The 55401-nt window shown below is 64.5% G+C and carries 58 protein-coding genes (1 of these 58 only partly in view); 27 read left to right on the forward strand and 31 right to left on the reverse strand.

The window, feature by feature from the left end:
- Positions 1 to 16 precede the first annotated feature (16 nt).
- Both I6F31_RS33935 and I6F31_RS33940 read left to right on the forward strand, forming a co-directional pair.
- Complete coding sequence (locus I6F31_RS33935) at positions 17 to 598, forward strand: peroxidase-related enzyme (RefSeq protein WP_109144125.1); 582 nt, start codon at positions 17 to 19, stop codon at positions 596 to 598.
- Between the two features lie 10 nt (positions 599 to 608).
- A complete protein-coding gene (locus I6F31_RS33940) occupies positions 609 to 1112 on the forward strand; it encodes an MgtC/SapB family protein (protein WP_225186866.1) in 504 nt (167 codons plus the stop codon).
- Here the strand turns inward: I6F31_RS33940 and I6F31_RS33945 are convergent.
- The 3 genes from I6F31_RS33945 to I6F31_RS33955 all read right to left on the reverse strand — a co-directional run bounded on the left by I6F31_RS33945 (position 1109) and on the right by I6F31_RS33955 (position 4203).
- The gene (locus I6F31_RS33945) at positions 1109 to 3661 is read right to left on the reverse strand and encodes a cation-translocating P-type ATPase (RefSeq protein WP_225186867.1); all 2553 of its coding nucleotides are present in this window, start codon (positions 3659 to 3661) and stop codon (positions 1109 to 1111) included. The genes I6F31_RS33940 and I6F31_RS33945 overlap by 4 nt on opposite strands.
- On the reverse strand, positions 3658 to 3825 hold the full coding sequence (locus tag I6F31_RS33950) for a hypothetical protein (protein WP_167361653.1): 168 nt from the start codon (positions 3823 to 3825) through the stop codon (positions 3658 to 3660). The genes I6F31_RS33945 and I6F31_RS33950 overlap by 4 nt, the downstream gene beginning before the upstream one ends.
- Positions 3826 to 4059: 234 nt before the next feature.
- Entirely contained in the window at positions 4060 to 4203 is a 144-nt protein-coding gene (locus I6F31_RS33955) for a hypothetical protein (protein ID WP_225142791.1), read from the reverse strand.
- 259 nt (positions 4204 to 4462) lie between these two features.
- On the opposite strand from I6F31_RS33955, the gene I6F31_RS33960 reads away from it, so the two are divergent.
- Positions 4463 to 4618, forward strand: coding sequence for a hypothetical protein (locus I6F31_RS33960; protein WP_165637160.1), 156 nt, complete (start codon positions 4463 to 4465; stop codon positions 4616 to 4618).
- An 11-nt stretch (positions 4619 to 4629) separates the two neighbouring features.
- Here I6F31_RS33960 and I6F31_RS33965 read toward each other — a convergent pair whose 3' ends face one another.
- Positions 4630 to 5259 carry a ParB-like protein gene (locus I6F31_RS33965; protein ID WP_057028844.1) on the reverse strand — a complete coding sequence of 210 codons (630 nt, stop codon included), beginning with the start codon at positions 5257 to 5259 and terminating at the stop codon, positions 4630 to 4632.
- A gap of 325 nt (positions 5260 to 5584) precedes the next feature.
- Here I6F31_RS33965 and I6F31_RS33970 point away from each other — a divergent pair, with 325 nt between their 5' ends.
- The 6 genes from I6F31_RS33970 (at position 5585) to I6F31_RS33995 (ending at position 10371) form a co-directional block, all read left to right on the forward strand.
- Positions 5585 to 5926, forward strand: coding sequence for a hypothetical protein (locus tag I6F31_RS33970; RefSeq protein ID WP_036001385.1), 342 nt, complete (start codon positions 5585 to 5587; stop codon positions 5924 to 5926).
- A gap of 234 nt (positions 5927 to 6160) precedes the next feature.
- Entirely contained in the window at positions 6161 to 6448 is a 288-nt protein-coding gene (locus I6F31_RS33975) for an acyl carrier protein (RefSeq protein ID WP_007592476.1), read from the forward strand.
- Positions 6449 to 6458: 10 nt separating this feature from the next.
- Complete coding sequence (locus tag I6F31_RS33980; protein ID WP_036001387.1) at positions 6459 to 6929, forward strand: 3-hydroxyacyl-ACP dehydratase FabZ family protein; 471 nt, start codon at positions 6459 to 6461, stop codon at positions 6927 to 6929.
- Positions 6926 to 8131, forward strand: coding sequence for a beta-ketoacyl-ACP synthase (locus I6F31_RS33985; protein WP_036034420.1), 1206 nt, complete (start codon positions 6926 to 6928; stop codon positions 8129 to 8131). The genes I6F31_RS33980 and I6F31_RS33985 overlap by 4 nt, the downstream gene beginning before the upstream one ends.
- A gap of 21 nt (positions 8132 to 8152) precedes the next feature.
- Entirely contained in the window at positions 8153 to 9430 is a 1278-nt protein-coding gene (locus I6F31_RS33990; RefSeq protein ID WP_036001392.1) for a beta-ketoacyl-ACP synthase, read from the forward strand.
- An 8-nt stretch (positions 9431 to 9438) separates the two neighbouring features.
- On the forward strand, positions 9439 to 10371 hold the full coding sequence (locus I6F31_RS33995) for a lipid A biosynthesis lauroyl acyltransferase (protein WP_225186868.1): 933 nt from the start codon (positions 9439 to 9441) through the stop codon (positions 10369 to 10371).
- 99 nt (positions 10372 to 10470) lie between these two features.
- On the opposite strand, the gene I6F31_RS34000 is transcribed toward I6F31_RS33995, so the two are convergent.
- The 7 genes from I6F31_RS34000 to I6F31_RS34030 form a co-directional block, all read right to left on the reverse strand.
- Positions 10471 to 11583, reverse strand: a complete 1113-nt coding sequence (locus I6F31_RS34000) for a polyamine ABC transporter substrate-binding protein (protein ID WP_225186869.1) — start codon at positions 11581 to 11583, stop codon at positions 10471 to 10473.
- A gap of 6 nt (positions 11584 to 11589) precedes the next feature.
- Positions 11590 to 12771: an aminotransferase gene (locus I6F31_RS34005; protein ID WP_042336240.1), complete on the reverse strand. Its 1182-nt coding sequence runs from the start codon at positions 12769 to 12771 to the stop codon at positions 11590 to 11592.
- A 7-nt stretch (positions 12772 to 12778) separates the two neighbouring features.
- A complete protein-coding gene (locus I6F31_RS34010) occupies positions 12779 to 13132 on the reverse strand; it encodes a rhodanese-like domain-containing protein (protein WP_225155829.1) in 354 nt (117 codons plus the stop codon).
- 146 nt (positions 13133 to 13278) lie between these two features.
- Positions 13279 to 15213: a potassium transporter Kup gene (locus I6F31_RS34015; RefSeq protein WP_225186870.1), complete on the reverse strand. Its 1935-nt coding sequence runs from the start codon at positions 15211 to 15213 to the stop codon at positions 13279 to 13281.
- Between the two features lie 140 nt (positions 15214 to 15353).
- Positions 15354 to 17252: a potassium transporter Kup gene (locus I6F31_RS34020; RefSeq protein ID WP_225186871.1), complete on the reverse strand. Its 1899-nt coding sequence runs from the start codon at positions 17250 to 17252 to the stop codon at positions 15354 to 15356.
- A 173-nt stretch (positions 17253 to 17425) separates the two neighbouring features.
- A complete protein-coding gene (locus tag I6F31_RS34025; RefSeq protein ID WP_036001445.1) occupies positions 17426 to 18256 on the reverse strand; it encodes a flagellar motor protein MotB in 831 nt (276 codons plus the stop codon).
- A gap of 23 nt (positions 18257 to 18279) precedes the next feature.
- Positions 18280 to 19053 (reverse strand): MotA/TolQ/ExbB proton channel family protein, encoded by a 774-nt coding sequence (locus tag I6F31_RS34030; protein ID WP_036001447.1) that lies wholly within the window; start codon positions 19051 to 19053, stop codon positions 18280 to 18282.
- 301 nt (positions 19054 to 19354) lie between these two features.
- Between I6F31_RS34030 and I6F31_RS34035 the strand changes: the two genes are divergently transcribed.
- Complete coding sequence (locus tag I6F31_RS34035) at positions 19355 to 19648, forward strand: hypothetical protein (protein WP_036022295.1); 294 nt, start codon at positions 19355 to 19357, stop codon at positions 19646 to 19648.
- 117 nt (positions 19649 to 19765) lie between these two features.
- Here the strand turns inward: I6F31_RS34035 and I6F31_RS34040 are convergent, their stop codons facing one another.
- The 4 genes from I6F31_RS34040 to I6F31_RS34055 form a co-directional block, all read right to left on the reverse strand.
- A complete protein-coding gene (locus I6F31_RS34040; RefSeq protein ID WP_036001451.1) occupies positions 19766 to 20485 on the reverse strand; it encodes an RraA family protein in 720 nt (239 codons plus the stop codon).
- Positions 20486 to 20609: 124 nt separating this feature from the next.
- Positions 20610 to 21491: a phosphatidylcholine/phosphatidylserine synthase gene (locus I6F31_RS34045; protein ID WP_036001453.1), complete on the reverse strand. Its 882-nt coding sequence runs from the start codon at positions 21489 to 21491 to the stop codon at positions 20610 to 20612.
- An 86-nt stretch (positions 21492 to 21577) separates the two neighbouring features.
- On the reverse strand, positions 21578 to 22306 hold the full coding sequence (locus tag I6F31_RS34050; RefSeq protein WP_276324954.1) for a phosphatidylserine decarboxylase: 729 nt from the start codon (positions 22304 to 22306) through the stop codon (positions 21578 to 21580).
- Positions 22307 to 22372: 66 nt separating this feature from the next.
- Entirely contained in the window at positions 22373 to 24331 is a 1959-nt protein-coding gene (locus tag I6F31_RS34055) for an ABC transporter ATP-binding protein/permease (protein ID WP_036001459.1), read from the reverse strand.
- A 200-nt stretch (positions 24332 to 24531) separates the two neighbouring features.
- Here I6F31_RS34055 and I6F31_RS34060 point away from each other — a divergent pair, with 200 nt between their 5' ends.
- The gene (locus tag I6F31_RS34060) at positions 24532 to 25137 is read left to right on the forward strand and encodes a TIGR00730 family Rossman fold protein (RefSeq protein WP_036001463.1); all 606 of its coding nucleotides are present in this window, start codon (positions 24532 to 24534) and stop codon (positions 25135 to 25137) included.
- Positions 25138 to 25246: 109 nt separating this feature from the next.
- On the opposite strand, the gene I6F31_RS34065 is transcribed toward I6F31_RS34060, so the two are convergent.
- From I6F31_RS34065 to cysS, 4 genes are all read right to left on the reverse strand, one after another.
- Positions 25247 to 25624 (reverse strand): VOC family protein, encoded by a 378-nt coding sequence (locus I6F31_RS34065; RefSeq protein ID WP_036001466.1) that lies wholly within the window; start codon positions 25622 to 25624, stop codon positions 25247 to 25249.
- Positions 25625 to 25765: 141 nt separating this feature from the next.
- On the reverse strand, positions 25766 to 27364 hold the full coding sequence (cimA, locus tag I6F31_RS34070; RefSeq protein ID WP_036001469.1) for a citramalate synthase: 1599 nt from the start codon (positions 27362 to 27364) through the stop codon (positions 25766 to 25768).
- The gene (locus I6F31_RS34075) at positions 27361 to 27852 is read right to left on the reverse strand and encodes a GNAT family N-acetyltransferase (RefSeq protein ID WP_036001471.1); all 492 of its coding nucleotides are present in this window, start codon (positions 27850 to 27852) and stop codon (positions 27361 to 27363) included. The genes cimA and I6F31_RS34075 overlap by 4 nt, the downstream gene beginning before the upstream one ends.
- A 115-nt stretch (positions 27853 to 27967) precedes the next feature.
- A complete protein-coding gene (gene cysS, locus I6F31_RS34080; protein WP_225186872.1) occupies positions 27968 to 29350 on the reverse strand; it encodes a cysteine--tRNA ligase in 1383 nt (460 codons plus the stop codon).
- Positions 29351 to 29640: 290 nt separating this feature from the next.
- Here cysS and I6F31_RS34085 point away from each other — a divergent pair, with 290 nt between their 5' ends.
- Positions 29641 to 29934: a hypothetical protein gene (locus tag I6F31_RS34085; protein ID WP_225186873.1), complete on the forward strand. Its 294-nt coding sequence runs from the start codon at positions 29641 to 29643 to the stop codon at positions 29932 to 29934.
- 139 nt (positions 29935 to 30073) lie between these two features.
- Positions 30074 to 31243, forward strand: a complete 1170-nt coding sequence (locus I6F31_RS34090) for a DUF2865 domain-containing protein (protein ID WP_225186874.1) — start codon at positions 30074 to 30076, stop codon at positions 31241 to 31243.
- 52 nt (positions 31244 to 31295) lie between these two features.
- Here the strand turns inward: I6F31_RS34090 and I6F31_RS34095 are convergent, their stop codons facing one another.
- On the reverse strand, positions 31296 to 32201 hold the full coding sequence (locus tag I6F31_RS34095) for a DUF2189 domain-containing protein (protein WP_036001493.1): 906 nt from the start codon (positions 32199 to 32201) through the stop codon (positions 31296 to 31298).
- A gap of 526 nt (positions 32202 to 32727) precedes the next feature.
- Here I6F31_RS34095 and I6F31_RS34100 point away from each other — a divergent pair.
- The 5 genes from I6F31_RS34100 (at position 32728) to I6F31_RS34120 (ending at position 37253) form a co-directional block, all read left to right on the forward strand.
- The gene (locus I6F31_RS34100; RefSeq protein WP_109144140.1) at positions 32728 to 33561 is read left to right on the forward strand and encodes a cytochrome c oxidase subunit II; all 834 of its coding nucleotides are present in this window, start codon (positions 32728 to 32730) and stop codon (positions 33559 to 33561) included.
- 73 nt (positions 33562 to 33634) lie between these two features.
- Complete coding sequence (locus I6F31_RS34105; protein ID WP_036001499.1) at positions 33635 to 35413, forward strand: cbb3-type cytochrome c oxidase subunit I; 1779 nt, start codon at positions 33635 to 33637, stop codon at positions 35411 to 35413.
- On the forward strand, positions 35410 to 36114 hold the full coding sequence (locus tag I6F31_RS34110; RefSeq protein WP_036001502.1) for a cytochrome c oxidase subunit 3: 705 nt from the start codon (positions 35410 to 35412) through the stop codon (positions 36112 to 36114). Before I6F31_RS34105 ends, I6F31_RS34110 begins: the two co-directional genes overlap by 4 nt.
- Before the next feature lie 14 nt (positions 36115 to 36128).
- Positions 36129 to 36851 carry a heme-copper oxidase subunit III family protein gene (locus I6F31_RS34115; protein WP_036001504.1) on the forward strand — a complete coding sequence of 241 codons (723 nt, stop codon included), beginning with the start codon at positions 36129 to 36131 and terminating at the stop codon, positions 36849 to 36851.
- Positions 36852 to 36860: 9 nt separating this feature from the next.
- Entirely contained in the window at positions 36861 to 37253 is a 393-nt protein-coding gene (locus I6F31_RS34120) for a cytochrome C oxidase subunit IV family protein (RefSeq protein ID WP_036001507.1), read from the forward strand.
- A 25-nt stretch (positions 37254 to 37278) separates the two neighbouring features.
- On the opposite strand, the gene I6F31_RS34125 is transcribed toward I6F31_RS34120, so the two are convergent.
- From I6F31_RS34125 to I6F31_RS34135, 3 genes are read right to left on the reverse strand one after another with little or no spacing between them, the layout of a single operon-like run.
- Positions 37279 to 39036, reverse strand: a complete 1758-nt coding sequence (locus I6F31_RS34125; RefSeq protein WP_036001510.1) for an NAD+ synthase — start codon at positions 39034 to 39036, stop codon at positions 37279 to 37281.
- Between the two features lie 22 nt (positions 39037 to 39058).
- Complete coding sequence (locus tag I6F31_RS34130; RefSeq protein WP_036001513.1) at positions 39059 to 39412, reverse strand: diacylglycerol kinase; 354 nt, start codon at positions 39410 to 39412, stop codon at positions 39059 to 39061.
- A gap of 4 nt (positions 39413 to 39416) precedes the next feature.
- Entirely contained in the window at positions 39417 to 40805 is a 1389-nt protein-coding gene (locus I6F31_RS34135) for a 3-deoxy-7-phosphoheptulonate synthase class II (protein WP_036001515.1), read from the reverse strand.
- A 181-nt stretch (positions 40806 to 40986) separates the two neighbouring features.
- Between I6F31_RS34135 and I6F31_RS34140 the strand changes: the two genes are divergently transcribed.
- Positions 40987 to 41883 carry an alpha/beta fold hydrolase gene (locus I6F31_RS34140; protein WP_225186875.1) on the forward strand — a complete coding sequence of 299 codons (897 nt, stop codon included), beginning with the start codon at positions 40987 to 40989 and terminating at the stop codon, positions 41881 to 41883.
- Between the two features lie 7 nt (positions 41884 to 41890).
- Here the strand turns inward: I6F31_RS34140 and I6F31_RS34145 are convergent, their stop codons facing one another.
- The 5 genes from I6F31_RS34145 to I6F31_RS34165 form a co-directional block, all read right to left on the reverse strand.
- Positions 41891 to 42154, reverse strand: coding sequence for a hypothetical protein (locus tag I6F31_RS34145; RefSeq protein WP_036001521.1), 264 nt, complete (start codon positions 42152 to 42154; stop codon positions 41891 to 41893).
- A 202-nt stretch (positions 42155 to 42356) separates the two neighbouring features.
- A complete protein-coding gene (locus tag I6F31_RS34150) occupies positions 42357 to 42941 on the reverse strand; it encodes a TIGR00645 family protein (protein ID WP_036022249.1) in 585 nt (194 codons plus the stop codon).
- 31 nt (positions 42942 to 42972) lie between these two features.
- Positions 42973 to 43620 (reverse strand): TerC family protein, encoded by a 648-nt coding sequence (locus I6F31_RS34155; protein WP_036022248.1) that lies wholly within the window; start codon positions 43618 to 43620, stop codon positions 42973 to 42975.
- Positions 43617 to 43979: a hypothetical protein gene (locus I6F31_RS34160; protein WP_036022245.1), complete on the reverse strand. Its 363-nt coding sequence runs from the start codon at positions 43977 to 43979 to the stop codon at positions 43617 to 43619. The genes I6F31_RS34155 and I6F31_RS34160 overlap by 4 nt, the downstream gene beginning before the upstream one ends.
- A 2-nt stretch (positions 43980 to 43981) precedes the next feature.
- The gene (locus tag I6F31_RS34165; protein WP_225186876.1) at positions 43982 to 44449 is read right to left on the reverse strand and encodes a TerB family tellurite resistance protein; all 468 of its coding nucleotides are present in this window, start codon (positions 44447 to 44449) and stop codon (positions 43982 to 43984) included.
- Positions 44450 to 44808: 359 nt separating this feature from the next.
- Between I6F31_RS34165 and I6F31_RS34170 the strand changes: the two genes are divergently transcribed.
- The 4 genes from I6F31_RS34170 (at position 44809) to I6F31_RS34185 (ending at position 48600) form a co-directional block, all read left to right on the forward strand.
- Entirely contained in the window at positions 44809 to 45636 is an 828-nt protein-coding gene (locus I6F31_RS34170; RefSeq protein ID WP_036001537.1) for a class II glutamine amidotransferase, read from the forward strand.
- A gap of 18 nt (positions 45637 to 45654) precedes the next feature.
- On the forward strand, positions 45655 to 46884 hold the full coding sequence (locus I6F31_RS34175) for a carboxylate-amine ligase (RefSeq protein WP_225186877.1): 1230 nt from the start codon (positions 45655 to 45657) through the stop codon (positions 46882 to 46884).
- Positions 46885 to 46948: 64 nt separating this feature from the next.
- Positions 46949 to 47134, forward strand: a complete 186-nt coding sequence (locus I6F31_RS34180) for a hypothetical protein (protein WP_036022282.1) — start codon at positions 46949 to 46951, stop codon at positions 47132 to 47134.
- A gap of 326 nt (positions 47135 to 47460) precedes the next feature.
- Positions 47461 to 48600 (forward strand): glucuronate isomerase, encoded by a 1140-nt coding sequence (locus I6F31_RS34185; protein ID WP_225186878.1) that lies wholly within the window; start codon positions 47461 to 47463, stop codon positions 48598 to 48600.
- A 212-nt stretch (positions 48601 to 48812) separates the two neighbouring features.
- On the opposite strand, the gene gor is transcribed toward I6F31_RS34185, so the two are convergent.
- Genes gor through rpiA form a run of 3 tightly spaced genes read right to left on the reverse strand, consistent with a single transcriptional unit; the run spans position 48813 to position 51519 of the window.
- A complete protein-coding gene (gene gor, locus I6F31_RS34190; protein ID WP_036001552.1) occupies positions 48813 to 50201 on the reverse strand; it encodes a glutathione-disulfide reductase in 1389 nt (462 codons plus the stop codon).
- A gap of 47 nt (positions 50202 to 50248) precedes the next feature.
- The gene (locus I6F31_RS34195; protein ID WP_036022233.1) at positions 50249 to 50791 is read right to left on the reverse strand and encodes a DUF2059 domain-containing protein; all 543 of its coding nucleotides are present in this window, start codon (positions 50789 to 50791) and stop codon (positions 50249 to 50251) included.
- Positions 50788 to 51519: a ribose-5-phosphate isomerase RpiA gene (gene rpiA / locus I6F31_RS34200; RefSeq protein ID WP_036001558.1), complete on the reverse strand. Its 732-nt coding sequence runs from the start codon at positions 51517 to 51519 to the stop codon at positions 50788 to 50790. Before rpiA ends, I6F31_RS34195 begins: the two co-directional genes overlap by 4 nt.
- 183 nt (positions 51520 to 51702) lie before the next feature.
- Here rpiA and I6F31_RS34205 point away from each other — a divergent pair, with 183 nt between their 5' ends.
- The 4 genes from I6F31_RS34205 to I6F31_RS34220 all read left to right on the forward strand — a co-directional run.
- A complete protein-coding gene (locus tag I6F31_RS34205; RefSeq protein ID WP_225155818.1) occupies positions 51703 to 52410 on the forward strand; it encodes an HAD family hydrolase in 708 nt (235 codons plus the stop codon).
- Positions 52411 to 52676: 266 nt separating this feature from the next.
- Positions 52677 to 53696, forward strand: a complete 1020-nt coding sequence (moaA, locus tag I6F31_RS34210; protein ID WP_036001562.1) for a GTP 3',8-cyclase MoaA — start codon at positions 52677 to 52679, stop codon at positions 53694 to 53696.
- 169 nt (positions 53697 to 53865) lie between these two features.
- Positions 53866 to 54447: a TRAP transporter small permease subunit gene (locus I6F31_RS34215; protein ID WP_036001566.1), complete on the forward strand. Its 582-nt coding sequence runs from the start codon at positions 53866 to 53868 to the stop codon at positions 54445 to 54447.
- 27 nt (positions 54448 to 54474) lie between these two features.
- On the forward strand, positions 54475 to 55401 hold the 5' portion of the coding sequence (locus tag I6F31_RS34220) for a TRAP transporter large permease subunit (protein WP_109144150.1). 729 nt of this gene lie beyond the right edge of the window; only the first 927 of its 1656 coding nucleotides appear in the window; the start codon lies at positions 54475 to 54477; its stop codon lies off the right edge, out of view.

Here is a 55401-nt window from a genome sequence, read left to right on the forward strand (position 1 = left end):
AGCTGGAACCATGCCCATGACAAAGACCGCCGCGCAACGCTTTCCCGCACCCGCCCTCGACACCCTGCCCGACGACATTCGCACGCGCCTCCTTGCCGTGCAGGAGAAGAGCGGCTTCGTCCCGAACGTGTTCCTGACGCTGGCCTATCGCCCCGACGAGTTCCGCGCCTTCTTCGCCTATCACGACGCGCTGATGGAGAAGGACGGCGGCCTCACCAAGGCCGAGCGCGAGATGATCGTGGTGGCGACGTCGGCGGCCAACCAGTGCCAATATTGCGTGATCGCCCATGGCGCGATCCTGCGCATCCGCGCCAAGAACCCTGTGATCGCCGACCAGGTCGCCATCAACTACCGCAAGGCCGATATCACGCCGCGGCAGAAGGCGATGCTCGATTTCGCCATGAAGGTCTCGGTAGACGCGCAGCGGATTTCCGAGAACGATTTCGCCGCTCTCGCGCCGCACGGCTTCAGCGACGACGACATCTGGGACATCGCCGCGATCTCCGCCTTCTTCGCGCTGTCGAACCGGCTGGCGAATTTCACGGGCATGCGGCCGAACGAGGAGTTCTATCTGATGGGCCGCCTGCCGAAGACGTAGTCGAGGCGCCATGACCGAGCTCGATTGGCCCGAAATCCTGCTGCGCCTAGGCACGGCCACGCTTGCCGGCGGCACGATCGGCCTCAACCGCGACCTGCACGGCAAGCCGATCGGGCTGAAGACGCTCGGCATCGTCGGGCTCTCCACCGCGAGCGTGGTTCTGCTCGCATTGCAGCTCGCCGAACCGGCCAGGGTCGTCGACGCCGCCAGCCGTGTCATCCAGGGCATCCTCACCGGCATCGGCTTTCTCGGCGCCGGCGTCATCGTGCACCAAAGCACCGGGTTTCGCGTTCGAGGCCTCACCAGCGCCGCCTGCACTTTCCTTGCCGCCTGCCTCGGCATCGTCTGCGGCGCCGGACAATGGAAGATCGTCGTCGTCGCCCTGGCGCTGGCCTTCGTGCTGCTGACGATTGGCCGCCGCCTCGAGCGCCGGCTGCATCGTATGCTTGGCGGCAAGGAAGATCCTCAGCGGACGGAGACCTCGCCGAGCTCGGGTCAGCGGGAGAGCGATTAGAATCGCAACCGTCGGCCCCAAAACGGCTTCAGCAGTTCGAGCGCCGTGAGCACCAGCACTCCCGCGCCGAGCGTGATCATCAAATCGTCAAGATGCAGGGGACCGAAGCGAAACAGGCCGGAGGCCGGCGGCCAGAACAAGGCTGTGGCGAGAACGAGCGCAATCAAGAGGAAGATCCAGAGCAATGCCGCGTTCGGACGGAAGAAGGCGGACAAGAACGATGCGCTGAAGGATCGATTGACCAGCACCAGCGCGAGGACGCAGACGACGAGCGCGATGAATGCGAGGGTGCGAGCCTCCTCGGGCGGAAGGCCGGAACGAAGCGCTGCGACGAAGATCACGGCGATCAAGGCGAAGGCCATCGTGCCTTGCAGAACGCTCCAGGCGATCAGGGGCCACGAGAACAGCTCCGCATCGGCACGCCGCGGCGGACGCTTCATGACGTCGCGCTCCTCCCGCTCGGCCTCGAACACCAGCGAGCAGACGGGATCGATGATCAGCTCCAGAAAGGCGATGTGCACCGGGCCGAGCACCAGCGGCAGCCCGAACACCAGGGGAAGCAGCGCAAGACCCGCGATCGGCACGTGGACGGCAAAGATAAAGGCCATGGCCTTGCGCAGATTGTCGTAGATCCGGCGACCGAGGCGGATGGATGCGACGATGGAGCTGAAGTCGTCGTCGAGCAGGACGATCGAGGACGCCTCGCGAGCGACGTCGGTGCCGCGGCCACCCATCGCGATTCCGATATGGGCGGCCTTCAGCGACGGCGCGTCGTTGACGCCGTCGCCCGTCATCGCGACGATCTCGCCGCTGCGCTTCAGCGCCTGGACGATCCGCAGCTTCTGCTCCGGCAGAACCCGCGCGAAGACGTTCGCCTTCCTGACGAGTGCCTCGAGCTCGCGGTCGTCCGCGAGCTTGACCTGCTCCCCGGTCGCGACCTCATCGACGTCGAGCCCGGCTTGCGCGGCGATCGCCATGGCGGTCGCCGGATAGTCGCCCGTGATCATGATGACGCGGATGCCGGCCGAACGGCATTCGCGAACCGCCTCCGGAACATGAGGCCGCAACGGATCGGCAAGCCCGACCAGGCCGACGAAGCGAAATACAAAAGCCTCCTGGGATTCCGGCAGGGAAGCCTCATCGCAAACGGCAACCGCCATCCCCAGCACCCGGAGCCCGTCCTTCGCCATTGCCCCGATGGCAGCTTGCACGGCCTCCCGATCGGCCTCGTTCAGCCTGCACAGGCGCGCAATCGCTTCCGGCGCGCCCTTGGCGCATGCGACGAGGTCCGCCCCTCCGGCTGTCCGCCAAACCTGGGTCATGGCCAGCAGCTCGGGGCGCAGACCATAGGTGCGCACCAGCGTCCGCTCGCCATCCATCGCGTCGCCGTCCCGCAGGACACCACGCGCGAACGAATGCAGCGCCTTCTCCATCGGATCGAACGGCTCCGGAGAGCTTGCCAGTGCCCCGCAGCGCGCCAGCTCTGCGAATTCGCGCCCGACCTGATCCGGTCCGGACGCCTCCGCGCGCAGGCGCGCGCCGTCCAGCAGGCGCAGCTCGGCGACCGACATCTGATTCTGCGTCAGCGTTCCGGTCTTGTCGGTGCACAGGACTGTTGCTGAGCCGAGGACCTCGATGGCGGCGGCGCGCCGCGTCAGGACGCGGGCCTGCGAAATCCGCCACGCACCCATGGCCATGAACACCGTGAGCACGACACCGAATTCTTCCGGAAGCATCGACATACCGATGGCGACGCCTGCCAGCAGCGCCTGCAGCCAGTCGCCGCGCGAGACGCCGTAGAGCACAATCGCGGCCAGGCTGATCACGGCGCCGCCGAGGAAGCAGAGCCGCACCAGCCTTGCGGTCTGTTGCTGAAGCCGCGGCGGCTCGGCCCGCAAGCCGCGAAGCGACAGCCCGATCTTCCCGATCTCGCTGCGCGGCCCGGTGGCCTCGACCAGCGCCAACCCCTCGCCGCGCACGACGAGCGAGCCGGAATACACGAATGGCTGATCCTCGCCGCCGGGCCGGTGAGCGGCTACTTTGATCTTGTCGGCGGTCTTCTTGCGGACGGGCACCGACTCGCCGGTCAGCAGGGACTCGTCGATCTGCAAGTCCCGCGCTTCGACGAGCGCGGCGTCGGCGGGAACGCGATCGCCTTCACCGAGGACGAGAAGGTCGCCCTGCACGACCTCGCGGCCGGCAATTCGCCGGCGCGCACCGTCACGCACCACCAGCGCCCGCGGGCTGGTCAGATCGCGCAAGGCTTCCAGCACGCGCTCGGTTCGGGTTTCCTGCACCACCGTGATCACGATGGACATTGCCCCGAACGCCAGCAGAATCACCGCCTCCTTGAGATCGCCGAGCACGAGGTAGATCAGCCCGCCGCAGAGCAGCAGCAGGAGCATCGGCTCGCGCAGCACTTCCACCACGATGCGCAGCGGACTGCGTCGTTCCGGCCGAGGCAGTTCGTTGGGGCCGTCTGCCGCGAGCCTCGCCCGCGCCTCGGTCTCACTCAGACCGGCCGCACCTCCGCGTTGCACCTCGCTCACGGTTTCCGCCGCAGGCTCCAGAAGCTGCCGGCACCGACGATTGCGGTGGCGAGCAGGACGGCGACGAAGGTCTGGATGATGGTGAAGTTCAGCGCGTCGCGCGCGACGAACAGCGCCGTGATCGCGCCGGCGAGGACAAAGAGGATGCGAAAGATGACGCTCATGGCCGTGCCTCCAAGATCTGCATGACAAGATCTGCATGACTTGGAGCCCGGGCCCTCGGCATCGGGGCGCAACGCTGTCTCTGCAACCATGCAGGCAGACCTTAGCCGGTCAGGGCGAGGCAAGTTTGCGACAGGTCAAGCCTGACCCGGCCATCATCGGTCGGCGACTGCGACGTGATGTCCGCCCAACAGCGAACAGCCGGTGCATCGCTCACGGCTGCGAGACGTATGCAGCTAGCGCTTTGCCATCAGCTCGAGCGCCGGAGCAAAGCGCTCCGCGAACGTCAACGACTTGGCGTGGTGGACTGCGGCAAAGGATGCAGAGATTCCCGCCGAAGCGACCGCGAGCAAGGCAAGTACGAAAGCCAGACGGCGCATGTTCGCCTCCTGTGTGAGCTCGACTACTCCATAGAGATGGGACCGCTCTGTTTCAGGACGGTTTCGTGGGCGCGGAAATTGATTTCGCTCAAGCGGCTGTGATGAGATCCGGCTTATCTCGGCACATTCCGTAACCAACTAACAAGGGTGGACGTGTTTTGCAGCGCCGGCCGTATTGGGAATTTGATACCCGCGAGCGCTATCCTAGGCACTGCGGCGGCAACATTCGCCGGAATGGGAGTCATTGAGGACTACGCAAATGAAGATCGTGATCCAGAAGCTCAATGGCCTGTGGCACCTCATCGTCGGATCGAGCCAGATCCGAACGCCGTTCCTGGACACCCAGGACCGCGCGCTGGTGGTAACTTACGCCCGCCGCGCCTATCCCGGCGCCAGGATCTTCCAGCGCGACTGACGTGAATACCCTCAGTCGTCGTCCGCCGGGCCGCACCAGCCGGGCAGATAGATCGCATTCTTGCTTCTGGCCGCGGCCATCGCCTTCTCGAGCGCATTATCGAAATCGGCCTCCACCGCCTTGCGCGAGACCTGCCGGCGCAGGAAGTCGGCCCACAGGAATTCGGAGAACGGTGTGGTGTCCTTGGCGAAGCCGCCCATGCGGCGCAATTCGCCGGCAAGACTGCGGAACGGATCGTCCTTGAGGTCGGCCACCGATTTCGGCAGGTCGCGGAACGAGCGCCGCTCACCCTTGGCGTCGTAAGGATAGACCCAGCGCTTGTTGTCCATGACGCCCCAGAACGCCTCGCGCTCCACCATCCTGAGATCGCCGACGACGGTCACCAGCACTTCCTTGACGCCTTCATCGTGCAGTGCGCGGCCGAGGTGATGATGATCGATCACGTAGTAGCGCGCGTCAGGACCGTAAACGACGGGGATCATGTGCTTGCCGAGCAGATCCGCCTGCTTCTTCTTGCCGTGCTCGCGCCAGCGCCTGCGCTTCTCCTTGACCTCGCGCATGCCGACCGTCATCTGCGTCGGCCGGAGCGACAGGATCGGAACCGGATGCACTCTCGGCTCGCGCGCGTTGGTCGTGGTCATGATCGAAGGCCCCTGGCAGCAACGAAACGGTTCGGGTTCCCGCGACTATGCCACGGGTCCCGCGGTGGCAAAATCCGTTCGGAAGACGCGCAGATCACAAGTCGATGCCGGCCGGTAAAAAAGACGTCCTCAATGGCTGTCGCTATGCCCGCGTTGCAGCGCAACGCTCGGGACGGACACGATGGCCCGCTGCTGGATCGCGGCACACCGGTCCATGCGCAAAATAGTACGAACGCACAAATGCATCCTGGCATTGCAAAGATTTACTGCAACGCGTGCCTCACCTATGCTATCTAGATCGCTGCTTCGGAGTGATCCCCGCCCCATGAACAATCAGCGGCCCATAAGCTCTGATGAGGAGCACCGGGTGCTCCAGTTCAGGCCGCGCACCCCGCCTTCTCCAAGGGTCCAGCGCGGCAATGGCTCCGTGCAACCGCTCCGCGGCACGCCCGAACGGCTGGACCTGTCACGCTACGAGCAGCCGCGTGCCGAGCCCGACAATTACCGGCAGCGCATGCTTGCCAACATCGCAGCGCTCGCCTTCACCATCGCGCTGACGGCGATCGGGATCTGGCTCGCGGTCAGCATCGCCGACCTGCGCCGGACCCAGGATTGCGTGCTGATGGGCCGCCGCGACTGCGTCAAGATCACAACGCCGCATATTTAAGGCCCGGCCCGGCACGGACCTCGCGGCGGATGGGTCCAGCGGGCATCCCCAGCCGCCTCCGGTGCTGTCCCCCGGCGCCTGCCCGGCTCCATTGAACTCAGGGCGGCGCTCCGATATACGGGCTTTCGACCCGGCCAGAGGGGGGTTTGAGGGCGTCATCAGGGGCGCGATGCCCAGCCACCGTGCCACTCTGGACAATCTGACAAATACCTACAATATATCAAAGGCTTAGTGATGTCCTCCACATTCGATCAGGTCGCCACGATCATCGCTGAAACCTGCGACATCCCGCGCGACACGATCACGCCGGATAGCCATGCCATCGATGACCTCGGCATCGACAGCCTCGATTTCCTCGATATCGCCTTCGCGATCGACAAGCAGTTCGGCATCAAGCTGCCGCTGGAGAAGTGGACTCAGGAGGTCAACGACGGCAAGGCGACCACCGAGCAATATTTCGTGCTGAAGAACCTGTGCGCCCGCATCGACGAACTGGTTGCGGCCAAGGGCGCGAGCGCCTAAGGGCGCAGTCATGCAACTCGAATACTTCCACATGATCGATCGCATCGTCGACCTCAAGGTCGACGAGAAGACGATCGTCGTCGAAGCGCAGGTCCCGCAGGAAAGCACCATCTTCGAGGGGCACTTCCCGGGTTATCCCTTGATGCCCGGCGTGCTCCTGATCGAATCGATGGCGCAGGCCTCGGGCTGGCTTCAACTCGGCGTGTTCCGATTCGAACGCATGCCGATCCTGGCCGCCGTGAAGGAGGCCAAGGTCCGCGGCTCGGTCTTCCCCGGCGACCTCATGAGCATCGAGGCGAGCCTCACCCATGAAGGCTCCGGCTATGCCATGACCGAAGCCAAGATCCGGGTCGGCGGCAAGCTGCGCGCCAATTCGGCGCTGACCTTCACGCTGATTCCCTTCCCCAATGCGGATATGCGCGGATACATGGCGAAGGTCGCCGAGCGCGTCGGCTTTCCGCAACAGGCCGTATCGTCATGACTGACACTCCTGCTTTGAAGCCGGGCCAGACCGAGGTCTGGATCACCGGCATTGGGCTCGCCACCTCGCTCGGCGAGGGCCTCGACGCCAACTGGGCCGCGCTTTCCGAGAAGCGCATCAATGTCGACGAGAAGGGCTTTGCGCCCTACATCGTGCATCCCTTGATGCCGGTATCCTTCGACAGCCAGATCCCGAAGAAGGGCGACCAGCGCCAGATGGAAGCCTGGCAGCGCATCGGCACCTATGCCGCCGGTCTTGCGCTCGATTCCGCCGGCATCAAAGGCAACAAGGACATCCTGTCGAAGATCGACATGGTCGTCGCCGCCGGCGGCGGAGAGCGCGACATCAACGTCGACAGCGGCATTCTCACCGCCGAGGCCAAGGGCGCTAACGCGCCGGGCTTCCTCAACGAACGGCTGATGAGCGATCTGAGGCCGACGCTGTTCCTGGCCCAGCTCTCCAACCTGCTCGCCGGCAACATCGCCATCGTGCACGGTCTGGGTGGCACCTCGCGCACCTTCATGGGCGAAGAGGTCGCCGGCGCCGACGCCGCCCGCATCGCGCTCGCGCGCATCGCCTCGGGCGAGAGCGACATCGCGCTGGTCGGCGGCTCGTACAACGGCGAGCGCAAGGACTTGCTCGTCCTCTACGAGTTCGGCGACTTCAACCTGAAGGACAAGTTCGCGCCCGTGTGGGCGCGCAAGGACCATCCCGGCTTCGCGCTCGGCTCGGCCGGCGCCTTCCTGGTGCTGGAATCGAAGGCGCATGCGGAAGCGCGCGGCGCCAAGCCGTTCGCAAAGCTGTCGAGCGTCGTCGCCGACCTCGCCAAACGCAAGCAGCCCGGCGACATGACCGCGACGCTCGAGAAACTGTGGGACAAGCTGCCCAGGCGCGAGGGCAAGGGCGCGATCATCACCGGGGCGACTGGGGCGGAGCCTGCGACCTCGGACGAGCGCGACTTCCTGAAGAACCATGCCGACTTTCCGGTGCGCTCGACCGGCACGGTGTTCGGCCACGCCATGGAAACGCAATTTCCGCTCGGCATTGCCCTCGCTGCATTGTCGATCTCGCGCGGCGCGCTGTTCCCGCCGAATGATTCCACGGGGACCGAGATTGAAATGCAGGGCGCGCCCACCCAGATCGTGGTGGTGGGAGCCGGACACTGGCGCGGCGAAGGCATGGCGCTGGTCGAGGCGGTTTAATCAGCTCAAGCGGGGATCGACATGACTGCACCACGCGACAAACTCGGGCGTCCCGTCGTCGTCGTCACCGGCATGGGCATCATGACCTCGCTCGGCGCCGGCAAATCCGACAATTGGGCAAAGCTCGTCGCCGGCGAATCCGGTATCCGCACCATCACGCGTTTTCCGATCGACGGCCTCAAGACCACGATGGCCGGCACGGTCGATTTCGTCAGCGCCGATCCGTTCTCTTCCACCGCCCTGTCCGAGCGGATGGCCGAGCTGGTGACGCAGGAAGCGCTAGAGCAGGCCGGCATCGGCGCCAAGGCCGATTTCCCGGGTCCGCTTTTCCTCGCGGTGGCGCCGGTCGAGGTTGAATGGCCGCAGCGTCGCGAGCTCGGTCGCGCCGTCGGCCAGCAAGACATCACCTATGACGATCTGCTCCGCATCTCCGGCGGCGGCAAGTTTAGCGCCTATCATCATCGCTTCATGTTCGGCTCGGTTGCCGCCTATCTTGCCGAGACCTTCGGCACCAAGGGCTCGCCGATCTCGCTGTCGACGGCGTGCGCGTCCGGAGCCACCTCGATCCAGCTCGGCGTCGAGGCGATCCGCCGCGGCGAGACGGACGCAGCGCTTTGCGTCGCGACCGACGGCACCGTGAACCCGGAAGCGCTGGTGCGCTTCTCGCTGCTCTCGGCGCTGTCGACCCAGAACGATCCGCCGCAGGCGGCCTCCCGTCCCTTCTCCAAGAACCGCGACGGTTTTGTCATGGCGGAAGGCGCCGGCGCGCTGGTGCTGGAGAGCTACGAGGCCGCGACCGCGCGCGGCGCAAAGATCCTCGGCGTGATCGCCGGCTGCGGCGAGCTCACCGATTCCTTCCACCGCACCCGCTCCTCGCCCGACGGCAAGCCGATCATCGGCTGCATGAACAAGACGCTGGCCGATGCCGGCATGACGCCGGATCAGATCGACCACATCAACGCGCACGGCACCGCGACGCCCGAGAACGACAAGATGGAGTTCAACACGACGTCGGCCGTGTTCGGCGAGCTCGCGCAGAAGATTCCGGTCACCTCCAACAAGTCGATGGTCGGCCATACCATCTCGGCCGCCGGCGCGGTCGAGGCGATCTTCTCGCTGCTCACGCTCGAGCATCAGCGCATTCCGCCGACGATCAACTACGACAATCCGGATCCCACGATCCTGTTCGACGTCGTCGGCAACAAGGCGCGCGATGCGCGCGTGACCGCGGTGATGTCGAACTCATTCGGCTTCGGCGGCCAGAACGCTTCGCTGATCCTGACCCGCGAACCGGCCTGACCGGACGCATGGCGCTGCTTCCTGCGAGCACGAAGGCCCGCGCGCGGGAGGCTGCCAAATCGCTCGGCGGCAGCCTGATCGGCGGCGCGACCGTCGCGATGCTGCGCACCACGCGCTATTTCGATCCGGCCAAGACCTCGGACTTCTTCGCGCGTGCCGTCAAGCTGATCGGGCCGCGCCTGCGCGAGCACCGCATCGGCCGCGCCAACCTCACCGCCGCCTTCCCCGAGAAGTCACCGGAGGAGATCGAACGGATCCTGATGGGCGTCTGGGACAATCTCGGCCGCGTCGGCGCCGAGTTCGCCCATATCGACCAGGTCTGGGACTACGCCCGCGATGTCCCCGAGAAGAGTCGCATCGAGATTTCCCCGCGCAGCATCGAGCTGTTCGACCAGATCCGCGACGACGGCAAGCCGGCGCTGATCTTCGCCGCACATCTTGCGAACTGGGAATTGCCGGCGCTCGCCGCGGTCGCGCATGGCCTGGACACCGCGATTCTCTATCGCCGCCCGAACATCGCCTCGGCCGATCGCATCATCCAGGAGATGCGCCAGGTCAACATGGGCACGCTGATCCCGGCCGGCCGCGACGCGCCGCTGCGGCTCGCGCAGGCGCTGAAGGACGGCAAGCACGTCGCCATGCTGATCGACCAGTATCTGACGGCCGGCGTCGAGGTCACGTTCTTCGGCCGCAAGACCCGCGCCAATCCGATGCTGGCGCGCCTCTTGCGCCAGGTCGAATGCCCAATCCACGGCGTGCGCATCATCCGCCTGCCCGACGGCCGCTTCCGCGGCGAGCTGACCGAGGAGATCCCGCCGGTGCGCGATGCCGATGGCAAGATCGACATCCAGGGCACGACGCAGGCGATCACGAGCGTGGTGGAAAGCTGGGTACGAGAACATCCCGAGCAGTGGCTATGGCTGCACAGAAGGTGGCGGTAAATACTCCGTCCTTGCGAGCGCAGCGAAGCAATCCAGAATCGTTCCACCGAAGCAGTCTGGATTGCTTCGTCGCTTCGCTCCTCGCAATGACAGGCGCTACTACCGCCCCGTCTTCACCTTGGTCCAGAGCCGGTTGATGATCCGCTGCGTCGCCGGCTCGCGCGCCGTGATGACGAACAGTTTTGCCAGCGTCGCCTCGTCCGGATAGATGTTCTTGTCATCAAGGATTTTTGGATCCACCAGCTTCTGGCTGGCGAGGTTGCCGTTGGCGTAGGACAGGAAGTCCGAGTTCTTGGCGGCAACGTCCGGGCGATAGAGATAGTTGATCAGCTCGTAGGCTTCCCTAACATTCTTGGCATCCGCGGGGATCGCGAGATTGTCGAAGAACATCTGCGCGCCCTCCCTCGGAATGGTGTAGCCGATCTCGACGCCGCTTTTGGCTTCCGCGGCGCGGGCGCGGGCCTGCATGATGTCACCGGACCAGCCGACCACGAAGCAGATCTCGCCGGTGGCGAGCGCGCTTAGATATTCGGACGAGTGAAACTTGCGTACGGAGGGGCGGACTTTCGCCACGGCATCGGCGGCCTTTTCCAGGTCCGCCTGCTTGGTCGAGTTCGGATCGAGCCCGAGCCAGCTCAGCGCCGCCGGGAAGATGTCGTCGGCGGAGTCGAGCATGTGGACGCCGCAGTCCTTGAACTTGGCGAGGTTCTCCGGCTTGAAGACGATGTCCCAGCTGTCGATCTTCGCATTAGCCCCAAGGATCTGCTTCACCTTGGCGATGTTGTAGCCGATGCCCGTCGTGCCCCACATGTAGTTGGCGGCGTAGACATTGCCGGGGTCGTAGGTGGCGAGGCGCTGCGTCACCACCGGCCAGGCATTGGCGAGGTTCGGGAGCTTCGACTTGTCGAGCTTCTGGAAGATATTGGCCTTGATCTGGCGCTGCAGGAAATAAGCGGTGGGCACCACGACGTCATAACCGGACTTGCCGGCCATCAGGCGCGTCTCCAGCGTCTCGTTGGCGTCGAAGGTATCGTAGACGACCTTGATGCCGGTCTCCTTGGTGAAGGCCTCAAGGACGTCAGGCGCCATGTAGTTGGACCAGTTGTAGAAATTGACGACCCGCTCCTCGGCACCTGCGGGAGCGGAGAGCAACGTCAGCGCGGCGGCGATCGCGAAACCAAGGCCAAAGCCGGAGCGGCCGACGTTCGTCATCTCTGTCTACCTCTTGCGTCCACGCACCGCGTCCGACAGCCGCTCCAGTGCGGTGTCGAGCGTCTCGTCCTTCTTGGCAAAGCAGAAGCGCACCACTGATGTGACCGGGTCCTGCTCGTAGAACGCCGAGACCGGGATCGCGGCGACCTTGTAGTCTTTCACGATGCGCCAGCAGAACTCGGTGTCACTCTCGTTGAGCCCGAGCGGCGACAGGTCGACGGTGAGGAAATAGGTGCCTTGCGACTTCAGCACGGGGAAGCCGAGGCTCTCCAGCCCCTTGGTCAGGCGGTCCCTGCTCCGCGTCAGGTCCTTGCGCATGGATAGGAAGTAGTCGTCGGACTTGCCGAGCCCATAGGCGACGGCGGCCTGCAGGTTCGGCGCGGTGGTGAAGGTCAGGAACTGGTGCACCTTGGCCGCGACGCGCAACAGCGGTGGCGCCGCGCAGACGAAGCCGATCTTCCAGCCCGTCAGCGAGAAGATCTTGCCGGCCGAGCCGACCTTGATGGTGCGCTCGCGCATGCCGGGGATGGTGATCAGCGGGATATGCTTGTGCTCGTCGAAGGTGACGTGCTCCCAGACCTCGTCGCAGATCGCGATGACGTCGAACTCCTGGCAGTAGCGTGCCAAGAGCTCGAGGTCCTCGCGCGGATAGACCACCGCGCTGGGATTTAAGGGGTTGTTGAAGAGCACCGCCTTGGTCTTTGAATTGAACACGCTTTTCAGCATGTCTTCATTCAGCCGCCAGTGCGGCGGCTCGAGCCGGACCAGGCGCGGAATGCCGCCGGCCTGGCGGATGATCGGCAGATAGGAATCGTAGACCGGCTGGAAGCAGACCACCTCGTCGCCGGGCTGGACCACCGCAAGGATCGCCGACGTCAGCGCCTCGGTCCCGCCGGAGGTCACCATCACTTCGCTCATCGGATCGAGCTTGAGGCCGTGCCAATGGCCGTAATGGGTCGCAATCGCCTGGCGCAGCTCCGGCAGGCCCATCATCGAGGGGTACTGGTTGTAGCCGTTCAGCGAGGCCTCGGCCGCGGCGCGGCGGATGTCCTCGGGGCCGGGATCGTCGGGAAAGCCCTGGCCGAGATTGATGGCGTTGTTGTCGCGCGCGGCCTGCGACATCGCCTCGAAGATGGTGACGGGAAGGTCGGCGAAGACCTTGTTCAGCGAAGAGCTCTTGGTCGTCATTGCGCGGTTAGCCACCGACCTTGCTGGGAAGCCCGGCCGCCTTCCAGCCCAGCATGCCGCCGGCCAGATGCTTGTCGTAAGACAGGCCCGCCGCCTGTGCCGCCAGCGAGGCCGTCACCGAGCGCTTGCCCGAACGGCAGGCGAACACGACCTCCTTGCCGGCCGGATCGGGGATCGCCTTGGGATCGAAGGTCGAGAGCGGAACCACGACGCCGTAAGGGTAAGCCTCGGCCTCGACCTCGTTTGGCTCACGGACGTCGACGAGCAGATAACGCCCTTCCGCGACACCCTTGGCGACCTCGTCCGGGGTCAGATCCTGCACTTGATTTGCCACATCATCCTCCAACGTCGCGGGCCGCATGCCGGGGTGATCCCGGCCGGCGGCAACCTCGCCTCTCGGGAGACGAAAATCAAGCGCCACAAAGGCTTGAGCCGCGCGGCGCAAGTTAAAGCTAAATCGCAGCGACTTGAAGTCCGCTTTGAATCCCAGGCCCTGAGGTCGCTGCCCTAGATCGTCACCTGCGTACCGACCTCGACCACACGGCCGGACGGGATCTGGAAATAGTCGGTGGCGTCGTTGGCGGAGCGGCTGAGCGAGATGAACAGCCGGTCCTGCCAGCGCGGCATGCCGGAATGGGCGGCGGGCTTGAGCGCCCTGCGCGACAGGAAGAACGAGGTCGACATGATGTCGAACTGCCAGCCCAGCTTGCGGGCGATCGCGAGCGCCTTCGGCACGTTGGGCGATTCCATGAAGCCGAACTTCAGCGTCACCTTGGAGAAGGTCGGTGAAATCTGCTCCAGCTTCACCCGTTCGGCCGGATCGATCCGCGGGGTCTGCGCGGTCTCGATGGTGAGAATGACGTTCTTCTCGTGCAGCACCTTGTAGTGTTTCAGACTATGCATCAGCGCGGTCGGCGCGCTGAGCGGGTCCGAGGTCAGGAACACCGCAGTGCCGGGCACCCGCTGCGGCGGCCGCTTCTCCAGCATCGCCACGAGATCGGCGAGCGGGAACTCGAGCTTGCGCGATTTCTCGAACAACAGCCGGCTGCCGCGCCGCCATGTGTACATCAAGATGATCATGACCGCACCGAGCGCCATCGGCACCCAGCCACCCTCGAAGACCTTCAACAGGTTCGCGCTCAGGAAGGTCAGATCGAGGAACAGGAACGGCGCAATCAGCGCGCCGGCGGCAAGCGCTGACCAGCGCCAGCCCTTCCAGACCACGACGAAGCCCATCATCGCCGTGACCACCATGGTACCGGTGACGGAGATGCCATAGGCGGATGCAAGCGCGCTCGACGAGCGGAACAGCAGCACCAGCAGCACCACCGCGACCAGCAGCAGCTGGTTGATGCGCGGAATGAAGATCTGGCCGGAATGGGCTTCCGACGTATGGCGAATTTCAAAGCGCGGCAGCAGCCCGAGCTGGATCGCCTGGCGCGTCAGGGAATAGGCGCCGGTGATGACGGCCTGGCTCGCGATGACGGTCGCCATGGTGGCGAGCACGACCATGCAGCCTCGGACGAAGCCTTGCGGGAACAGCTGAAAGAACGGGCTCACGATCGCGCCGGGGTCGCCGAGCACCAGCGCGCCCTGCCCCAGATAGTTCAGCGCCAGCGAGGGCAGCACGATGGTAAGCCAAGCGGTCTGGATCGGCCGCTTGCCGAAATGGCCGAGATCGGCATAGAGCGCCTCGGCGCCAGTCACCGCCAGGAACACCGCGCCCAGCGTCACGAAGCCGACGATGCCATGGTGCAGCATGAAGTTCACGGCGTAGAGCGGGTTGAGCGCAAGCAGCACCTGCGGCTGCTGGGCGATCTGAGGGATCGCCGCCACCGCCAGAACCGTGAACCAGACGCACATGATCGGGCCGAAGAAGGCGGCAACGCGCGCCGTGCCGCGGGACTGCACGGCGAACAGGCCGACCAAGATCACAACCGTCAGCGGAACGATGTAGGGCTCGAACCTTAGCGTGACGTCCTTCATGCCCTCGATCGCCGACAGCACGGAGAGCGCCGGCGTGATCACGGCATCGCCGTAGAACAAAGCTCCGGAAATGATGCCGAGCAGGACGATGGTGGCCCCGCCGCGGCCGGTGCCAACCGCCCGCTGGGCCAGCGCCATCAGTGCAAGCGTGCCGCCCTCGCCGTTGTTGTCGGCGCGGAGCAGGATCACGACGTATTTGAGCGTCACCACCACGATGAGCGCCCACAGGATCAGGGAGAGCACGCCGAGCACGGCGGCCGGCGTCGGCAACCCGTCCGCGCCCGAGGCGGCCAGCACCGCCTCGCGGAACGCGTAGAGCGGGCTGGTGCCGATGTCGCCGTAAACGACGCCGATGCTGCCGAGCGTCAGCGCGCCGAAACCGGCGGTGGTATGGGCATCGCCATGCCCATTTGCCGCCACCGTTTCCGGGGCGGGAACTGCTATGTCGCTTGTCATGGGAGAGCCCGATGGCCTCTAAAATGCTTCACTGCACAACGGCGGAAGAGCGCGCGGCTTATAGTCCTGCGCCACCGGCATGGCCTAGCCCGATTCCGGGCCATAGCCATGCAAATATGCATGGCTACGCCAGTTGCATTCTAGATGGTGACCTGGGTTCCGACTTCGACCACGCGGCCGGTGGGGATCTGGAAGTAGTCGGTGGCATCGTTGGCCGACCGGCTCAGCGCGATGAACACATGATCCTGCCAGAGCGGCATGCCCGACTGTGCCGAGGCCTTCAGTGACCTGCGCGACACGAAGAACGACGTCGACATGATGTCGAACTGCCAACCCTGCTTGCGCGCGATGGCGAGCGCCTTCGGCACGTTCGGCTGCTCCATGAAACCGAAGCGCAAGCGGACCTTGGAGAACTTTTCGCTGATCTTCTCCATCCTGAACCGCTCCGACAGATCGACCCGAGGCGTCTGCGCGGTCTCGATCGTCAGAATCACGTTGTGCTCATGCAGCACCTTGTTGTGCTTGAGATTGTGCAGGAGCGCGGTCGGCACGAACGCGGGATCGCTGGTCAGGAACACCGCGGTGCCCTTGACGATGTGCGGTGGCCGCTTCTCCAAACTGCGGATCAGATCGTCCAATGGCACCTCGATCCGGCGGGTCTTCTGGATCAGGATTGCGGAGCCCTTGCGCCAGGTCCAGATCGTCCCGGCCATGACGATGCCGAACAGCAGCGGCACCCAGGCACCTTCGAGCAGCTTGAGCAGGTTGGCGCTGAGGAAGCTCAAATCGACGATGACGAAGGGGACGATCACGGCTGCGGCCGTCGCGGCGCGCCAGTTCCACAACTTCCAGATCACGACGAAGCCCATGATGCCGTCGGCGACCATGGTGGTGGAGACGGCAATACCGTAGGCGGAAGCCAGATTGCTGGGGGTGTGGAACAGCAGCACCAGCAGCATCACGCCGATCAGCAGCAGGCGGTTGACGCGCGGCAGATAGATCTGGCCGGCATGGGATTCGGAGGTGTAACGCACCTCAAAACGCGGCAGGAGCCCGAGTTGCACGGCCTGGTGGACCAGCGAATAGGCGCCGGTGATCACCGCCTGGCTCGCGATCACGGTTGCGGCCGTCGCGAGTCCGACCAGCGGCAGGACCAGGCTCTCGGGCACCATGCGGTAAAACGAATGCTCGATCGCGCTGGGATCGGACAGCACCAGCGCACCCTGCCCGAAATAGTTGACTAGAAGCGCCGGCAGCACGAAAAACATCCAGGCCGACTGGATCGGCTTGCGGCCGAAATGGCCGAGATCGGCATAAAGCGCCTCTCCGCCCGTCACCGCCAGGAACACCGCGCCGAGCGTCACGAGGCCGATCACACCGTGCGACAGCACGAACTGCACCGCATAGTACGGATTGATCGCCGCCAGCACCGTGGGATCGTCGGCGATGTGGACAGCCCCCATCACGGCGATGACGGTGAACCAGACCACCATCACCGGCCCGAAGGCCGAGGCGACCAATGCGGTTCCCTTGCTCTGCACGGCGAACAGCAGCACCAGAATGAGCACGGTGAGCGGCACGACATAGTGCTCGAGCGCGGGGGTCGCGAGCTTGAGGCCCTGCACCGCCGAGAGCACCGAGATCGCCGGCGTGATCATGGAATCGCCGATGAACATCGAAGCGCCGATCACGCCGAGCGCGAGCAGGACCCAGCTTCGCCGCCCGAGCGCGCGCTGGCCGAGCGCCATCAGCGAGAGCGTGCCGCCCTCCCCGTTATTGTCGGCGCGCAGCAGCAAGAGGACATATTTGGCGGTGACGACGATCAGGAGCGCCCACAGGATCAGCGAGAGCACGCCGAGCACGATGACGCGCGAGACGGGCTCGCCATGGGCGGCGGCCTTGACCGCCTCGTGGAATGCATAGAGCGGCGAAGTGCCGATATCGCCAAAGACGACGCCGACACTCCCGAGCGTAAGGGCCCAAAAACTTGCGGTGGGCCGCCCGTCCTGGGTCTCGGCCTGTGTCATGCTCGCCGTCATGAAGGTGGAGAACGCTTCGTTCCTGAAATTGATCCGGCGCCTTTTGACGCTTCCGGTGCACCTGTCAATCGGCGCACCATCATAGCAGGCGCCGAGCCGGATGCTGTGACGCCACAGCCACGCTCATCGCCCGCGCGACGACATGCCTCAGGTAAGATGGTAGCGCAAGGGGGTTACGGCCTCAGATTCGGCGGCAGCGGCGGATCTTCGCGCATCAAGGTGATGGTCACCCGCCGGTTGGCTGCCAGTGAGGGATCGTCCGGAAACAGCGGCTGGGTATCGGCCTTGCCGGAGACGGCGAAGATGTGCGACGGCGGCAGGCCCTGGCGCTCGAGGATCTGGCGCACGGCGTTGGCGCGATCGGCCGACAGATCGAAGGCGCCATAGTCGCTGCGGGTCGGCACGAACCCCGCCGCGGTGTGGCCGGCGATGGAGACGCGGAGCGGCGTCGCCTTGAGCGGGATCGCGAGCTTCTCGACCAGGCGGCGGGTGCGGTCATAGGGCACCTTGGAGCCGTCGGCGAACATCGAGCGGCCGTCCTGGTCGACGATCTCGAGGTTCAGGCCCTGCTTGGTCTCCTCGAACATGATGTGCTTGGACATCTCGGTCAGTTCCGGCATGTCCTGCAACGCCTGGCGCAGCGAGGCTGCGGCCAGCGCGAAATTGCGGTCGACCTTGATCTTCGCGCCGGAGGTCTTTTCGCGGTCTTCCTGATCTGGCGTCGGCGTGTTGGAGGCATCTTCCGGCTGGATGTGGTCGACGTTCTTGAGCCGCGGGCGCGTCGGCAGGCCGTCGGATTCGACGATGCCGGAGTAGCGCGCCTCGGTCTGCACGCCGAACGCCTCGCGCATCGAGCCCGCGACGATCTTCAGCTTGTTGGCGTCTTGCGTGGAGAACGCGACCAGCATCACGAAAAACGCCAGCAGCAGCGCCATCAGGTCGGCGAAGGTCACGAACCAGCCGTGGCCGCCACCGTGAGCATTGCCGCGCTTCTTCTTGGCCATCTCTCAAAATCCAGGCGGCGGCCTCAAGCCGGCACCGGCTCGCCTTCGGTGTGACGATGCTTCTCCGGCAGATAGGCCAGCAGCATTTCGCGCACCAGGGTCGGGCTCTTGGAGTCGCGGATCATCAGGATGCCGTCGATGATCAAGGTGCGGTTGGTCTCTTCGTCCAGCAGCTTGCCGTGCAGCTTGTCCGCGATCGGCAAGCAGATCAGGTTGGCGACAACGGCGCCGTACAGGGTCGCCAGCAGCGCGGTGGCCATGAACGGGCCGAGCTTGGAGGGATCCGACATGTTGGAGAACATCTGCACCATGCCAAGCAGCGTGCCGATCATGCCGAACGCCGGGGCGCAGTCGCCGACGGCGCGGTAGATCTTGCTGCCTTCGTCGAGGTGCATCAGGAAGTTGTCCCGGTCGCGCTCCAGATTGTCGCGAATGAAATCGAGGTCGTAGCCGTCGGCAACATAGCGAATGCCCTTGGCGAGGAAGGGCTCGTCGGTCTCGACCTTTTCGAGTCCGACCGGGCCCTGCTTGCGGGCGATTTCCGCGATGCGGGCGAGCTCGTCGACAAGGTCGTGAGCCGACAGGCGGCTCAGGGTGAAAGCAAACTTCGCGCCCAGCGGCACGCCGTGGATCATCGCGGACAAAGGAAAGCGGATCATCGTCGCTGCGAACGAGCCGCCGAAGATGACGATGACGGCGTGGATGTCGTAGAACATCCCGAACGTACCGCCCATCAGGATCAGCGACGACACAACAATGGCGCCTGCGACGAGGCCGACAAGTGTTGCGATATCCATGATCGACTCCAACGCCTACGCAACAACGGCCGTCCTGGCCGCTGGCGCGGCTCAACCCCGAACCGCATCGCAGACCCTAGAGCGCCGCCCTTAAAGGCGCGTAAAGGTTAAGTCTCGACGATGTGCCGCCTGCCGCCGCAATTTGTCCCGGTTGCCGTCCAGCGATAGGAATTTCAACCCTTCGCTAACCATAATCAGGCGCCCACCACGTCACGTCGGCTGCGGCCCTCCGCCACATCGTGGACGGGGATCAGTTGGTGTCTGCTAGCGTTGCGACAGGGCCAATCGCGGAGCCAGCGCGATGTTGATGCTATTCGGTCTACTCACGGCGCTGCCCGCGGCGCTGGCGTTCCACCTGCTCGAGGCGGAACTCGTGCTTCCGGCGTTCAGCGTGCTGCTCTTTATCGAGGCCGCCTTCGCCGTGCTCGCGGCGCGGTTGATGCGCAGCTCCAACAGCGCAGACGATATCACCCTCTGGGACCTTGCCGGCGGCTTCACCCTGATCGGATGCGCAGCCGCCGTGCTCGGAGAACCGGATCAAGTCGCCCTGCTTCTGACCGAGCAAGGCGGCATTCGGCCGTCGTCCGGGCCGTAGATTGCCCTAAAGCGCGATGCGATTAGGATCAATCGTCATCGCGCTTTAGGTTATTGTTTGAGCATGATCTTTTCGGAAAACCGCTACACACTTTTCCGGATCACGCTCCAGCAGCCGTCAATGGATCTCCGCAGAGCGCTTCAGCGCGGCCTTGAGCTTCTCGAGCGAGAAGTCGGGACTGCGGGCGATCTCCAGGATCGGCGTCTCGCGGCGGCCGCACAGTTCGGCCGCCTCCGGCAGCTTTGCGGCAAGGTCGAGCGGGATCACGATGGCGCCATGCCGGTCGGCGTGGATGAGGTCGTCCGACTTCACGGTCATGCCGGCGACGCGCACCTCGCCGCCAAAGCTTTCCGCGTGCACCCAGGCGTGCGACGGGCCGATCGAGCCGGCTAGCGCCTGGAACCCTGGCGCCCATTGCGGGATGTCGCGGATCGAGCCGTCGGTGATGACGCCGAGGCAGCCGAGCGCCTTGTGCACGTTGCTCTGTACCTCGCCCCAGAACGCGCCATAGCCGACGTCGGGTCCGTCGATGTCCTGGATCACCGAGATGCGCGGGCCATGGCCGGTGCCGACATATTCGTAATATGCGATTCGGCGCTTGGACTGCTCCTCGGCCGGAAGCGATGACTTCAGAACCGAGCGGATCGTCACCGTGCGGGCATAGCCGACGATCGGCGGCAGGTCGGGAAACGGACAGACCAGCTGCTTGGTGGTGTAGCCGATCAGCCGCCGCTCGGGCGCCACGATCTCCATGGCGTTGCAGATCGTCGGCGTATCGTAACGGCCCAGCGCTTCGAGGACGGAAGCGGGCAGCGGCCCGGTCGCGGAATTGGTCACGGCGTTCTCTCCCAGGTTGGCGGCGATTGATTGCGCGATGCCGCCGGCACAAGGGCGATATAGCCGAGATCGGACCTCGACCCAACTCAGGCAGGCTTCATGGCAGATATCCGCGAGGAGCGCTTTAGTGCAGTCGTCCGGGCCGATCGTCGTCTTGCGGCGGCTCCGACAAATTCGCCAGCGTCGGCGCCGAGGGCGGTGACGGGACCTCGCCTCCCGCCGGCGCGGTGGCTTCCATCGCGCGCGCCTGGTCGCGATAGGATTTGTAGCCGAGCGGCAGCGCGAGGAGGTACAGCACCGTGCCGATCGACAGCACGTGCCAGGGATAGGCGATCAGGAGCGCGATGAAGACGATCACGGCGACGAAGGCCGGCAGCACCAGCTCGGGCGGCACGCGCATCCGCTTGGTCTTGCCGGAGAACACCGGCAGGCGCGACACCATCAGAAACGCGATCAGAAGCGTGTAGGCCGCGGTCACCGCCGCAGGTGTGCGCCCGACGTCGAGGAACGCGACATAGATCGGCAGCAGCACGGTGATCGCGCCGGCGGGCGCCGGCACGCCGGTGAAGAAATTGGCGGCGAAGGCCGGCTTGTTCGGATCGTCCATGGTGGCATTGAAGCGGGCGAGCCGCAGGCCGCCGGATATCGCGAACACCATGGCGGCGATCCAGCCGGCATTGCCGAGCTCGTGCAGCTGCCAGAAATACAGCATCAGGCCGGGCGCCACGCCGAAATTGACGAAGTCGGCGAGACTGTCGAGCTCGGCGCCGAACTTCGACTGCCCCTTGATCATGCGCGCGATGCGGCCATCGATGCCGTCGAGCGCGGCGGCGAACACGATTGCATAGACCGCGAGCGTCATCCGCCCTTCGATCGACAGGCGGATCGAGGTCAGGCCGGCGCAGATCGCCAGCAGCGTGATGACGTTGGGCACCAGCATCCGCACCGGGATCGGTCGGAACCGCCGGCGGCGGACGTCGGGATCCTTGAAATCGTAAGGCGTCATGGCTCGTCCTTATCTCGAGGCGAGATATAGCAAGCCGCGCCGCCGTCCGCCATTGCGGCGGAACGCCTGCGAGCACCGACTATTGGTTAATTGGCGCGGAACGCGCGGCCCGGGTCGTCGCCGGCAAGGTCGGCCAGGATCGTCTCTCCGGCGACCGCGGTCTGCCCTTCCGAGACCAGCGCCTTGGTGCCCACGGGCAGGTAGACGTCGAGGCGCGAGCCGAAGCGGATCAGGCCGAAACGCTCGCCGGCGCCGATCGCCTGCCCCTCCTTGACGAAGCAGACGATGCGCTTGGCGACCAGGCCGGCGATCTGGACCACGCCGATCCGCGCCGTCGGCGTCGTGATCACCAGCGAGTTGCGCTCGTTGTCCTCGCTCGCCTTGTCGAGCTCGGCGTTGATGAAGAGGCCGGGCCGGTAGGCGATACGATCCACCCTGCCCGCCACGGGCGCGCGGTTCACGTGGCAATTGAACACGCTCATGAAGATCGAGACGCGCGGCAGCGGCCGGTCGCCGAGCCCGAGCTCGGCCGGCGGCAGCGCCATGGTGATCATGGAGACACGCCCGTCGGCCGGCGACACCACGAGACCCTCGCGCGCCGGCGTCACACGGACGGGATCGCGGAAGAACAGCGCGCACCAAACGGTCAGGATCGTGCCGATCCACCCCAGCGGCGACCACAGCCAGAACAGGAGCAGGCTCGCCAGCGCAAAGGCGCCGATGAAGGGATAGCCCTCCTTGTGGATCGGCGGGATCTGACGCTGGATCGAATCGAGAATGGACATTGCTTTTTGCCGGTCGGGGGTTAATGCCACGGGGTCGTCGCGCGGGCTTGTTTAGGCCAGACTTTGTTTAGGCCAGACTTGGGACCGGAGACAAGGTCACTCCGCCGCCGCGGGCGTCGTCAGGCTATCATCGACCGGCGGCGGCTCCCGGTTAGGCGCGGCATTGGTGTCGGCCATCTTGGCCAGCTTCTCGCGGGCCTCCTCGGCCTCGCGCTGCCTGTTCCACATGCTGGCATAGAGCCCGCCCTGCGCGAGCAGGCTCGCGTGAGTGCCGCGCTCGGCGATGCGGCCCTGGTTCAGCACGATGATCTCGTCGGCGCCGACGATGGTGGAAAGCCGATGCGCGATCACCAGGGAGGTGCGGTTCTTCGCCACGCGGTCGAGCGCCCCCTGGATCTCGTGCTCCGTATGGGTGTCGAGCGCCGAGGTCGCCTCGTCGAGCACCAGGATCGGCGGCGCCTTGAGCACCGTGCGCGCGATCGCGACCCGCTGCTTCTCGCCGCCCGACAGCTTCAGGCCGCGCTCGCCAACCTGGGTCTCGTAGCCCTTCGGCGCCATGCGGATGAAGTGGTCGATCTGCGCCAGCCGCGCCGCCTCCTCGACCTCGGCATCGGTCGCGTCCCAGCGGCCGTAGCGGATGTTGTAGCGGATGGTGTCGTTGAACAGCACGGTATCCTGCGGCACCATGCCGATCGATGCGCGCAGGCTGGCCTGCGTGACCTCGCGGATGTCCTGGCCGTCGATCAGGATCCTGCCGCCGGAGACATCATAGAGGCGAAACAGAAGCCGCGAGATGGTCGATTTGCCGGCGCCAGAGGGGCCGACGATGGCAACCGTCTTGCCGGCCGGCACTTCGAAGCTGATGCCCTTGAGGATGGGGCGCGCCGGCTCATAGGCAAAGCGCACGTCCTCGAAGCGCACCGTGCCGGCGGAGATGACCAGCGGCTTCGCGCCAGGCGCGTCCTTGATCTCGGCCTCGCGGCTGAGCACGCCGAACATCTTCTCGATGTCGATGATCGCCTGCTTGATCTCGCGATAGACCATGCCCATGAAGTTCAGCGGCTGGTAGAGCTGGATCATCATGGCGTTGACCAGCACGAAATCGCCGACCGTGTTGGTGCCGTTGCGCACGCCGATCGCGCACATCAGCATGGTCGCGGTCAGGCCCAGCGTGAAGATCACCGCCTGGCCTGTGTTGAGCACCGCGAGCGAGGTGTAGGTGCGGACGCTCGCCTCCTCGTAGCGCTCGACCGACCTGTCGTAGCGCTGCGCCTCGCGTGCCTCGGCACTGAAATACTTCACCGTCTCGTAGTTGAGCAGCGAGTCGATCGCCTTGGTGTTCGCCTCGGTGTCGGAATCGTTCATCTTGCGGCGGATGCCGATCCGCCACTCGGTCGCGACGTAGGTGTAGTACATGTAGAGCGTGACCGTGATCAGGGTCGCGACCACGTAGCGCCAGTCGAATTGCCAGAGCAGCACCGCCAGCAGCAGCGAGACCTCGACGATGGTCGGGATCAGCTGCAGGATCACCATGCGCACGATGACCTCGATGCCCTCGCGGCCGCGCTCGAGCACGCGCGTGAGGCCACCGGTCTTGCGCTCGAGGTGAAAGCGCAGCGACAGCTCGTGCATGTGGATGAAGGTGAGGGTCGCGAGCTTGCGCACCGCATGCATGGCGACGCGGGCGAAGATGCCGTCGCGCCATTGCGTCAGCACCGCCATCAAGATGCGCATCACGCCGTAGCTCGCGGTCAGCAGCAAGGGCGAGGCGATCACCCAGAGATGCCAATTGTCGGCCGCGACCGGCGCGGTGTTGGCGCCGGTCAGCGCATCCGTCGCCCATTTGAAGCTGAACGGCACGGTGAGCGTGATCAGCTTGGCGGCGAGCAGCAGCACCAGCGACCAGACCACCCTCATCTTCAGGTCGGAACGGTCGCCGGGCCAGATGTAGGGCCACAGATGTGCCAGCGTGCCCATCAGCGTGGCCCCGGCCTGCGGTCCTGCCACGGAAGGATCAGGAACGTCGGCGCCGTCGAACGATTGAGGTTGGTCCATCAACAAACCCGAAGCCCGCCGGGTGCGGGCGCAACTGCGATTAACGATTTTCGCCCGTCATATAGAGCCTTCCCGATGCCCGTGCACCCCGCCAGATGGCGAATCTTCGATTGTTTGTCGCGATTTACCGGTAAATTCCCGGACGTATCGAATCACCGTTTGGGCTTGACGCCACTTCGCTGCAATGCATCATGGCACCAATGAGCACGATCAAAACCGTCTGTGTCTATTGCGGCTCCGGCCCTGGAACAAATCCCAACTTCATTGAAGCGGCGAAGGCGCTCGGCAGAGCGTTGGCGGAAAACAAGATCCGTCTTGTTTATGGCGGCGGCTCGCTCGGCCTGATGGGCGCGGTTGCGACCTCCGTGCTGGATCACGGCGGCATGGTCACCGGCATCATCCCCGACTTCCTCCGGATGCGCGAGAATGCGCTGACGCGCGTGCAGGAGATGGTCGTCACGCCCGACATGCACGAGCGCAAGCGGCTGATGTTCGAGCGCTCCGACGCCTTCGTGGCCCTGCCCGGCGGGCTCGGCACGCTGGAGGAGCTGGTGGAGCAGCTGACCTGGCAGCAACTCGGCCGTCACGCCAAGCCCGTGCTGCTCGCCAATGTCGACGGCTTCTGGGAGCCGCTGTTCTCCCTGGTGGCCCACATGCGGCAGACCCAGTTCATCCGCGCCGGCCTCACCGTCGATATCCTGAAGGCGGACAAGGTCGAGGAGATCATCCCACGGCTGCGCGCCGCGGCGGCGCAGATCCCTGACGACCAGCGCGATCTCGCGCCCGACGTGGCCCGGCGGCTCTAAAGCATGATCCGGAAAAAGTGTGAAGCGGTTTTCCGAAAAGATCATGCTCAAACAACAACCTAAAGCGCGATGACGATCCATCCTAATCGCATCGCGCTTTAGACCGTCCCTATTCCTGCGGAAACGTCACCGCCTCGATCCGGTTGCCGTCGGGATCGGTGACGAAGGCGGCGTAGTAGCGCACGCGATCGTGCGGGCGGAGGCCCGGTGCGCCGTCGGAGGCGCCGCCAGCGGACAGCGCAGCTGCGTGAAACGCATCGACCTCGGCTGCGGTTTTCGCCCGCAGGCAGATGTGCACGCCGCTCTCCGGCGCGACACGCGGCATGCCCTCGCGCAGATTGATCCAGAACTCCGGATAGGCCTTGCCAAACCCGATCGTCCGCGGCCGCGTGACGAGGCGCGCGAGGCCGAGTGCGGCGAGCGTCGCCTCGTAGAACTTTGCGGCGCGATCGAGATCGCTGACGCCGACGGAGATGTGGTCGATCATGGCCGTGCCCTTTCCCCATCCTCGGTGTCATCGCCCGGCTTGACCGGGCGATCCAGTACTCCGTGACAGCAGTAGATAAATCGATGGGCCGCAGCGTACTGGATTCCCCGCCTTCGCGGGGAATGACAGTCGTCGTGGGGGTTACGCCGGCGCGTCCGACTTCACGAGCTTGTAGATTACCGAATCCATTAGCGCCTGGAACGAGGCATCGATGATGTTCGGGGACACGCCGACGGTGGTCCAACGATCGCCGTTCTCGTCCTCGCTCTCGATCAGCACGCGCGTGACCGCGCCGGTGCCGCCATTGAGGATACGGACGCGATAGTCGATCAGTGTCAGGCCCTCGATGAACTTCTGGTACTTGCCGAGGTCCTTGCGCAGGGCGACGTCGAGCGCGTTGACGGGACCGTTGCCTTCGGCCGCCGAGATCAGATGCTCGCCGGCGACGTCGACCTTGACCACCGCGAGCGCCACCGTGACGCGTTCGCCGAGCGCGTTGTAGCGCTGCTCGACGTTGACGTCGAACTGCTCGACCTCGAAATAATGCGGCACCTTGCCGAGCGTGCGGCGCGCCAGGAGCTCGAACGAGGCGTTGGCGGATTCATAGGCATAGCCGGCCGCCTCGCGCTCCTTCAATTCCTCGACGAGACGCGTCAGCTTCGAATCGCTCTTCTCGTAGGGGATACCGGCGCGGTCGAGCTCGGCGATGACGTTGGAGCGCCCGGCCTGGTCGGACACCAGCACCTTGCGGTGATTGCCGACCAGCTCCGGCAACACATGCTCGTAGGTCTGCGGATCCTTCAGCACGGCGGAGGCATGGATGCCGGTCTTGGTGACGAAGGCGCTCTCGCCGACGTAAGGAGCATGCCGGTTCGGCACGCGGTTCAGCATGTCGTCGAGCGTGCGCGACACCTTGACGAGCGTCGCCAGCTTCTCGGTGGTGACGCCGATCTCGAAAGCGTCGGCAAACCCCGTCTTCAGCTTCAGCGTCGGGATCAGCGAGCAGAGATTGGCATTGCCGCAGCGCTCGCCGAGGCCGTTCAGCGTGCCCTGGATCTGCCGCGCGCCGGCACGCACCGCGGCGAGCGAATTGGCCACCGCCTGCTCGGTGTCGTTATGGGCGTGGATGCCGACGTGATCGCCGGGGATGTGCCTGGTCACGTCTCTGACGATGGCCTCGACCTCATCGGGCATGGTGCCGCCGTTGGTGTCGCACAGCACCACCCAACGCGCACCGGCATCGAAGGCGGCCTTGGCGCAGGCGAGCGCGAAGGCGGCGTCTTCCTTGTAGCCGTCGAAGAAATGCTCGCAATCGAGCATCACCTCGCGGCCGGCCGCCTTCGCCGCCGCGACGCTGTCGCGGATCGAGGCGAGGTTTTCTCCCTTCGTGGTCTCCAGCGCGACGCGGACCTGATAGGCCGACGCCTTCGCCACGAAGCAGATCGCGTCCGCCTTCGCTTCCAAAAGGCCCGCGACCCCAGGATCGTTGGACACCGAGCGGCCCGCCCGCCGCGTCATGCCGAAGGCGGTGAAGCGCGCATGATTGAGCTTGGGCTTGGAGCCAAAGAACTCCGTATCGAGCGGATTGGCGCCGGGATAGCCGCCCTCGACATAGTCGATGCCGAGATCATCGAGCATCGCCGCGATGACCTGCTTGTCGGCCAGCGTGAAGTCGACGCCATTGGTCTGCGCCCCATCGCGCAGCGTGGTGTCGAACAGATAGAGACGCTGCTTGCTCATTGCCCCGCTCCGAGCGTCTTCTTCATGGTGGTGTTGGCGAGCCACTCGTCGTTGATGGTGACGCTGTTGCGCTGCTGGGCGGTGTAGCCGCGCTTGGCGAAGAAGCCCTCCGCGGTATCGCTGGCGTCGACCGAGAGGCTCTTGGCGCCGCGGCCGCCGGCGAGCTTCTCCAGCGCGTCGACCAGCATGGTCGCGATGCCCTGCCCGGCCACGGCCGGATGCACATAGAGCATGCGGATGTGATCATTGCCGCGCAGCGAGGCGAAGCCGACAGGCGAGCCTTCCAGCGTCGCGATCAGCGTCAGGTCGGACGCAAGCCGCTTGCCGAACTCCTCGTCCTCGGCCGCCGCCATCCAGGCTTCCTGCTGCGCCTCGCTATAATCGTCGCCGGTCAACTCCTCGATGCTGGCGGCGAAGATCGCGGCGAGCATCGGCACATCCGCCGGCAGGAAGGGCCTCAGTGCGGGCTTTGGCAAAGTCTGTCCCATCGTCCTTACCACATCCCATAAAGCTTGAGCACGATCGCCACCGCGCCGGCGAGCAGCGCGATTTTCAGCGCGATGTAATAGAGCCAGTGCCGCGGAAACGGCGTCTCGGGGCGCTTCATCGGGCGATCTCCCAGGTGGTGCCTTCCTTGGAGTCCTTGATCACGACGCCCATCGCAGCGAGCAGATCGCGAATGCGGTCGGACTCGCCAAAGTCGTTGCGGCCACGCGCAGCTGTTCGCTCCGCGAGCAGGCGCTCGACCTCCTTGGCGTCGATCCCGCTCGCCTGCTGCTTGCGCCCTTCCCACTGCGCCGCGCTCTCGGAGAGGAATCCGAGCAGCCGCAACGAGCCCGCAAGACCTGCGATATCGTTGCCGCGGAGGCCGTGCAGCGCCGCGATCGCCTGCGGCGTGTTGAGGTCGTCGAGCAGCGGTTCGACCACCGACGGAGCCGGCTCGCCGGACACGACATCGGCCGCGACGCGATACCAGTCGTCGAGCGTCTTGGCGCTCTCCTCCAGCGACTTCATGGTCCAGTCGATCGGCGAGCGGTAATGCGTCTTGAGCATGTTGAGGCGCAGCACCTCACCCGGCCAATCCCTGAGCAGCTCGTGGATCGTGATGAAGTTGCCGAGGCTCTTCGACATCTTCTCGCTCTCGACCTGCAAGAAGCCGTTGTGCATCCAATAATTCGCCATGCGCTCGCGATGGAAGGCGCAGCAGGTCTGCGCGACCTCGTTCTCGTGGTGCGGAAACACGAGATCGATGCCGCCGCCATGGATGTCGAAATGCTCGCCGAGATGCTTCCAGGCCATCGCTGAGCACTCGATGTGCCAGCCCGGACGCCCCTCCGCCTTGATGCCGGATGGCGACGGCCAGGACGGCTCGCCCGGCTTCGACGGCTTCCACAGCACGAAGTCGGTCGCATCGCGCTTGTAGGGCGCAACATCGACCCGCGCGCCGGCGATCATCTCGTCGAGCGAGCGCTTCGACAGCGCGCCATAGCGCGGCAGCGCGGAATTGGCCGCGTTCATCGCCTGCGGCGAGAACAGCACGTGGTCCTCGGCGACATAGGCAAAGCCGCCGGCGACCAGCTTCTCGATGATCTCGCGCATCTCGCCGATATGCTCGGTGGCGCGCGGCTCGACGCTCGGCCGAAGCGCGCCGAGCGCATCGACGTCGGCATGGAACTGCTTGCCGGTCTGCTCGGTCACCTTGCGAATGGCCTCGTTCAGCGGCAGGCCGGGAAAGTCGCGCGCGGCGCGGTCGTTGATCTTGTCGTCGACGTCGGTGATGTTGCGGACATATTTGACGTGCGCCTCGCCGTAGATGTGGCGCAGCAGCCGAAACAGCACGTCGAACACGATCACCGGCCGCGCATTGCCGATATGGGCGAAGTCATAGACCGTCGGTCCGCAGACATACATGCGGACGTTGTTCGGATCGAGCGGCACGAAGGTGCGCTTTTCCCGGCTCAGCGTATCGTAAAGACGCAATTCCATGACAACCCATCCCTCTCGGCCGGGCGTCCAAGGCTCTCAATGTGTTTGAGAAAAGACGGCTCCAGCCAGCGAATCGCTAGCTCGTAATCTCGCGGCAAATGGCGCAAATGGCGAGGAGACCGTTCATGCGGCCACATATGGGCCACCACGGGCCCCGGCGTCAAGGGCCGCGAAAATGCCGTTTTTACCTCCGCACGGGGCGCGGCCCGCCCGGAGGGTTCATGATCCCCTAACCATTTGAGCCCATTCTGGAACCCGCGGTTCCCTAATTTTTTGCCCCCGGTATTTTCATGCGATCCCTGCTCGCGCTCATTTTCAGCGCCTCGCTCCTTGCAGCACCTCAGGCGTGCGCCGAGACCCGCGTCTTCATCATCGCCGACCAGTGCCTGGCCAAGAACGACACCAAGGGCGACACATGCGGCGCCTCCGCCGCGCGCACCTATTGTCAGTCACGAGATTTTGCAAAGGCATCAGGCTATCGCCGGATCGATCCCGACGAAATTACCGGCTCCGTCCCCAAAACCGGCACAAACTGCTCCCATGGCCATTGCGACGAATATGTCGCAATCACCTGCCAGCGCTGAATTCCCTCGGAGCTGGCGGACCTTAGGACCAGTTCGGCCCCTGAAACGACGTGACGATGCCGCGGGAAGCGGCTATTGGAGGGCGCGCTTCGGCCCCCACCTCACTTGGATGATCACGCTGGGCCGTGACCTCGCTAGAATGGCGGATATGCCTGAATTCTTCTCTCTCCTCCGTGCCCGCTCCCTCCTTGCCTGCACCGTGCTCCTCGGCACACTCGTGCTCGCCGATGGCGCTTTGGCGCAGGCCGGCCCGCCGCCCCAGCCCGGCCAGAACGGGCTCGGACCGAACCCGATGTGCGTGCGGCTGGAAGCCCAACTCGCCGCGCTCGATCGCGGCGGAGGTGATGCCGCGCGCGAAGAGCAGATCCGCCGCTACCAGGATTCCCAGGCCAAGCAGCAGGCCGAGCTCGACCGTGTCACCATGCAGGCCAAGCGCATGGGCTGTGATTCCTCCGGCTTCTTCTCGCTGTTCAACGGCCAGTCGGCGCAGTGCGGCCCGGTCAACACCCAGATCCAGCAGATGCGCGCCAATCTGGACCAGATCACCGGCAGTCTGGAGCGGCTGCGCGGCGGTCCCGGCGCCAACCCGGAGCGCGACAACCAGCGCCGCTCGGTGCTGATGGCGCTGGCGCAGAACAATTGCGGCCCGCAATATGCCAATGCCGTGCAGCAGCAGGGCGGCGGCAACTTCCTCAGCAATCTGTTCGGCGGCAACAACCCGAACAATCCGCAGGCCATGCCGCCCTCCGATCTCGGCCCGCAATCCGGCACCTTCCGCACCGTCTGCGTGCGCACCTGCGACGGCGCTTATTTCCCGATCTCCTTTGCCACCGTGCCGGCGCGTTTCGCCGACGACGAGAGAACCTGCAAGGCGCTGTGCCCGGCCGCGGAAGCCGTGCTCTACAGCCATCGCAATCCCGGCGAGGACATGAACGCAGCGGTCTCGATCGGCGGCCAGCCCTACACGGCGCTGCCGACCGCATTCAAATTCCGCAGCGAGTTCAACCCGTCTTGCTCCTGCAAGGCGGCGGGACAGACCTGGGCGGATGCGCTGAAATCGGCCGACGACAAGGCCGCGGCCGAGCAGCAGGGCGACATCATCGTCACCGAGGAAAGCGCCAGGAAGATGCAGCAGCAACGGCTCAACAAGGGCGCGCCGCAGCCTGCCAATGCCAAGAAAGGCGCGGCTCCTGCGCCAGCAACTGCTGCCGCACCGGTCGCCACGCCACCCGCGGACGCGAGCCCCGCGTCGGAGAACAAGCCGATCCGCTCGGTCGGCCCCACCTTCCTGCCGCAGCAGCAGAAGTAGGCCGTCGCTCTGTCATGCTCCGCGCAGGCGTCCCAGCGCGGCCGTTCCGCTGTTACGGCTCGCCCTCGCGGCTCCACGGGAAGAGATTGGCCGGAAAGTCTGCTGCGTAGCGCCTGCCCTTCCGGGGCGGAAGCGGTGCGTCCGGTGGGTTCGGATTGGGCTCGACCACCCGCCGATAGAGGTGCCAGGTGGCATGACCGAGCACCGGCAGAACGACGGCGAGACCGACGAAGAGCGGCAGCGAGCCGATCACGAGCAGAGCCGCCACGATGAGGCCCCATCCGGCCATCGCAACCGGATTCGCCGCCACCGCTCGGAGCGACGTGCGGATCGCGTCGATCGCCGTCGCATGACGGTCCAGCATCAACGGAAATGACACGACGCTAACGCACAATGCCACAACCGCAAACAGGAAGCCGACACCGCAACCGATGATGATGAGCGACCAGCCTTCGGGTGTCGTCAGCACGCGCGTTGCGAAGTCGGGTATGCTTGCGGCCGCAGCGTGACCGAAGATCGCGACATAGATTGCGTTCGCGGCACCGATCCAGGCCCCGAACAGGACCAGCAGGAGCACGCCGAGTTCGACCATGGCGCCGAACGACGGTGCGCGCAGCACCTTGATCGCATCCCATGCTTCGACCTCTTCGCCGCGCTCGCGACGACGGCTGAGTTCGTAGAGACCGATCGCGGCAAAAGGACCGATCAAGGCAAAGCCGGCGGCCAGCGGAAACAGTAGCGGCAGCACCGAATAGCCGAGCACCATCCTGAACAGGACGAGACCGAGAACGGGATAAATCAGGCACACGACGATAGCGTGACTCGGCATCGCCTGGAAATCACCCCAACCCAGGCGCAGGACCTCGGTCAGGTCGGACAAGCTTATCTTGCGAATGGGATAGGAGGTCGCTTCGCCGAATGCGCGCCGCCTGATGTCGTGGGAGTACAGAGTGGCCATGTACGGACCCTCCCGTGCTGAAAATCGCGGTTTTCGACAACACGCGCTCTTCAGCCACGCGTGTCCGCCTGACGAGCAGGAAACGCGATGGGTCTGGTACGGCAACCCAGGTTCAGTAACCGAGCCTGGCCGGACGGAACCCGTCGCGACCTGCCCGGCAAGCTTAGCGCGCGCGGAGCACGACTGCACTCACGGTTGGGTGAATTGCGCACCAGCACGGATTTGTGCGTTGCATCACCCAAACCGAACAATGGGCACCGGATGCTTGACGGTTTGCCAGCACCGGCAATCACACCAATTCGGGCACCTCTATTGCTCTATTGACGCCGGATTAGGCTGGGATCATTTTAGACGCAGACGCCCTTAGAGTTGAAGGTCGCGAGCGTTCTCTTGATTTCGCGATCGGTGGACTGGGCGAAGCAAGAGGCCGGCGATGGCATATGCCAAGAAAGGCCAGCCATCGCGACAGACATGAGCTCCGCCCGGGATTCGTATCCGTAGCCTTCGATGGCAAGGATGGATCAGGATGGCTGTCGCACTGATACTGCTTCTGGTCGCGATCGGCTCGGTGCTGTTTCACATCTACAGCCCGTGGTGGTGGACGCCGATCGCCACGAACTGGGCCTATATCGACCACACCATCAACATCACGTTCTGGATCACGGGCTTTGTTTTCGTCGCCGTGATCGCCTTCATGGCTTACTGCGTCTTCCGCTTTCGCCACAGAGAGGGAAGAAGGGCTGACTACAATCCGGAAAACAAAAGGCTCGAATGGTGGCTGAGCGTCGGGACCGGCGTCGGCGTCGCGGCCATGCTGGCGCCTGGCCTCGTGGTCTGGCACCAGTTCGTGACGGTGCCTGCGGATGCCACCGAGCTCGAGGTCATGGGCCAGCAATGGCAGTGGAGCTTCCGCCTTCCGGGCAAGGATGGGCAGTTGGGCACATCCGATGTCCGCAACATCGCTTCCGACAATCCGATGGGGCTCAATCGTGACGACCGGCACGCGCAGGACGATGTCGTGATCGAGAGCGGCGACCTGCACCTTCAAGTCGGAAAGCCGGTCAAGGTTCTCCTCCGCTCGGTCGATGTCCTGCACGATTTCTACGTGCCCGAATTCCGGGCCAAGATGGACATGGTTCCAGGCATGGTGACCTATTTCTGGATCACGCCGATCCGAACCGGAACCTTCGATGTCCTCTGTGCGGAGCTTTGTGGCACTGCTCACTATCAAATGCGGGCCAAGGTCATCGTCGACGAAGAGCGTGAATATCACGCTTGGCTGGAGCAACAAAAAACGTTCGCAGAATTATCGCCGGCAAAAGCCGTCGTGAAGACGACGTATCAATCCGGCAGCAAGTAGCAAGCTGCCGCCGAAGATAGATCGGGCGCAAGAGGCCAGCGCCTCCCCCCGATGGAACGACCGAGGAGGTTCTATGGTCGATGTTCCATATGAAGGGATCCCCGGCATCCCGCCTGCCGAAGTACCTGACGTCGAGCTCTATCATCCGCGGAGCTGGTGGACACGATATGTGTTCTCGCAGGACGCCAAGGTGATCGCCATTCAGTATTCGCTGACGGCCACGGCCATCGGGCTGGTGGCCCTGGTGCTGTCGTGGCTGATGCGGCTGCAACTGGGATTCCCCGGCACGTTCTCTTTCATCGATGCCAACCAGTACCTCCAGTTCATCACCATGCACGGCATGATCATGGTGATTTACCTGCTCACCGCATTGTTCCTGGGCGGCTTCGGCAACTACCTGATCCCGCTGATGGTCGGCGCCAGGGACATGGTCTTCCCCTATGTGAACATGCTGAGCTACTGGATCTACCTGCTCGCAGTCCTGGTGCTTGCCTCGACATTCTTCGTGCCCGGCGGCCCCACCGGCGCCGGTTGGACGCTGTACCCGCCGCAAGCAATCCTTTCAGGAACGCCCGGGCAGGATTGGGGCATCCTTCTCATGCTCGCGTCCCTGATCCTGTTCATCATCGGCTTCACCATGGGCGGGCTGAACTATGTGGTCACTGTGTTGCAGGCGCGCACGCGCGGCATGACCTTGATGCGCCTGCCCCTGACGGTGTGGGGCATTTTCACGGCGACCGTTATGGCGCTCCTCGCGTTCCCTGCATTGTTCGTTGCCTCGGTCATGCTGCTGTTCGACCGTCTCTTGGGAACCAGCTTCTTCATGCCCGCTCTCCTCGAGATGGGCACGCTTTCGAAACATGGCGGCGGCAGCCCGTTGCTCTTCCAGCACCTGTTCTGGTTTTTCGGTCATCCCGAAGTCTACATCGTTGCCCTGCCCGCCTTCGGCATCGTCTCCGATCTGATCAGCACGCATGCGCGCAAGAACATCTTTGGTTATCGCATGATGGTCTGGGCGATCGTAGCCATCGGCGCGCTCAGCTTCATCGTATGGGCGCACCACATGTATGTGAGCGGCATGTTCCCGCAATTCGGGTACTTCTTCGCCACCACGACGCTCATCATCGCAATCCCCACCGCGATCAAGGTCTACAACTGGGTGCTGACCCTGTGGCGCGGCGACATTCATCTCACGGTGCCGATGCTGTTCGCCCTCGGCTTCATCGTCACCTTCGTGAACGGCGGGCTCACCGGCCTCTTCCTCGGCAACGTCGTCGTGGACGTGCCCCTCTCGGATACCATGTTCGTGGTCGCCCATTTCCACATGGTGATGGGCGTGGCGCCGATCATGGTCGTGCTCGGCGCGATCTATCATTGGTACCCAAAGGTCACGGGGCGGATGCTGAACGAGGCCATGGGCAAGTTTCACTTCTGGGTCACCTTCCTCGGCGCCTACCTGATCTTCTTCCCCATGCACTATCTTGGACTGCTCGGGGTCCCGCGCCGGTATTTCGAACTCCTGGATACGACGTTCATCCCGTCCTCGGCCCATTCACTCAACGCCTTCATCTCCGTGGTGGCCTTGATCGTCGGCTTTAGCCAGATGGTGTTCCTGTTCAACCTTGTCTGGAGCCTGTTCAAAGGTGAGGCCTCAGGCGGCAATCCGTGGCGGGCGACGACGCTGGAGTGGCAGACGCCGGAGACGCCCCCAGCGCACGGCAACTGGGGCAAGGAGCTCCCTGTCGTGTACCGCTGGGCCTATGATTACAGTGTGCCCGGTGCCGCGGAGGACTTCATTCCGCAGAACCAGCCGCCGCGCGCGACTCAGCTCGTTCAGGGAGCTGCTTCGTGAGCGCCATCATCCTGTTCCTGGCTGTGCTTGCGGTGATCGCCGGATGGTGGCTGTCGCAACAGCGCCTGACGGCCAAGCCCTGGCTGGAGGAAGGCCCGGCCGGTGACTTCCCCGGCGGCGATGCCATAACCTGGCCGGCAGCGAAGATCGGACTTGGCGTGTTTCTCGCGGTCGCGAGCGCCTTGTTCATCCTCTTCATCAGCGCCTACTCGATGCGCATGAGCGTGGTGGACTGGCGGCCGCTGCCGGTGCCGCGGCTGCTGTGGGTCAACACGGGCGTCCTGGTCCTGAGCAGTGTCGCGCTGCAATGGTCGTACGTGGCCGCGCGCCGACACGATACCGAAGGCGTCATGATCGGTCTGCTCGCGGGCGGAGCATCTGCCGTGATCTTCCTCGCCGGGCAGCTCCTGGCCTGGCAACGGCTCGGGGCTGCGGGATATTTCGTGGCGTCCAATCCATCGAATTCCTTCTTCTACCTGTTGACCGCAGTGCACGGGCTGCATCTGACGGGCGGTCTGGTGGCCTTGGGCCGAACCTCGGCCAAGATGTGGCGCGGCGCCGAGATCGCCGGCATGCGCTTGAGCGTGGAGCTGTGCGCCATCTACTGGCACTTCCTGCTGTTGGTCTGGCTTGTCCTGCTCGGTCTTCTCACCGGCTGGACCGACGATTTCGTCGACATCTGCCGCCAATTGCTGAGCTAGGGAGGCGAGACCAGATGGCTGAGACCGTGCTGACAAATCCGGGCCAATCGCCTGCGCGGCTTGAAGGCTGGCGCGGCATCGCCGCCGACTGGGCGTCCGATCAGCGCGCCTTCAAGAACGTGTCCTGGGGCAAGGCCATGATGTGGATCTTCCTCCTCAGCGACACCTTCATCTTCAGTTGCTTCCTGCTCTCCTACATGACGGCGCGCATGTCGACGACCGTGCCGTGGCCCAATCCCAGCGAAGTCTTCGCCCTCGATATCGGGGGCAACCACATGCCCCTGATCCTGATCGCCATCATGACCTTCGTGCTGATCAGCAGCAGCGGTACGATGGCGATGGCCGTCAATTTCGGCTACCGCCGCGATCGCGTGAGAACCGCAATCCTGATGCTGGTCACTGCAGCCTTCGGCGCGACCTTCGTCGGAATGCAGGCCTTCGAATGGACCAAGCTGATCATGGAGGGCGTCCGGCCCTGGGGCAATCCATGGGGCGCCCCGCAGTTTGGTGCGAGCTTCTTCATGATCACCGGCTTCCACGGCACCCATGTGACGTTCGGTGTGATCTTCCTGATCGCCATCGCGCGAAAGGTCTTTCGTGGCGACTTCGACGTCGAGAGGCGCGGCTTCTTCACGAGCCGAAGGGGGAATTACGAGATCGTCGAGATCACGGGCCTGTACTGGCACTTCGTCGATCTCGTGTGGGTGTTCATCTTTGCATTCTTCTATCTTTGGTGAGGTCGGCGCATGACAAACGCGGCGGTACACATGGAAGAGCGGCTCCACGCTCCGGCGCACGGCGCAGTCGCAACGGAAGCCGTTCACGCCGAGGGGCAACAGCACCCGATCAAGCTCTACCTCGTGGTCTGGGGCTGGTTGTTCGTCCTCAGCACGTTCTCCTACCTCGTCGACTACTTTGGCCTGCATGGCTATCTGAGGTGGTCGCTGATCCTGCTGTTCATGATGTTGAAGGCCGGCCTGATCGTCGCCGTCTTCATGCACATGGCCTGGGAGCGGCTGGCCTTGACCTATGCCATCCTGCTGCCGCCGGTCGTGGTATTCGTATTTGTGGCGATCATGGCGCTCGAATCCGAATACACGCGCTTCCTGAGGGTGCTGTTTTTCGCAACCCCGTCATAGCGCCTGCCGTCGCTCAGGCTAGGCTTCACCCCTCGAATGCGTCGATTGACGCCGTGCTTCCACGTGACACCAGCGCCTCATCCGTCGCCGGCAACGGCTGGCCCTTGTCGCGAAAACGGTTGGTGATGGGATAACGGCGGTCGCGGCCGAAATTCTTCGGTGTCACCTTCACCCCAGGCGCGGCCTGGCGGCGCTTGTATTCGGCGACGTTGAGCAGATGATCGATCCGGATCACCGTCTCGCGGTCGAAGCCGGCGGCGATGATCTGGTCGAGCGGCTCCTCGCGCTCGACCAGGCGCTCCAGGATGGCATCGAGCACGTCGTAAGGCGGCAACGAATCCTGATCGGTCTGGTTCTCGCGCAGCTCCGCGGTCGGCGGGCGCGTGATGATGTCGGGCGGGATCACCTCGCCGGCAGGGCCGAGCGCGCCCTCCGGCTTCCAGGAATTGCGCAGGCTTGCCAGGCGGAACACCTGCGTCTTGTAGATGTCCTTGATCGGGTTGAAGCCGCCGTTCATGTCGCCATAAAGCGTGGCGTAGCCGACCGACATCTCCGACTTGTTGCCGGTCGTCACCACCATCAGCCCGGTCTTGTTGGAGATCGCCATCAGCAGCGTGCCGCGGGTGCGGGCCTGGAGGTTCTCCTCGGTGATATCGGGCGGCAGGTTCTTGAAGATGCCGGACAGGATCGTCTCGAACCCGGTCACGGCTTCGGCGATCGGCAGCACCTCGTAGCGGATGCCGAGATGACCGGCGAGCTCGCCGGCATCCGCGATCGAATGCGGCGCGGTGTAGCGGTAAGGCAGCATCACGCCATGCACCTGGTCGACGCCGAGCGCGTCGACCGCGATCGCCGCGCAGAGCGCCGAATCGATGCCGCCGGAGATGCCGAGCAGCACGCCTGGAAAGCCGTTCTTGGCGACGTAATCGCGTAAGCCCAGCACGCAGGCGGCGTAGTCGGCCTTGTCGCGCTCGGGCAGCTCGGCGATCGGCCCGCTGCAGCGCCAGTCGTCGCCGTTTCTGCTGAAGCGCAGCGTGACGATGCCTTCTTCGAAGGCCGGCAGCTGCGCCGCGAGCGAGAGATCGCCATTGAGCGCGAAGGATGCGCCGTCGAACACGAGCTCGTCCTGGCCGCCGACCTGGTTGAGATAGACCAGCGGCAGCCCGCTCTCCGTGACGCGCGCCACCGCGACCGACAGGCGCACGTCGTTCTTGTCGCGGGCGTAAGGCGAGCCGTTCGGCACCAGGATGATCTCGGCGCCGGTCTCGGCCAGCGTCTCGACCACGTTCTCGTAATCCTCGGACTCTTCCAGCCAGATGTCCTCGCAGATCGGCACACCGATGCGCACGCCGCGCACAGTCACGGGACCGGCGGCAGGGCCGCGCGAAAACAGCCGCTTCTCGTCGAACACGCCGTAATTCGGCAGGTTGCACTTGAAACGCAGGCTCGCGATGCGCCCGCCGTCGAGCAGCGCACAGGCATTGTAGAGCATGCCCTCCTCGACCCAGGGCGTGCCGACCAGCATCGCAGGCCCGCCATCGGCGGTCTCGCGCGCGAGGCTTTCGATCGCGGCGCGGCAGGCGGCCTGGAAGGCGGGTTTCTGCACCAGGTCTTCCGGCGGATAGCCGGCGATGAACAGTTCTGGAAACAACACGAGATCGGCGCCGTCGGACTTGGCCTGCGCCCGCGCCGCGCGCGCCTTGGCCGCATTGCCCTCCACGTCGCCCATGGTCGGATTGAGCTGGGCGAGCGTGACCGCGAATGTGTCGAGACGTTCGGTCATGGCCGCTTTATCCGATCCCGAGTTACAGGAATCCCAATCGCTCGATGATGGCAATGATCCAGAACGCGCCGGTCATCAAAAGCGCAACGCCAACCGCGGCCGAGCCCATGTCCTTGACGCGGCCGATCTGCTTGTCGTGATCCAAGGTCAGCCGGTCGGCGAGCTTCTCGATCGCGGTATTGAGCAGCTCGACCGTCAGCACGAAAGCGACAGAGCACACCAATTCGACCGCGCGCATCGCCGTGGCGCCGATGAACCAGGCGAGCGGCACCGACAGCAGCAGCGCGAAGATCTCCTCGCGGACGGCCTGCTCCGACCGGAACGCAAAGGCAAGCCCGTTGCGGGAATTGATCGTGGCCTTCCAGATCCGCAGCAAGGTCTTACAGCCCCGCTGCGGCCGGAATCGGCTGAGCCTTGCCGGCGCGCTCCTGCTTGAGCAGCTCCGCGACCAGGAACGCCATATCGATGGATTGCTCGGCGTTGAGGCGGGGATCGCAGACCGTGTGGTAGCGATCGTTGAGATCCTCATCCGTGATCGCGCGGGCGCCGCCGAGACATTCGGTGACGTCCTGGCCGGTCATCTCCAGATGCACGCCGCCGGCATGGGTGCCCTCGGCGGCGTGGACCGCGAAGAACGACTTGACCTCGGACAGGATGCGGTCGAACGGGCGAGTCTTGTAGCCGGACGTCGAGGTGATGGTGTTGCCGTGCATGGGATCGCAGGACCAGACCACCACCCGGCCCTCGCGCTTCACGGCGCGGACCATGTTCGGCAGATGCTCGCCGATCTTGTCGGAGCCGAAGCGGCCGATCAGCGTCAGCCGGCCCGGCTCGTTGTCGGGATTGAGCACGTCGATCAGCTTCAGCAGCTCGTCCACCTTGAGCGAGGGGCCGCACTTCAGCCCGATCGGATTCTTGATGCCCCGGAAATATTCGACATGGCCGTGATCGAGCTGGCGGGTGCGGTCGCCGATCCAGATCATGTGGCCCGAGGTCGCGTACCAGTCGCCGGTGGTGGAATCGACGCGGGTCATGGCCTGCTCGTAGCCGAGCAGCAGCGCCTCATGGCTGGTGTAGAAATCGGTGGCACGCAGCTCCGGATGGCTCTCGAGGTCGAGGCCGCAGGCGCGCATGAAGTTGAGCGCGTCCGAGATGCGGTCGGCCAGCTCCTTGTAGCGGCGTGACTGCGGGCTATCCTTGAGGAAACCCAGCATCCATTGATGCACGCTGCCGAGATTGGCGAAGCCGCCGGTGGCGAACGCGCGGAGCAGGTTCAGCGTCGCGGCGGACTGGCGATAGGCCATCAGCTGGCGCTGCGGATCGGGAATGCGCGCTTCGCTAGTGAAGGCGATGTCGTTGACGATGTCGCCGCGATAGCTCGGCAGCTCGACGCCATTCACCTTCTCGGTCGCCGACGAGCGCGGTTTCGCGAACTGGCCGGCGATGCGGCCGACCTTCACCACCGGCACCGCGCCGGCATAGGTCAGCACCACCGCCATCTGCAGCAGCACGCGGAAGAAGTCGCGAATGTTGTTGGCGCCGTGCTCGGCGAAGCTCTCGGCGCAGTCGCCGCCCTGCAGCAGGAAGGCCTCGCCGGCCGCAACGCGGCCCAAGGCCTTCTTCAGATTGCGCGCCTCGCCTGCGAACACCAGCGGCGGAAAGGTCGCAAGCTGCGCCTCGACGTCGGCCAGAGCCTTGGCGTCGGGATATTCGGGCACCTGTAGCACCGGCTTGCTGCGCCAGGACTCGGGCGTCCACCGCTCGGACATCGCAATCTCTCCGTGAAGCAAAAACCACAACCTGATCTAGGGGTTGCGAGGGCCGCCTTATACACAGGCGGGCCACGCCCCGCCAGTTGTAAATCCATTTCGCAGCGCAAACCCTTGCGGCCAAAGCCGAATTCGCATTTGCTTGGGCAGGCTTGAGGAATCCGACAGGACACCGACCGCCATGGGCGAGGCACTGGATGACGTTTTCATCGACGAGATCAGCTTCCCGGCAGCCGACGGCTATGCCCTGACCGGCACCCTGTTCCTGCCGCGCGGCGCCAAGCGCCATGCCGTCCTGATCAATTCGGCGACCGCCGTGCCGCGAAAGATCTATCGGGGCTTTGCCTCCTACCTCGCCCATCGCGGCTGCGCGGTGCTGACCTACGATTATCGCGGCATCGGCGATTCCCGCCTGCCGGCGATGGTCGGCTACAACCAGCCAAAATCGCTGGTCGGCTTCAAGGCCTCGATGTCGGACTGGGCCGCGCTCGACGTCACCGCCGCGGTCAGTTGGATGCGCGAGCGCTATCATGCCCTGCCGCTCGCCTATATCGGCCATTCCTTCGGCGGCCAGGCGCTCGGGCTGATCGCGAATAACAGCGATATCTCGCGCGCGGCCTTGGTGGCCTCGCAGGCCGCGACATGGCGGTTGATGACCTCGCCGGAAAAATACCGGGTCTACGCCTTCATGAATTTTGTCGGTGTGCCGCTGGTCAAAGCACTCGGTTACGCACCGGGCTGGGCCGGTATCGGCGAGGATGTGCCCAAGGGCGTCTTCCTGCAATGGACCGAATGGGTCTCGAGCCCGCGCTATCTGTTCGATTCAAAGCTGCCGGCACTCGAGAACTTCGCCAGGTTCAAGGGCGAGCTGCGCTCGCTATGTTTCTCCGACGATCCTTGGGCGACGCGGCCCGCGGTCGAGCTGCTCGCGAGCGGATTCACTGCGATCAAGCCGGAGGTGCTGATGGTCAAACCGTCCGACGTCGGCGCCAAGGGAATAGGCCATTTCGGCTTCTTCCGCCCCGAGCACCGCGACACGCTGTGGCGCGGCGTCGCGGAATGGATTCAGGGGGAATGAGGCTGCGTCAGCGGATGATCGTCGTCAGCGACGAGTAGCGCCGGTTCGGCTTGGCGTCGCTAGGTGCGAACTGCGCGAAGGCGTCGCTGACGCGCACCGCCGGCGGCGTGTCGCTCGCGAACCGAAACTCCTTCGGCCGCGGTGCGTAGAAGCTTGCGCGGTAATAAGCGTCGTCGAAGCGCGCCTCGCCGACGCCGAACAATGCGTCACAGACCAGCAGGAGCGCGTAGACTCCCGCGACCGCTGCGACGATCTCCCTGAGAATTGTCATGCCCGATGCCCTGCCCTTTGCGGGCAGGATGCAGATCGGTTCCAAAGGCCTGGTTTAAGGCGCCCGGCTTCTTGTCGGCAGCGTTTGCCGGCACTGAACCGATTGCAGACAATTTTATCGATCTCGAAAGAGAGCCCGCCCAACCGGACGATCAGGCGGGCTCCAGGATTGGCCGCTCGGGAGGTATTGGGCGGCCAGCTTATCAGCCGTGCTCGGCCGCCTTGCGATGGCCGCTCTCGCTGAGGCGGTCGACCCAGGCGATGCCGACCGCCGAGACGATGAAGGTCATATGAATCAGCACCTGCCACATTACCCCGCTCTCGGTGAAATTGCTGCGGGTCGTGCCGAGATTGCCGGCCTCGATGAAGGTCCTGAGCAGCGAGATCGAGGAGATGCCGATGATCGCCATTGCGAGCTTGATCTTGAGCACGCTGGCATTGACGTGACCGAGCCATTCCGGCTCGTCCGGATGGCCGCTGAGGTTCAGCCGGGAAACGAAGGTCTCGTATCCACCCACGATTACCATGATCAGAAGGTTCGAGATCATGACGACGTCAATCAGCCCGAGCACGACCAGCATGATCTGCTGCTCGCTGGCGTCGAACGAATGCAAGACGAGGTGCCAGAGCTCCTTCAGGAACAACAGCACATAGACGGACTGGGCGACAATGAGGCCAACATAGAGCGGCAGCTGCAGCCAGCGCGAGCCGAAGATCAGCTTCGGAAGCAGGCCGACCGGCGGCAACGGCGCGGCCCGCGCCGAAGGTGCTTTGGGTTCAGACGTCATTGATCACTCCGGACTGCGGTAGATTGTCGCCTCAGAGACTCGCAATCACCGGTGCAAGTTCCAGCGTGCCGCGATAGATCATCTCAAACGAGACGTAAAGGATGATGGCGAGGCCGACATAGGCCACCCAGCGCTGCTTCTGGAGCAAACGGCCAAGCAGATCCGCGGCAACGCCCATCATCCCAACCGACAAGAGCAGGCCGAAGGCCAGGATGTAGGGATGCTCCCGCGCGGCGCCCGCGACCGCGAGCACGTTGTCGAGCGACATCGACACGTCGGCGGCGACGATCTGCACCGCCGCTTGGCCGAAAGTCTTCTGCGTTACCGGCTGCTGTACCGGCGCAGCACCTGCGCCGTTACTATCGAATGCGAGTTCTTTCGAATGCGCGGCCTGCTCGCGCAGCTCGCGCCACATCTTCCAGCAGACCCAGAGCAGCAACACGCCGCCGGCGAGCAGAAGGCCGATCACCTGCAGAAGCTGGGTCGCAACGCCGGCGAAGGCGATACGCAGTGCGGTGGCAGCGGCGATACCGACGATGATGGCGCGGCGGCGCTGCTCGGCCGGCAGGCCGGCAGCCGCAAGGCCGATGACGACGGCATTGTCGCCGGCGAGCACGAGATCGATCAGGATGACTTGAAACAGCGCGGACAGCGCTTCGGCGGTGATGAGTTCAGTCATGATTGATCATTCCTAGAGGCAGACGGATCGAGCCAATGCGGCTTGCGCCGCTCGATCCAGTCGAAGACTTTTGAACGGGAGGAGCGCAGCGCAGGCACGTCCTCGGCGAGCAGAGCAAGGCCGAGCGGCAGCATCCAGACGCCGAGCACCGGGAGGATGGAGAGCACACCGCCGACGACCAGCAGCGTGCCCGAGGGGATCCTGACCCAGCGGCTGGACGGCTTGAGCAGATAGGTCAGGGTGTCGCTCATGCGCGGCGGCAGGCGGTCGACGAGCTTGGCCAGGCGCGGGTCTCCACCAGCGATCTGCTCGGTGTTCCCCTCGGTTTGCCTGGCGCGCTCGTTCGAAATCGTGCTCATGCTTACCCCTTCGAGGCGGCCTGCAGCTTGGGGCCCGGCGCACTCGCCCCGACCGGCTTCGCGCGCGGCAGCACCAGCGTCAGCAAGCGCAACAATTTAATCGCCTGGACTTCGTGGGGATGTACGTCCTCGTCTGCGGCAGCAACGCGCTCCGACAGCTCCACCAGATGCGACGACAGCGGCAGGTTCGAAACCGGTCGCAGCGTATCGATCACGACGTTGGCAAAATCCGGCTCTTCGAGCCGTTCGGCGAGTTCGTCGAACATCGCACGGAGCCGTTCGTCGCCGATGTGCGGCGCCAGCTTGCGGTCTCTGATGAAACGGATCACCTCGTCGCGTTCGACGGGTGAGACGCGCCGGTCAGCAACCGCTACCAGGGCGCCCACGATCACCACGGCCGCCGCGACCTGCTCGTTCAGGCTGGACGGTTCCGTGATCTCGATCGAATTTGAGGACTTGGTTCCGGACATCGTAGCTCCCTTAACTTGCGAAATAGCCGCACGGAGCTGCGATGGGGACGAATGGTCGGAGAAAACGAAACAGGGGGCCCGACAATCGGCCGATCCATCGCATTCGCGCGGGACTGGTCATCCGACATCGCGAGGTTTGCCGACGAACGTCGACGTCCTCGCCAGAGGGGCCCGGATTCTTGTTCGCTTCAGAATTATAGGTACGCCTGTCGGAATCAAGGCGGACCGGCTGCGACCAGCCGCCGCATCCGTTCGGCGTTGCGGGATCGGTCATGCAACCCTTTCGCAGCTGGAACCATGCGTCCGTGACAGGTGTTGATGCACCTCGCGACGCATCAAACCGCCTGGCAGGAACCCGCATGTGCCGCTGGATCGCATACCGGGGCGAAACCACCTCGTTCGAGCCTTATGTCACCGAACCCGAGCATTCGCTGATTGCGCAGAGCATCCGCTCGCTTCAGTCCACGGCGGGCTCGAACGGAGACGGCTTTGGTCTCGGCTGGTATGGCGAGCACCCCGAGCCGGGCCTTTATCGCGAGACGCGCCCGGCGTGGTCGGACGAAAACCTGCGCTACCTCTGCCGGCATCTGCACTCGCACCTGTTCTTCGCTCATGTGCGTGCCGCAACCGGCACGGCCGTGACGCGGCAGAATTGTCACCCCTTTGCCTGCGGGCACTGGATGTTCATGCACAACGGGTTCGTCGGGAGCTGGAATCGGCTGCGGCGCAAAGTCGAGGCGCTGATTCCCGATGCCTACTATCCGTCGCGGCTGGGCACGACGGATTCGGAAGCCGTGTTCCTGGCCATGATGGGGGCCGGTCTCGAGCACGATCCGCTCGGCGCGACACAGTCCGTGCTGCAATCCCTCCTCGGATTCGTCAATGAAGGCGGGCTTCGCGAACGGCTGCGCTTTACCAGCGCGATTGCCAACGGCCGCGACCTCTACGCATTTCGGGTCTCGGTGAACGATGCCGCGAACACGCTCTACTTCCGCGAGGACGGCGGGCAAGTCATCGTCGTCTCCGAGCCGTTCGATAAGGAATCGGACTGGGCGGAAGTCCCGCCGAACCACGCCCTGATCGCGCGAGCGTCCGAAGCCGTCAAAATTGTTCCGTTCGACCTTGCAATTTCCAGTACATCGGGTGCGGAACCGGCCACAATCAGACGGATTATCGCCCGCAGGTAGTGACCGCGCCGGTGGCCAATGACATTTGCTTCAGACGTTTCAAAGCTGCTGCGTCTTGCCCCCTCCGAGGACAAGCAGCATGTCGTCATCCGTTCTGCCGGCGGCGGCGGTAATCCGGCGGAATATTCCTTCGGCATCGAGGAGGAATACTTCCTCGCTGACCGCCGCAGCTTCGAGGTCGCGATCCGCACGCCCAACGAGCTGTTCGAATCGGCAAACTGGTCGACCGGCGGCCAAGCCATGCGCGAGATGCTGCAATCGCAGCTCGAGGTCGCAACCAACGTTCATGTCGACGTGAACGACGCGCGGGAGGAGCTGCGCTTCCTGCGACGCGAGGTCGCGAACGTCGCTGCGCAATACGGCTTTGTGATCATGGCCTGCGGCACGCACCCGAGCGCAGTCTGGCGCATGTCGCAGCCCAGCCCGAAACCGCGCTACGAGGAGATGATCGAGGATCTGCGCAGCATCGGTCACCGCAACATGATGTGCGGCATGCACGTGCATGTGCAGTTGCCGGATCCCGAGAAACGCATGGCGGTGATGCGGGCGATGCTGCCGCACCTGCCGTTGTTCATCGCGCTGTCGGCGTCCTCGCCCTTCTGGAATTCGCACAAGACCGGATTGAAGGGCTACCGCCTCGCGGCTTATTCCGAGCTGCCGCGCACCGGCCTGCCCGAATTGTTCGAAGGCAAGCAGGATTTCGACGCTTATGTCGGCGCGTTGCAGCGCTCCGGCGTGATCCCGGACGAAAGCCACATCTGGTGGGCAATGCGCCCCTCCATGAAGCATCCGACGCTGGAGCTTCGCGCGCCCGACACCTGCACCTTCGTCGACGACGCGGTTGCCATCGCCTCGCTCTACCGCTGCCTGACGCGGCATCTCTATCTGCGCCCTCAGCTGTCCCGGGAGGTCACTGCGGTCGAGCGCGCGATCGCGGTCGAGAACAAATGGCGCGCCCAGCGCTACGGCACCGACTGCATCTTCGCCTCCACGGACGGGCCGGTGACGATCTCGGAGCTGCTCACCGGGGTGATCGACGACATTGCGGAGGACGCAGCCGCACTGAACTGCTCCGCCGAGATCGAACACTGCCGTACCATCGTCGCGCGCGGCAGCTCGGCGGAATTCCAGCTTCGCGCCTATCGCGAAAGCGGCGACGACATCGCAGCCGTGTCACAATGGATCGCTACCTCTACGCTGTCAGGAACGAGCGCGCCTGTGCATCGCAGCGCTCCTGCACCGTCATAGCGCCCGCGCAAGCTTGCGCGACGAAAATGCTATTCCTGAGTTACGGAGATCGTTGGAGAAGCGCATGAACCGCACCACACCCTGCCCCGGCTGCGGCCATGCACTTGTGCCGATGCTGACGGCCCACGGCCACACGGAGCCGAGCTGCCTCTGGTGCGAAGGCTTCGACGCGCGCGCCATGGACATGGCGAAATGGGCAGGCAGCCCGTCCGGCAAGCCCGAGCCGGCGCTCCCGCGATCATTCGACTGAACCGTGCCGGGCGCCCGTCGCGGGGGCCGGCTGCATGCGCTTTTGCAGGGCATGCCGACAAATTAGACAAGACAAGCCGCTGCGCCCACTGACGGCTTGCCAGGACAGGTCGGACGAGTTCGGCGCCACCCATTGTCTAACCTCAGGTGCAATCTCGATTATTTGCGCGTCGCGTGCAGCCGGCGGACCAGCGCGCCGCATTGCGCTCCGGCTGGCCTGAAATTCGCAAGACCGCATCAGGCCAAGTCCCTGCCCGGCCACGATGAGGAGCGGCCAGTCACGTGCGCTCGGCTTCCGGGATGAATGGCCTCAGATCGGAGAATGCCATGAACGTGCATGCTGCCGGAAACATCAAATTCACCGGTCTCACCCATCCGAACGGCGCCCGGCTGCGCCTCAACGATCAGGACTTCGTGGCGATCGATCGCGACAAGAATGCGAATTTCGAGGCGACCTACCGGCCGCAGGCGCTCTACAACCGCGCCAACGAAGGCTTCCACGCCAACAACGAAACCTTCCTGCTGCACGAGGTCGCCACCAATCTGCCGATTTATCGGCCCGACACCGGCCCTACCGACTTCCATCTGCATCTGCCGCCGGGCGGCTTTCAGCTCGTGCTGGTCACCTCGGGCGCGTTCACCTTCGACTATGACGGCCGCTGGTACAATGTCGGCCCGGGCGCGGTGATGCTGCAAAGCGCGATCGTGCATCGCCAGCTGTTCTACACCTGGTCAGGCCTGTCGACCGAAGAGAATTTGAAGACGCCGCAGACGGTGGTGCCCGATCCGATCTCGATGGGCTATTCCGGCAAATTTCTCGAAGCCTTCATCACCGATCCCACCACCTTTCCGAACCCGACCATTGTCGGTCCGGATCAGATCAATGAGGACGAAACGCCGCGCGTGGCCTGGAGCCATCCGCTGCATGACCGCCCGGCCGATGCCGGCTTCTGGCTTCAGGATCCCCTGGCGCTCGACGCACTGTTCAAGCCGCTCACCGATGGTTCTGTCAGATCGGCGATGCCGGTTTACGTACGCGACATCGGCATCGAGATTCCGAGCGGGCATCTCGTCACCGGCCACATCATCGCGACCGACCCGCGTGGCCACGCGCTCTTGCCGAAGAGCACGTCTGCCGCGGCGGACGCGACCCGCTTTGCCAAGGGCGAGGTCGTGATCTATCGCGTCATTCGCGGCATGGCGGAGTTCAAGAGAAAGTCCGGCGAGAGCTTTGAACTCTCTGCCGGCGACGTGGTGACGGCGGGGAAGGGTTCCATCAGCCTCACGGGTCTCGGCGAAAACACGCAGGTCCTCCGCCTCGGCCTGCTCAAGGGCATGAACGAGCTGCGCAGCTGGACGGCGACACAGCGCGACGAGATCGACGGCCTTGCCGGTCAGATCATCACCCAGAAGGACGTGCGTCCCCTGCGCACCGAAGGCAAGCCGGTCGGATATCTGTACGGCTAGGCGGCTCGCAGCTAGGGTCTTCTTCCCTTCTCCCCTTGTGGGAGAAGGTGGCGCGAAGCGCCGGATGAAGGGTTCTCTCAGCTCGTAACACTGTTCGTGAGGAGAGAGACCCCTCACCCGTCTCGCCGCTCCGCGGCGATCCACCCTCTCCCGCAAGGGGAGAGGGTAAGCGCGCACCAACTTATTCGGTTGAGTGTGCTCGTGCCGCCGCCCTACTCCGCCGCCTGCCGCACGTGCCGTGCGGTCGGGGTGCGCATGGTGACGAGCTCTTCGGCCGCGGTCGGATGCAGCGCGATGGTCGCGTCGAAATCGGCCTTGGTCGCCTTCATCTTCACCGCGATCGCGACGGCCTGCGTGATCTCGGCGGCGGCATCGCCGACGATGTGACAGCCGAGCACGCGGTCGGTCGCGCCGTCGACCACGAGCTTCATCAGCACGCGGGTGTCGCGGCCGGACATCGTCGCCTTGATGGGCCGGAACGTCGTCTTGTAGATGTCGACGTGGCTGAATTGCGCGCGCGCCTCGGTTTCCGTCAGGCCGACAGTGCCGACCTCCGGCTGCGAGAACACGGCCGTCGGGATATTGGCGTGGTCGACCTGCACCTCGCGCTTGCCGAACACCGTGTCGGCGAAGGCATGGCCCTCCCGGATCGCGACCGGCGTCAGGTTGAAGCGGTGGGTGACGTCGCCGATGGCATAGATGCTGTCGACCGAGCTCTTGGAGAAATGGTCGACCGCGATGCCGCCGTTGGCGGGATTGATGGCGACGCCGGCATTCTCCAGGCCGAGATTGGCGACGTTCGGATGGCGGCCGATCGCGAACATCACTTGGTCGGAGGCGAGGCTCGAGCCGTTCGACAGATGCGTGGTGAAGTCCTCGCCGTGGCGGTCGACCTTGGTCACGGTGCAGCCGGTGAGGATGGTGATGCCCTGCTTCTCCATCTCGGCGCGGACATGGGTCCGGACATCCTCGTCGAAGCCGCGCAGAATGTTGTCGCCGCGATAGATTACCGTCACATCGGAGCCGAAGCCGGCGAAGATGCCGGCGAATTCCAGCGCGATATAGCCGCCGCCCTGGATCACGATCCGCTTCGGCAGCCTCGCAAGATGAAACGCCTCGTTGGAGGAGATCACGTGCTCGATGCCGGGGATCGCCGCGCCATGGTTGGGCGCGCCGCCGGTGGCGATCAGGATGTACTTCGCCGTGACCTTCCTGTCGTTCTCGAGCAGGCGGACGGTGTGCTTGTCCTCGATCACCGCGCGGCTCTTGACGATCTGCGCGCCTGATTTCTCGACGTTGGCGGTGTAGGCCGCCTCCAGCCGCGCGATCTCCTTGTCCTTGTTGGCGATCAGCGTCGGCCAGTCGAAGCTGGCGGGCGGCACGGTCCAGCCGAAGCCGGCGGCGTCCTCGAGCTCGTGACGGACGTGCGAGCCGATCACGAACAGCTTCTTCGGCACACAGCCGCGGATCACGCAGGTGCCGCCCATGCGGTACTCTTCCGCGATCATGACGCGGGCGCCGTAGCCGGCCGCGATGCGGGCGGCACGGACGCCGCCCGAGCCGCCACCAATGACGAAGAGGTCGACGTCGAAATCAGCCATTATCCACTCCGACCCCTTATCAGGAACGAGCTTTCAGATAGGTGCGCTCAGATCTCCTTGCCACGCTTGCGCATCTCGGCACGGAAGGCGCCCATCACGGTTTCCGAGAAGTTCTGGGCCCAGCTGTTCATGAACGCCATGCTCTGCCCGATCGCGCGCGGCTCGGCATCGATCAGCTTCTTGCCCAGCGGCGACTTGTAGAAGGTGACGAGGTCCTTCAGCTCCTGCTCGGTGAACTCGCTGGCATAAATCTGCGCCATGCCTTCGCCGATCTCGCTCTGGCGGCCGTTGAGCTGCTGGGCCACGATCGGCGCGACCTCGTTGAGGTCCTTCTGGTAATTCAGGTTCTGCTGGATCAGCGCGCCCTTGGTCTTCTCGACCATGCCCGGCACGGCGCCCGCATACATCCCGGCGGCGTTCTTGATCTGCAGAATTTCCTTCGCTGCCGCAATCGCTGCGGGCGACGCCTTCGGCAGGGCCGGCGCCGCGGGAGCCTTCTGGCCCGCCTGCTGCGCGGCGACCGGGGCGGCCGAAAGGGCCAATCCCGCAGCGAGAGCCGCAGCCGGCAAGATTTTCAACACGTTCTTCATTCCTGGTCTCCTTTCGGCTTGCGCCGTTCAATCACGCGGATTCCGCCACCGCCCGCCAGAACGGCCGAGCTGGCCAAGCCGATGAACAGCCCGTGCTCGACCACACCGGGAATGGCGCTCAACGCCTTGGCGAGACCGGGGGGATCCGTAATACGTCCGAGCTGGGCATCGACGATCCAGTGGCCGCCATCGGTGACGAAAACGTGGCCGTCCTTGTCCCCGCCTTTGGCCTTGCGGACCGCCATTTGCCCGGAAACGCCGCATTCGGCAAATGCCTTTTCGATCGCGCGGCGCGTCGCACCGAGCCCGAACGGGATGACCTCGATCGGCAGCGGAAACTTGCCGAGCGTCGGCACCCATTTGCTGTCGTCGGCAATCACGATCATGCGGTCCGAGGCGGCCGCCACGATCTTCTCGCGCAACAGCGCGCCGCCACCGCCCTTGATCAGATTGAGCTCGGGATCGATCTCGTCGGCGCCGTCGATCGTGAGGTCGAGATGGTCGATCTCGTCCAGCGTCGTCAGCTTGACGCCGCAGCGTTCCGCATCGGCCCGCGTCGCCTCGGAGGTCGGCACGCCGATCACCTTGAGCCCGGCGGCAACGCGTTCGCCGAGCAGCTCGACGAAGTGCTTGGCGGTCGAGCCGGTGCCGAGCCCGAGCTGCATGCCGTCGCGCACCTCCTCCAGCGCACGCGCCGCAGCCTGCCGCTTCAACTGGTCCATGGTCACGTGTGCGCCTGCCTTGTGAAGTCTCGAACATGCGGCCGATTCCGGCCGGTTTCGGGCGCCTATGTAGCCTCGTTTTTCCCAGGAGAACAGGGCCTGGAACAGGGTCTGGGAACAGGCCTATAAGGTGATCTTATGGGCCCGCCCCTTGCGCGGATAGGACCAGGCCGGTAGCGCTTGGAAATCATGACCTTCTTCAAGACGACTTTCCCTCACACCATCGTCTTCGATCTCGACGGCACGCTTGTGGATACGGCACCCGACCTGATCACGGCCCTTAATTACGTGCTCGACCGCGAAGGCCTGCCGCCGGTGCCGATGGCCTCGGCCCGCAACATGATCGGCGCCGGTGCCCGCAAGCTGATCGAGCGGGGGCTGGAAGCGGAGGGCCGCACCGTCACGCCCGCGGACATGGACCGGATGACTGCGGATTTCATCGCGTACTATGCCGACCATATCGCGGTGGAATCTCGCCCCTTCGAGGGTCTCGAGGCCGCGCTCGACCAGTTTTCGGCGCAAGGCCACCGCCTCGCGGTCTGCACCAACAAGCTGGAATGGCTGTCGAAGCGCCTGCTGGACCAGCTCGACCTCAGCCGCCGCTTCGCGGCGATCTGCGGCGCGGACACTTTTGGCGTCCAGAAGCCCGATCCGACTATTTTTCGGGAGACGGTGGCCCGGGCCGGCGGCGACGTGAAGGCCAGCATCATGGTCGGCGATGCCGGAACCGATGTCGGTGTCGCCCGGCGGGCCGGCGTGCCCGTGATCGGGGTCAGCTTCGGCTACACCGACGTGCCGATCGCCGAGCTGAAGCCGGACCGCCTGATCCACCACATGCGCGACCTGCCGGCGGCCGCGATCAGCCTGATGACGGCAAGCAAAACAGCAACGCTTTGATAGGATTGCCATTTTCGCCGCCTCACATCCCGAATGGATGCATAGAGGGCTGACTTCACCGGCGCCGCGGGCGTTGCCGGCCGCACGCGGAACCCAGCTGCGAGCCGCACCGAACGAGCCGAAATCCCGCGCCAAGGGGGTCACATGCGTCAGTGCTGCACTCACGTATACCACCCGATTGTCCTTGCCGCGTCCGATGCTTAGATTGCGTCGACCGCACCGCTGCAGCAAAGGTGCGCCCGTCGCCATAAGTGAAGGCCTCTCGCATGACCGGATCCGCCGCATTGTCGACCCCGATGACCGATCCATTCGGGCGGACCATCACCTACTTGCGCGTCTCCGTCACCGACCGCTGCGACCTGCGCTGCTTCTACTGTATGTCCGAAGACATGACGTTCCTGCCCAAGGCGGACCTGCTGACGCTGGAGGAGCTCGATCGGCTCTGTACGGCCTTCATCGCCAAGGGCGTGAAGAAGCTGCGCCTCACCGGCGGCGAGCCCTTGGTCCGCCGCAATGTGATGTCGCTGGTGCGCTCGTTGTCGCGGCATCTGTCGAGCGGCGCGTTGAGCGAGCTGACGCTGACCACCAACGGCACCCAGCTTGCGAAGCACGCGCGGGAGCTCGCCGATTGCGGCGTCCGCCGCATCAACGTCTCGCTCGACACCCTCGATCCCAAGAAGTTTCGCGAGATCACCCGCTGGGGCGAGATCGACAAGGTGCTGGAGGGCATCGAGGCCGCGCGCGCCGCAGGGCTCGCCGTGAAGATCAACGCCGTGGCGCTGAAGAACCTCAACGAGGACGAGCTGCCTTCGCTGATGCGCTGGGCCCACGGCAAGGGCATGGGCCTGACGCTGATCGAGGTGATGCCGATGGGCGAGATCGGATCGGGCCGCATTGACCAATATCTGCCGCTGTCGCTGGTGCGCGCCCGCCTCGCCCAGCAGTTCACGCTGACGGATCTGGCCGAGAGCACCGGCGGTCCGGCCCGCTATGTCGGCGTCGCCGAGACCGGCGGCAAGCTCGGCTTCATCACGCCGATGACCCATAATTTCTGCGAATCCTGTAATCGGGTACGCATCACCTGCACCGGAACGCTGCACACCTGCCTCGGCCATGAGGATGCCTCCGATTTGCGCAAACCTCTGCGTGCATCGAGCGACGATCTATTGCTTGCGGATGCGATCGACCGCGCCATCGGGCTGAAGCCCAAGGGCCACGATTTCATCATCGACCGCCGCCACGACCGGCCCAGCGTCTCCAGGCACATGAGCGTCACCGGCGGCTAACTCCGTATAGTTGCGGCCCTATTCCCCTTAACTATCAACAAACTTCCGATTGACTGGCGGCACGCCCGCTGGTTTGGTGCGGCGGCCTCATGCCTGCGCGGCGAGATAAGCCACGCGCCATCTCGGCGCAGTCAAGACGGCCGGGGCACAATCGGGGGAGGACCTATCGTTGCAAGCGCTCCTTAAGCTGAGCAGCAGGATCGACGCGTTCACGCGCTGGACCGGCAAACGTATTGCGTGGCTGATCGTGCTCGCCGTTGTCATTTCGGCGGTCAACGCGATCATCCGCAAGACGTTCGACACCTCGTCCAATTCGTGGCTCGAGCTGCAATGGGTGCTGTTCAGCATCGTCTTCCTGCTCTGTTCGCCCTGGACGCTGCTCGACAATGAGCACATCCGCATCGACATCGTAAGCAACACGATGCCCAAGAAGGCGCGCAACGTCATCGACATCGTCGGTCACGTGTTCTTCCTCATTCCGATCTGCATCGTCATGATCGTCACGGGCGTGCCGTTCTTCCTGCGCTCCTTCCAGATCAACGAGCAATCCGGCAATGCCGGCGGCCTGCCGCAATGGCCCGCCAAAGCCCTGATCATGGTGGGGTTCGCCTTCCTTCTGGTCCAAGGCATTTCCGAGCTGATCAAGCGGATCGCGGTGATGCGCGGCTTGATACCGGACCCGCACGAATCGCAGGTGTCAGCGCTCGAAGCGGAAGTCGAGCATCTCGTTGAAGCGATCGAGAAGAAGTAGCCGTTGGCGACGGTGTAGGGGGAATCCATGACCGCATTCATCATCGCCAATATGGCGCCCATCATGTTCGTATCGCTGGTCGTCATGCTGCTGCTCGGCTATCCGGCGGCATTCTCGCTCGGCGCCGTCGGCCTGTTCTTCGCCATCATCGGCGTCGAGCTCGGCCAGTTTCACCCCGACTTCCTCCAGGCCTTGCCGGAGCGCGTCTATGGCGTGATGAACAACGACACGCTGCTCGCGATCCCCTTCTTCACCTTCATGGGATTGGTGCTGGAGCGGTCGGGCATGGCCGAGGACCTGCTCGACACGATCGGCCAGCTGTTCGGCACGATCCGCGGCGGCCTCGCCTATGCCGTGATCTTCGTCGGCGCGCTGCTCGCTGCGACCACCGGCGTGGTCGCGGCGTCCGTGATCTCGATGGGCCTGATCTCGCTGCCGATCATGCTGCGCTATGGCTATGATCGCCGCGTGGCCGCCGGTGTCATCGCCGCCTCCGGCACGCTCGCGCAAATCATTCCGCCCTCCCTCGTCCTGATCGTGATGGCCGACCAGCTCGGCAAGTCCGTCGGCGACATGTACGAAGGCGCCTTCATCCCGGGCCTCGTGCTTGCCGCCCTCTACGCCGGATACGCTTTCCTCGTCAGCATGATCTGGCCGAAGGCGGCGCCCGGCCTGCCGAAGGACGCCATCGGCTTCCGCGAGGAGAATGGCGATCGCGGCCTGGTCTCGCTCGGTGTGCTGTTTCTCGCCAGCTGCGCATTCGGATGGCTCATGATGCGCAATTCCAGCACTCGTGGCGCCGATTACGTGGTGCTCAGCATGTTCTACGGCATCATCTTCGCATTCGCCGTCGCCGTGCTGAACTGGGTGGTGGATAAGCTGACCGGATTCCGTTTCCTCTCGAAGATGGCGCAGCAGACCACCTTCGTGATGGTGCCGCCGCTGTTCCTGATC

Origin of the sequence: Bradyrhizobium sp. NBAIM01 (assembly GCF_020194115.1) — a bacterium.
GTDB lineage: Bacteria > Pseudomonadota > Alphaproteobacteria > Rhizobiales > Xanthobacteraceae > Bradyrhizobium > Bradyrhizobium yuanmingense.

Excerpts from the sequence above, each read along its gene's own strand:
- I6F31_RS34185 (WP_225186878.1), top strand. The coding sequence starts at position 47,461 with ATGAACGTGCATGCTGCCGGAAACATCAAATTCACCGGTCTCACCCAT.
- I6F31_RS34140 (WP_225186875.1), top strand. The coding sequence starts at position 40,987 with ATGGGCGAGGCACTGGATGACGTTTTCATCGACGAGATCAGCTTCCCG.
- I6F31_RS33960 (WP_165637160.1), top strand. The coding sequence starts at position 4,463 with ATGAAGATCGTGATCCAGAAGCTCAATGGCCTGTGGCACCTCATCGTC.
- I6F31_RS34060 (WP_036001463.1), top strand. The coding sequence starts at position 24,532 with ATGAGCACGATCAAAACCGTCTGTGTCTATTGCGGCTCCGGCCCTGGA.
- I6F31_RS34045 (WP_036001453.1), bottom strand. The coding sequence starts at position 21,491 with ATGACGCCTTACGATTTCAAGGATCCCGACGTCCGCCGCCGGCGGTTC.
- I6F31_RS34085 (WP_225186873.1), top strand. The coding sequence starts at position 29,641 with ATGCGATCCCTGCTCGCGCTCATTTTCAGCGCCTCGCTCCTTGCAGCA.
- I6F31_RS33935 (WP_109144125.1), top strand. The coding sequence starts at position 17 with ATGACAAAGACCGCCGCGCAACGCTTTCCCGCACCCGCCCTCGACACC.
- I6F31_RS34055 (WP_036001459.1), bottom strand. The coding sequence starts at position 24,331 with ATGGACCAACCTCAATCGTTCGACGGCGCCGACGTTCCTGATCCTTCC.
- I6F31_RS34090 (WP_225186874.1), top strand. The coding sequence starts at position 30,074 with ATGGCGGATATGCCTGAATTCTTCTCTCTCCTCCGTGCCCGCTCCCTC.
- I6F31_RS34160 (WP_036022245.1), bottom strand. The coding sequence starts at position 43,979 with ATGAGCACGATTTCGAACGAGCGCGCCAGGCAAACCGAGGGGAACACC.
- I6F31_RS34010 (WP_225155829.1), bottom strand. The coding sequence starts at position 13,132 with ATGCGGCCCGCGACGTTGGAGGATGATGTGGCAAATCAAGTGCAGGAT.
- I6F31_RS34030 (WP_036001447.1), bottom strand. The coding sequence starts at position 19,053 with ATGGATATCGCAACACTTGTCGGCCTCGTCGCAGGCGCCATTGTTGTG.
- I6F31_RS33970 (WP_036001385.1), top strand. The coding sequence starts at position 5,585 with ATGAACAATCAGCGGCCCATAAGCTCTGATGAGGAGCACCGGGTGCTC.
- I6F31_RS33995 (WP_225186868.1), top strand. The coding sequence starts at position 9,439 with ATGGCGCTGCTTCCTGCGAGCACGAAGGCCCGCGCGCGGGAGGCTGCC.
- I6F31_RS34035 (WP_036022295.1), top strand. The coding sequence starts at position 19,355 with ATGTTGATGCTATTCGGTCTACTCACGGCGCTGCCCGCGGCGCTGGCG.
- I6F31_RS33950 (WP_167361653.1), bottom strand. The coding sequence starts at position 3,825 with ATGAGCGTCATCTTTCGCATCCTCTTTGTCCTCGCCGGCGCGATCACG.
- I6F31_RS34115 (WP_036001504.1), top strand. The coding sequence starts at position 36,129 with ATGGCTGAGACCGTGCTGACAAATCCGGGCCAATCGCCTGCGCGGCTT.
- I6F31_RS33985 (WP_036034420.1), top strand. The coding sequence starts at position 6,926 with ATGACTGACACTCCTGCTTTGAAGCCGGGCCAGACCGAGGTCTGGATC.
- I6F31_RS33955 (WP_225142791.1), bottom strand. The coding sequence starts at position 4,203 with ATGCGCCGTCTGGCTTTCGTACTTGCCTTGCTCGCGGTCGCTTCGGCG.
- I6F31_RS34180 (WP_036022282.1), top strand. The coding sequence starts at position 46,949 with ATGAACCGCACCACACCCTGCCCCGGCTGCGGCCATGCACTTGTGCCG.
- moaA (WP_036001562.1), top strand. The coding sequence starts at position 52,677 with ATGACCGGATCCGCCGCATTGTCGACCCCGATGACCGATCCATTCGGG.
- I6F31_RS34000 (WP_225186869.1), bottom strand. The coding sequence starts at position 11,583 with ATGACGAACGTCGGCCGCTCCGGCTTTGGCCTTGGTTTCGCGATCGCC.
- I6F31_RS34170 (WP_036001537.1), top strand. The coding sequence starts at position 44,809 with ATGTGCCGCTGGATCGCATACCGGGGCGAAACCACCTCGTTCGAGCCT.
- I6F31_RS34105 (WP_036001499.1), top strand. The coding sequence starts at position 33,635 with ATGGTCGATGTTCCATATGAAGGGATCCCCGGCATCCCGCCTGCCGAA.
- I6F31_RS34095 (WP_036001493.1), bottom strand. The coding sequence starts at position 32,201 with ATGGCCACTCTGTACTCCCACGACATCAGGCGGCGCGCATTCGGCGAA.
- cysS (WP_225186872.1), bottom strand. The coding sequence starts at position 29,350 with ATGGAATTGCGTCTTTACGATACGCTGAGCCGGGAAAAGCGCACCTTC.
- I6F31_RS33990 (WP_036001392.1), top strand. The coding sequence starts at position 8,153 with ATGACTGCACCACGCGACAAACTCGGGCGTCCCGTCGTCGTCGTCACC.
- I6F31_RS34150 (WP_036022249.1), bottom strand. The coding sequence starts at position 42,941 with ATGACGTCTGAACCCAAAGCACCTTCGGCGCGGGCCGCGCCGTTGCCG.
- I6F31_RS34145 (WP_036001521.1), bottom strand. The coding sequence starts at position 42,154 with ATGACAATTCTCAGGGAGATCGTCGCAGCGGTCGCGGGAGTCTACGCG.
- I6F31_RS33980 (WP_036001387.1), top strand. The coding sequence starts at position 6,459 with ATGCAACTCGAATACTTCCACATGATCGATCGCATCGTCGACCTCAAG.
- I6F31_RS34015 (WP_225186870.1), bottom strand. The coding sequence starts at position 15,213 with ATGACAAGCGACATAGCAGTTCCCGCCCCGGAAACGGTGGCGGCAAAT.
- gor (WP_036001552.1), bottom strand. The coding sequence starts at position 50,201 with ATGGCTGATTTCGACGTCGACCTCTTCGTCATTGGTGGCGGCTCGGGC.
- I6F31_RS34205 (WP_225155818.1), top strand. The coding sequence starts at position 51,703 with ATGACCTTCTTCAAGACGACTTTCCCTCACACCATCGTCTTCGATCTC.
- I6F31_RS34175 (WP_225186877.1), top strand. The coding sequence starts at position 45,655 with ATGACATTTGCTTCAGACGTTTCAAAGCTGCTGCGTCTTGCCCCCTCC.
- I6F31_RS34025 (WP_036001445.1), bottom strand. The coding sequence starts at position 18,256 with ATGGCCAAGAAGAAGCGCGGCAATGCTCACGGTGGCGGCCACGGCTGG.
- I6F31_RS34125 (WP_036001510.1), bottom strand. The coding sequence starts at position 39,036 with ATGACCGAACGTCTCGACACATTCGCGGTCACGCTCGCCCAGCTCAAT.
- I6F31_RS34135 (WP_036001515.1), bottom strand. The coding sequence starts at position 40,805 with ATGTCCGAGCGGTGGACGCCCGAGTCCTGGCGCAGCAAGCCGGTGCTA.
- I6F31_RS34195 (WP_036022233.1), bottom strand. The coding sequence starts at position 50,791 with ATGAAGAACGTGTTGAAAATCTTGCCGGCTGCGGCTCTCGCTGCGGGA.
- I6F31_RS33975 (WP_007592476.1), top strand. The coding sequence starts at position 6,161 with ATGTCCTCCACATTCGATCAGGTCGCCACGATCATCGCTGAAACCTGC.
- I6F31_RS34005 (WP_042336240.1), bottom strand. The coding sequence starts at position 12,771 with ATGACGACCAAGAGCTCTTCGCTGAACAAGGTCTTCGCCGACCTTCCC.
- cimA (WP_036001469.1), bottom strand. The coding sequence starts at position 27,364 with ATGAGCAAGCAGCGTCTCTATCTGTTCGACACCACGCTGCGCGATGGG.
- I6F31_RS34155 (WP_036022248.1), bottom strand. The coding sequence starts at position 43,620 with ATGACTGAACTCATCACCGCCGAAGCGCTGTCCGCGCTGTTTCAAGTC.
- I6F31_RS33940 (WP_225186866.1), top strand. The coding sequence starts at position 609 with ATGACCGAGCTCGATTGGCCCGAAATCCTGCTGCGCCTAGGCACGGCC.
- I6F31_RS34065 (WP_036001466.1), bottom strand. The coding sequence starts at position 25,624 with ATGATCGACCACATCTCCGTCGGCGTCAGCGATCTCGATCGCGCCGCA.
- I6F31_RS34165 (WP_225186876.1), bottom strand. The coding sequence starts at position 44,449 with ATGTCCGGAACCAAGTCCTCAAATTCGATCGAGATCACGGAACCGTCC.
- I6F31_RS33965 (WP_057028844.1), bottom strand. The coding sequence starts at position 5,259 with ATGACCACGACCAACGCGCGCGAGCCGAGAGTGCATCCGGTTCCGATC.
- I6F31_RS34020 (WP_225186871.1), bottom strand. The coding sequence starts at position 17,252 with ATGACGGCGAGCATGACACAGGCCGAGACCCAGGACGGGCGGCCCACC.
- I6F31_RS34075 (WP_036001471.1), bottom strand. The coding sequence starts at position 27,852 with ATGGGACAGACTTTGCCAAAGCCCGCACTGAGGCCCTTCCTGCCGGCG.
- I6F31_RS34100 (WP_109144140.1), top strand. The coding sequence starts at position 32,728 with ATGGCTGTCGCACTGATACTGCTTCTGGTCGCGATCGGCTCGGTGCTG.
- I6F31_RS34120 (WP_036001507.1), top strand. The coding sequence starts at position 36,861 with ATGACAAACGCGGCGGTACACATGGAAGAGCGGCTCCACGCTCCGGCG.